This is a genomic window from Breoghania sp. (assembly GCF_030066895.1).
In the GTDB taxonomy this organism is placed as follows: domain Bacteria; phylum Pseudomonadota; class Alphaproteobacteria; order Rhizobiales; family Stappiaceae; genus Breoghania.
The window spans coordinates 56,961-111,992 of sequence record NZ_JASJAV010000002.1; the positions used below are offsets into that span (position 1 = coordinate 56,961).

Annotated in this window: 57 protein-coding genes and 15 pseudogenes (2 of these 72 running past the window's edge); 44 read left to right on the forward strand and 28 right to left on the reverse strand. The window is 62.3% G+C overall.

The window, feature by feature from the left end:
* The 11 genes and pseudogenes from QNJ43_RS03325 to QNJ43_RS03375 all read left to right on the forward strand — a co-directional run.
* Positions 1-278, forward strand: a pseudogene (locus tag QNJ43_RS03325) (alpha-D-ribose 1-methylphosphonate 5-phosphate C-P-lyase PhnJ) (it extends 494 nt beyond the left edge of the window).
* 11 nt (positions 279-289) lie between these two features.
* Positions 290-1,096, forward strand: a pseudogene (gene phnK, locus QNJ43_RS03330) (phosphonate C-P lyase system protein PhnK); the annotation flags it as partial.
* Positions 1,097-1,105: 9 nt separating this feature from the next.
* Positions 1,106-1,816, forward strand: coding sequence for a phosphonate C-P lyase system protein PhnL (phnL, locus tag QNJ43_RS03335; protein ID WP_300467929.1), 711 nt, complete (start codon positions 1,106-1,108; stop codon positions 1,814-1,816).
* Positions 1,813-2,430, forward strand: a pseudogene (locus QNJ43_RS03340) (DapH/DapD/GlmU-related protein). Before phnL ends, QNJ43_RS03340 begins: the two are co-directional and overlap by 4 nt.
* Before the next feature lie 201 nt (positions 2,431-2,631).
* Complete coding sequence (locus tag QNJ43_RS03345; protein WP_300467381.1) at positions 2,632-3,096, forward strand: ATP-binding cassette domain-containing protein; 465 nt, start codon at positions 2,632-2,634, stop codon at positions 3,094-3,096.
* A gap of 42 nt (positions 3,097-3,138) precedes the next feature.
* The gene (locus QNJ43_RS03350; protein WP_300467382.1) at positions 3,139-3,477 is read left to right on the forward strand and encodes a hypothetical protein; all 339 of its coding nucleotides are present in this window, start codon (positions 3,139-3,141) and stop codon (positions 3,475-3,477) included.
* A 72-nt stretch (positions 3,478-3,549) separates the two neighbouring features.
* Positions 3,550-3,687 carry a hypothetical protein gene (locus tag QNJ43_RS03355; RefSeq protein ID WP_300467383.1) on the forward strand — a complete coding sequence of 46 codons (138 nt, stop codon included), beginning with the start codon at positions 3,550-3,552 and terminating at the stop codon, positions 3,685-3,687.
* Positions 3,688-3,716: 29 nt separating this feature from the next.
* A complete protein-coding gene (phnD, locus tag QNJ43_RS03360; protein ID WP_300467385.1) occupies positions 3,717-4,553 on the forward strand; it encodes a phosphate/phosphite/phosphonate ABC transporter substrate-binding protein in 837 nt (278 codons plus the stop codon).
* A gap of 160 nt (positions 4,554-4,713) precedes the next feature.
* Positions 4,714-5,583 carry a phosphonate ABC transporter, permease protein PhnE gene (gene phnE / locus QNJ43_RS03365; protein WP_300467387.1) on the forward strand — a complete coding sequence of 290 codons (870 nt, stop codon included), beginning with the start codon at positions 4,714-4,716 and terminating at the stop codon, positions 5,581-5,583.
* 167 nt (positions 5,584-5,750) lie between these two features.
* A pseudogene (locus QNJ43_RS03370) lies at positions 5,751-6,131 on the forward strand (glycosyltransferase family 2 protein); the annotation flags it as partial.
* A gap of 226 nt (positions 6,132-6,357) precedes the next feature.
* Positions 6,358-6,594 carry a hypothetical protein gene (locus QNJ43_RS03375; RefSeq protein ID WP_300467978.1) on the forward strand — a complete coding sequence of 79 codons (237 nt, stop codon included), beginning with the start codon at positions 6,358-6,360 and terminating at the stop codon, positions 6,592-6,594.
* Positions 6,595-6,712: 118 nt separating this feature from the next.
* Here QNJ43_RS03375 and QNJ43_RS03380 read toward each other — a convergent pair whose 3' ends face one another.
* Complete coding sequence (locus QNJ43_RS03380; protein ID WP_300467390.1) at positions 6,713-6,913, reverse strand: hypothetical protein; 201 nt, start codon at positions 6,911-6,913, stop codon at positions 6,713-6,715.
* Between the two features lie 164 nt (positions 6,914-7,077).
* Here QNJ43_RS03380 and QNJ43_RS03385 point away from each other — a divergent pair, with 164 nt between their 5' ends.
* The 9 genes and pseudogenes from QNJ43_RS03385 to phnN all read left to right on the forward strand — a co-directional run bounded on the left by QNJ43_RS03385 (position 7,078) and on the right by phnN (position 12,063).
* The gene (locus QNJ43_RS03385) at positions 7,078-7,410 is read left to right on the forward strand and encodes a class I SAM-dependent methyltransferase (RefSeq protein WP_300467392.1); all 333 of its coding nucleotides are present in this window, start codon (positions 7,078-7,080) and stop codon (positions 7,408-7,410) included.
* Positions 7,407-7,568 (forward strand): hypothetical protein, encoded by a 162-nt coding sequence (locus QNJ43_RS03390; RefSeq protein WP_300467394.1) that lies wholly within the window; start codon positions 7,407-7,409, stop codon positions 7,566-7,568. The genes QNJ43_RS03385 and QNJ43_RS03390 overlap by 4 nt, the downstream gene beginning before the upstream one ends.
* Positions 7,569-7,700: 132 nt before the next feature.
* On the forward strand, positions 7,701-8,366 hold the full coding sequence (locus QNJ43_RS03395) for a hypothetical protein (protein ID WP_300467396.1): 666 nt from the start codon (positions 7,701-7,703) through the stop codon (positions 8,364-8,366).
* A 12-nt stretch (positions 8,367-8,378) separates the two neighbouring features.
* Positions 8,379-8,900, forward strand: a complete 522-nt coding sequence (locus QNJ43_RS03400) for a hypothetical protein (protein ID WP_300467397.1) — start codon at positions 8,379-8,381, stop codon at positions 8,898-8,900.
* Positions 8,806-9,360 carry a hypothetical protein gene (locus QNJ43_RS03405; RefSeq protein WP_300467399.1) on the forward strand — a complete coding sequence of 185 codons (555 nt, stop codon included), beginning with the start codon at positions 8,806-8,808 and terminating at the stop codon, positions 9,358-9,360. Before QNJ43_RS03400 ends, QNJ43_RS03405 begins: the two co-directional genes overlap by 95 nt.
* A gap of 220 nt (positions 9,361-9,580) precedes the next feature.
* On the forward strand, positions 9,581-9,736 hold the full coding sequence (locus QNJ43_RS03410; RefSeq protein ID WP_300467401.1) for a hypothetical protein: 156 nt from the start codon (positions 9,581-9,583) through the stop codon (positions 9,734-9,736).
* A gap of 30 nt (positions 9,737-9,766) precedes the next feature.
* Positions 9,767-10,273, forward strand: a complete 507-nt coding sequence (locus QNJ43_RS03415) for a DUF1045 domain-containing protein (protein ID WP_300467403.1) — start codon at positions 9,767-9,769, stop codon at positions 10,271-10,273.
* A 57-nt stretch (positions 10,274-10,330) separates the two neighbouring features.
* A pseudogene (locus QNJ43_RS03420) lies at positions 10,331-11,473 on the forward strand (alpha-D-ribose 1-methylphosphonate 5-triphosphate diphosphatase).
* Positions 11,473-12,063 (forward strand): phosphonate metabolism protein/1,5-bisphosphokinase (PRPP-forming) PhnN, encoded by a 591-nt coding sequence (gene phnN, locus QNJ43_RS03425; protein ID WP_300467405.1) that lies wholly within the window; start codon positions 11,473-11,475, stop codon positions 12,061-12,063. Before QNJ43_RS03420 ends, phnN begins: the two are co-directional and overlap by 1 nt.
* A gap of 766 nt (positions 12,064-12,829) precedes the next feature.
* Here the strand turns inward: phnN and QNJ43_RS03430 are convergent.
* Positions 12,830-13,384, reverse strand: coding sequence for a flavin reductase family protein (locus QNJ43_RS03430; protein ID WP_300467407.1), 555 nt, complete (start codon positions 13,382-13,384; stop codon positions 12,830-12,832).
* A gap of 845 nt (positions 13,385-14,229) precedes the next feature.
* On the opposite strand from QNJ43_RS03430, the pseudogene QNJ43_RS26680 reads away from it, so the two are divergent.
* Together QNJ43_RS26680 and QNJ43_RS26685 are read left to right on the forward strand one after the other, a co-directional pair.
* Positions 14,230-14,700: pseudogene (locus QNJ43_RS26680) on the forward strand (sulfatase-like hydrolase/transferase); the annotation flags it as partial.
* 103 nt (positions 14,701-14,803) lie between these two features.
* Positions 14,804-15,271 (forward strand): sulfatase/phosphatase domain-containing protein, encoded by a 468-nt coding sequence (locus tag QNJ43_RS26685; RefSeq protein WP_346432842.1) that lies wholly within the window; start codon positions 14,804-14,806, stop codon positions 15,269-15,271.
* A gap of 204 nt (positions 15,272-15,475) precedes the next feature.
* Here the strand turns inward: QNJ43_RS26685 and maiA are convergent.
* A pseudogene (gene maiA / locus QNJ43_RS03440) lies at positions 15,476-16,124 on the reverse strand (maleylacetoacetate isomerase).
* A gap of 281 nt (positions 16,125-16,405) precedes the next feature.
* On the opposite strand from maiA, the gene QNJ43_RS03445 reads away from it, so the two are divergent.
* From QNJ43_RS03445 to QNJ43_RS03465, 5 genes are all read left to right on the forward strand, one after another.
* Positions 16,406-17,959 (forward strand): MBL fold metallo-hydrolase, encoded by a 1,554-nt coding sequence (locus QNJ43_RS03445; protein WP_300467409.1) that lies wholly within the window; start codon positions 16,406-16,408, stop codon positions 17,957-17,959.
* Between the two features lie 233 nt (positions 17,960-18,192).
* Positions 18,193-19,116 carry an alpha/beta hydrolase-fold protein gene (locus QNJ43_RS03450; RefSeq protein ID WP_300467411.1) on the forward strand — a complete coding sequence of 308 codons (924 nt, stop codon included), beginning with the start codon at positions 18,193-18,195 and terminating at the stop codon, positions 19,114-19,116.
* 168 nt (positions 19,117-19,284) lie between these two features.
* On the forward strand, positions 19,285-20,013 hold the full coding sequence (locus QNJ43_RS03455; protein WP_300467413.1) for a thiamine pyrophosphate-binding protein: 729 nt from the start codon (positions 19,285-19,287) through the stop codon (positions 20,011-20,013).
* Between the two features lie 12 nt (positions 20,014-20,025).
* Complete coding sequence (locus tag QNJ43_RS03460; protein ID WP_300467415.1) at positions 20,026-20,187, forward strand: hypothetical protein; 162 nt, start codon at positions 20,026-20,028, stop codon at positions 20,185-20,187.
* Positions 20,188-20,199: 12 nt separating this feature from the next.
* On the forward strand, positions 20,200-20,904 hold the full coding sequence (locus tag QNJ43_RS03465; RefSeq protein WP_300467417.1) for a thiamine pyrophosphate-dependent enzyme: 705 nt from the start codon (positions 20,200-20,202) through the stop codon (positions 20,902-20,904).
* Here QNJ43_RS03465 and QNJ43_RS03470 read toward each other — a convergent pair.
* The gene (locus tag QNJ43_RS03470) at positions 20,805-21,080 is read right to left on the reverse strand and encodes a hypothetical protein (RefSeq protein ID WP_300467419.1); all 276 of its coding nucleotides are present in this window, start codon (positions 21,078-21,080) and stop codon (positions 20,805-20,807) included. The two genes, QNJ43_RS03465 and QNJ43_RS03470, sit on opposite strands and share 100 nt — an antisense overlap.
* A gap of 160 nt (positions 21,081-21,240) precedes the next feature.
* On the opposite strand from QNJ43_RS03470, the gene QNJ43_RS03475 reads away from it, so the two are divergent.
* Both QNJ43_RS03475 and QNJ43_RS03480 read left to right on the forward strand, forming a co-directional pair.
* Positions 21,241-21,483, forward strand: a complete 243-nt coding sequence (locus QNJ43_RS03475) for a hypothetical protein (protein ID WP_300467421.1) — start codon at positions 21,241-21,243, stop codon at positions 21,481-21,483.
* Between the two features lie 66 nt (positions 21,484-21,549).
* Positions 21,550-22,599, forward strand: coding sequence for a tetratricopeptide repeat protein (locus tag QNJ43_RS03480; protein ID WP_300467423.1), 1,050 nt, complete (start codon positions 21,550-21,552; stop codon positions 22,597-22,599).
* Positions 22,600-22,604: 5 nt separating this feature from the next.
* Here the strand turns inward: QNJ43_RS03480 and QNJ43_RS03485 are convergent, their stop codons facing one another.
* A complete protein-coding gene (locus QNJ43_RS03485) occupies positions 22,605-22,940 on the reverse strand; it encodes a hypothetical protein (protein ID WP_300467424.1) in 336 nt (111 codons plus the stop codon).
* Here QNJ43_RS03485 and opgC (QNJ43_RS03490) point away from each other — a divergent pair.
* The 3 genes and pseudogenes from opgC (QNJ43_RS03490) to QNJ43_RS03500 form a co-directional block, all read left to right on the forward strand.
* Positions 22,932-23,618, forward strand: a pseudogene (opgC, locus tag QNJ43_RS03490) (OpgC domain-containing protein); the annotation flags it as partial. The gene QNJ43_RS03485 and the pseudogene opgC (QNJ43_RS03490) overlap by 9 nt on opposite strands.
* A 97-nt stretch (positions 23,619-23,715) precedes the next feature.
* Positions 23,716-23,961: an OpgC domain-containing protein gene (gene opgC / locus QNJ43_RS03495; protein WP_300467931.1), complete on the forward strand. Its 246-nt coding sequence runs from the start codon at positions 23,716-23,718 to the stop codon at positions 23,959-23,961.
* A 264-nt stretch (positions 23,962-24,225) separates the two neighbouring features.
* On the forward strand, positions 24,226-24,933 hold the full coding sequence (locus QNJ43_RS03500; RefSeq protein ID WP_300467426.1) for a Crp/Fnr family transcriptional regulator: 708 nt from the start codon (positions 24,226-24,228) through the stop codon (positions 24,931-24,933).
* A gap of 29 nt (positions 24,934-24,962) precedes the next feature.
* On the opposite strand, the gene QNJ43_RS03505 is transcribed toward QNJ43_RS03500, so the two are convergent.
* From QNJ43_RS03505 to QNJ43_RS03515, 3 genes are all read right to left on the reverse strand, one after another.
* Entirely contained in the window at positions 24,963-25,073 is a 111-nt protein-coding gene (locus tag QNJ43_RS03505; protein ID WP_300467933.1) for an adenine deaminase C-terminal domain-containing protein, read from the reverse strand.
* 70 nt (positions 25,074-25,143) lie between these two features.
* Complete coding sequence (locus QNJ43_RS03510; protein WP_300467428.1) at positions 25,144-25,449, reverse strand: adenine deaminase C-terminal domain-containing protein; 306 nt, start codon at positions 25,447-25,449, stop codon at positions 25,144-25,146.
* On the reverse strand, positions 25,391-26,590 hold the full coding sequence (locus tag QNJ43_RS03515) for an amidohydrolase family protein (RefSeq protein ID WP_300467430.1): 1,200 nt from the start codon (positions 26,588-26,590) through the stop codon (positions 25,391-25,393). Before QNJ43_RS03515 ends, QNJ43_RS03510 begins: the two co-directional genes overlap by 59 nt.
* Positions 26,591-26,769: 179 nt before the next feature.
* Here QNJ43_RS03515 and QNJ43_RS03520 point away from each other — a divergent pair, with 179 nt between their 5' ends.
* The 3 genes and pseudogenes from QNJ43_RS03520 (at position 26,770) to QNJ43_RS03530 (ending at position 29,192) form a co-directional block, all read left to right on the forward strand.
* On the forward strand, positions 26,770-28,326 hold the full coding sequence (locus tag QNJ43_RS03520; protein ID WP_300467432.1) for a CYTH and CHAD domain-containing protein: 1,557 nt from the start codon (positions 26,770-26,772) through the stop codon (positions 28,324-28,326).
* A 311-nt stretch (positions 28,327-28,637) separates the two neighbouring features.
* Complete coding sequence (locus QNJ43_RS03525) at positions 28,638-28,721, forward strand: hypothetical protein (RefSeq protein WP_300467935.1); 84 nt, start codon at positions 28,638-28,640, stop codon at positions 28,719-28,721.
* A 64-nt stretch (positions 28,722-28,785) separates the two neighbouring features.
* Positions 28,786-29,192: pseudogene (locus QNJ43_RS03530) on the forward strand (EamA family transporter).
* A 16-nt stretch (positions 29,193-29,208) separates the two neighbouring features.
* Here the strand turns inward: QNJ43_RS03530 and QNJ43_RS03535 are convergent.
* The 7 genes and pseudogenes from QNJ43_RS03535 to dctP form a co-directional block, all read right to left on the reverse strand.
* Positions 29,209-30,306, reverse strand: a complete 1,098-nt coding sequence (locus tag QNJ43_RS03535; protein ID WP_300467434.1) for an ATP-dependent RecD-like DNA helicase — start codon at positions 30,304-30,306, stop codon at positions 29,209-29,211.
* Between the two features lie 530 nt (positions 30,307-30,836).
* Positions 30,837-31,612 (reverse strand): annotated as a pseudogene (locus QNJ43_RS03540) (AMP-binding protein); the annotation flags it as partial.
* A gap of 119 nt (positions 31,613-31,731) precedes the next feature.
* Positions 31,732-32,481 (reverse strand): malonyl-CoA decarboxylase family protein, encoded by a 750-nt coding sequence (locus tag QNJ43_RS03545; RefSeq protein WP_300467937.1) that lies wholly within the window; start codon positions 32,479-32,481, stop codon positions 31,732-31,734.
* The gene (locus tag QNJ43_RS03550) at positions 32,375-32,902 is read right to left on the reverse strand and encodes a malonyl-CoA decarboxylase N-terminal domain-containing protein (protein ID WP_300467436.1); all 528 of its coding nucleotides are present in this window, start codon (positions 32,900-32,902) and stop codon (positions 32,375-32,377) included. Before QNJ43_RS03550 ends, QNJ43_RS03545 begins: the two co-directional genes overlap by 107 nt.
* 52 nt (positions 32,903-32,954) lie before the next feature.
* Positions 32,955-34,261, reverse strand: a pseudogene (locus QNJ43_RS03555) (TRAP transporter large permease).
* Positions 34,262-34,345: 84 nt separating this feature from the next.
* Positions 34,346-34,753 (reverse strand): annotated as a pseudogene (locus QNJ43_RS03560) (TRAP transporter small permease subunit); the annotation flags it as partial.
* A 263-nt stretch (positions 34,754-35,016) separates the two neighbouring features.
* A pseudogene (dctP, locus tag QNJ43_RS03565) lies at positions 35,017-35,961 on the reverse strand (TRAP transporter substrate-binding protein DctP).
* 362 nt (positions 35,962-36,323) lie between these two features.
* Between dctP and QNJ43_RS03570 the strand changes: the two are divergent.
* The 3 genes from QNJ43_RS03570 to QNJ43_RS03580 all read left to right on the forward strand — a co-directional run bounded on the left by QNJ43_RS03570 (position 36,324) and on the right by QNJ43_RS03580 (position 37,337).
* Positions 36,324-36,704: a GntR family transcriptional regulator gene (locus tag QNJ43_RS03570; protein WP_300467438.1), complete on the forward strand. Its 381-nt coding sequence runs from the start codon at positions 36,324-36,326 to the stop codon at positions 36,702-36,704.
* A complete protein-coding gene (locus QNJ43_RS03575; RefSeq protein WP_300467440.1) occupies positions 36,643-36,993 on the forward strand; it encodes an FCD domain-containing protein in 351 nt (116 codons plus the stop codon). Before QNJ43_RS03570 ends, QNJ43_RS03575 begins: the two co-directional genes overlap by 62 nt.
* Before the next feature lie 104 nt (positions 36,994-37,097).
* Positions 37,098-37,337 (forward strand): hypothetical protein, encoded by a 240-nt coding sequence (locus QNJ43_RS03580; RefSeq protein ID WP_300467442.1) that lies wholly within the window; start codon positions 37,098-37,100, stop codon positions 37,335-37,337.
* A gap of 31 nt (positions 37,338-37,368) precedes the next feature.
* Here QNJ43_RS03580 and QNJ43_RS03585 read toward each other — a convergent pair whose 3' ends face one another.
* From QNJ43_RS03585 to QNJ43_RS03610, 6 genes are all read right to left on the reverse strand, one after another.
* A complete protein-coding gene (locus tag QNJ43_RS03585) occupies positions 37,369-37,908 on the reverse strand; it encodes a cytochrome b (RefSeq protein ID WP_300467444.1) in 540 nt (179 codons plus the stop codon).
* 110 nt (positions 37,909-38,018) lie between these two features.
* Positions 38,019-39,164, reverse strand: coding sequence for a GTP cyclohydrolase II RibA (ribA, locus tag QNJ43_RS03590; RefSeq protein WP_300467446.1), 1,146 nt, complete (start codon positions 39,162-39,164; stop codon positions 38,019-38,021).
* Between the two features lie 165 nt (positions 39,165-39,329).
* On the reverse strand, positions 39,330-40,145 hold the full coding sequence (locus tag QNJ43_RS03595) for a class I SAM-dependent methyltransferase (RefSeq protein ID WP_300467448.1): 816 nt from the start codon (positions 40,143-40,145) through the stop codon (positions 39,330-39,332).
* A complete protein-coding gene (locus QNJ43_RS03600) occupies positions 40,142-41,233 on the reverse strand; it encodes a glycosyltransferase family 4 protein (protein ID WP_300467450.1) in 1,092 nt (363 codons plus the stop codon). The genes QNJ43_RS03595 and QNJ43_RS03600 overlap by 4 nt, the downstream gene beginning before the upstream one ends.
* Entirely contained in the window at positions 41,223-41,642 is a 420-nt protein-coding gene (locus QNJ43_RS03605; protein WP_300467452.1) for a 6-carboxytetrahydropterin synthase, read from the reverse strand. The genes QNJ43_RS03600 and QNJ43_RS03605 overlap by 11 nt, the downstream gene beginning before the upstream one ends.
* Before the next feature lie 94 nt (positions 41,643-41,736).
* Positions 41,737-42,651 carry a zinc-binding alcohol dehydrogenase gene (locus QNJ43_RS03610; RefSeq protein WP_300467455.1) on the reverse strand — a complete coding sequence of 305 codons (915 nt, stop codon included), beginning with the start codon at positions 42,649-42,651 and terminating at the stop codon, positions 41,737-41,739.
* Between the two features lie 188 nt (positions 42,652-42,839).
* Here QNJ43_RS03610 and QNJ43_RS03615 point away from each other — a divergent pair, with 188 nt between their 5' ends.
* The 4 genes from QNJ43_RS03615 to QNJ43_RS03630 all read left to right on the forward strand — a co-directional run bounded on the left by QNJ43_RS03615 (position 42,840) and on the right by QNJ43_RS03630 (position 44,605).
* Positions 42,840-43,301, forward strand: coding sequence for a hypothetical protein (locus QNJ43_RS03615; protein ID WP_300467457.1), 462 nt, complete (start codon positions 42,840-42,842; stop codon positions 43,299-43,301).
* 97 nt (positions 43,302-43,398) lie between these two features.
* The gene (locus tag QNJ43_RS03620) at positions 43,399-43,809 is read left to right on the forward strand and encodes a hypothetical protein (RefSeq protein WP_300467459.1); all 411 of its coding nucleotides are present in this window, start codon (positions 43,399-43,401) and stop codon (positions 43,807-43,809) included.
* Positions 43,810-43,850: 41 nt separating this feature from the next.
* Complete coding sequence (locus tag QNJ43_RS03625; protein ID WP_300467461.1) at positions 43,851-44,147, forward strand: hypothetical protein; 297 nt, start codon at positions 43,851-43,853, stop codon at positions 44,145-44,147.
* A complete protein-coding gene (locus QNJ43_RS03630; protein WP_300467463.1) occupies positions 44,132-44,605 on the forward strand; it encodes a hypothetical protein in 474 nt (157 codons plus the stop codon). The genes QNJ43_RS03625 and QNJ43_RS03630 overlap by 16 nt, the downstream gene beginning before the upstream one ends.
* 17 nt (positions 44,606-44,622) lie before the next feature.
* Here the strand turns inward: QNJ43_RS03630 and QNJ43_RS03635 are convergent, their stop codons facing one another.
* From QNJ43_RS03635 to QNJ43_RS03645, 3 genes and pseudogenes are all read right to left on the reverse strand, one after another.
* Positions 44,623-47,958 (reverse strand): adenylate/guanylate cyclase domain-containing protein, encoded by a 3,336-nt coding sequence (locus QNJ43_RS03635; protein WP_300467465.1) that lies wholly within the window; start codon positions 47,956-47,958, stop codon positions 44,623-44,625.
* Between the two features lie 185 nt (positions 47,959-48,143).
* Positions 48,144-48,545: a DUF188 domain-containing protein gene (locus tag QNJ43_RS03640; protein ID WP_300467939.1), complete on the reverse strand. Its 402-nt coding sequence runs from the start codon at positions 48,543-48,545 to the stop codon at positions 48,144-48,146.
* 113 nt (positions 48,546-48,658) lie between these two features.
* Positions 48,659-50,448 (reverse strand): annotated as a pseudogene (locus QNJ43_RS03645) (ABC-F family ATP-binding cassette domain-containing protein).
* A 442-nt stretch (positions 50,449-50,890) separates the two neighbouring features.
* On the opposite strand from QNJ43_RS03645, the gene QNJ43_RS03650 reads away from it, so the two are divergent.
* Entirely contained in the window at positions 50,891-51,574 is a 684-nt protein-coding gene (locus QNJ43_RS03650; RefSeq protein WP_300467467.1) for a GntR family transcriptional regulator, read from the forward strand.
* A gap of 21 nt (positions 51,575-51,595) precedes the next feature.
* Here QNJ43_RS03650 and QNJ43_RS03655 read toward each other — a convergent pair whose 3' ends face one another.
* Positions 51,596-51,718, reverse strand: coding sequence for a hypothetical protein (locus QNJ43_RS03655; protein ID WP_300467469.1), 123 nt, complete (start codon positions 51,716-51,718; stop codon positions 51,596-51,598).
* 239 nt (positions 51,719-51,957) lie between these two features.
* Here QNJ43_RS03655 and QNJ43_RS03660 point away from each other — a divergent pair.
* Positions 51,958-53,102: pseudogene (locus QNJ43_RS03660) on the forward strand (acetyl-CoA acetyltransferase).
* 90 nt (positions 53,103-53,192) lie between these two features.
* Here the strand turns inward: QNJ43_RS03660 and QNJ43_RS03665 are convergent.
* The 3 genes from QNJ43_RS03665 to QNJ43_RS03675 all read right to left on the reverse strand — a co-directional run.
* Positions 53,193-53,876 carry an alpha/beta hydrolase domain-containing protein gene (locus tag QNJ43_RS03665; protein ID WP_300467471.1) on the reverse strand — a complete coding sequence of 228 codons (684 nt, stop codon included), beginning with the start codon at positions 53,874-53,876 and terminating at the stop codon, positions 53,193-53,195.
* Between the two features lie 210 nt (positions 53,877-54,086).
* A complete protein-coding gene (locus tag QNJ43_RS03670) occupies positions 54,087-54,314 on the reverse strand; it encodes an alpha/beta hydrolase domain-containing protein (RefSeq protein ID WP_300467472.1) in 228 nt (75 codons plus the stop codon).
* Positions 54,295-55,032 carry the 3' portion of a hypothetical protein gene (locus QNJ43_RS03675; protein WP_300467474.1) on the reverse strand. The gene runs 36 nt beyond the window's last position, so the window shows 738 of its 774 coding nt (coding positions 37-774); its start codon lies off the right edge, out of view — the gene reads right to left on this strand; its stop codon occupies positions 54,295-54,297. Before QNJ43_RS03675 ends, QNJ43_RS03670 begins: the two co-directional genes overlap by 20 nt.

Below are 55,032 nucleotides of genomic sequence, written 5' to 3' on the forward strand. Positions count from 1 at the left end.
ACGATTGCGAGGCTCTGCAGCTTTTCGGGGCGGGGCGCGAAAAAAAGCGCATCTACGCCATCCCGCCGCACACCTCCGTCGTCAACCTCGATTTCGAGGACCATCCCTTCCGTATCCAGGAATTCGACCAGCCTTGTGCGCTGTGCGGTTCGCGCGGCGTCTATCTTCTGGACGAGGTCATTCTGGATGATGCGGGCGGACGCATGTTCGTCTGCTCCGACACCGACTATTGCGAGCGCCACAGGCCGGAAGACGGATCGGCTCCCGTCGCCGGTTGAGAGGACGATCAATGAACGAACACGTTGAAATCCCGCCGGTAGCAGTCGAGTATCTGCCGCTTCTGCGCGCCTCCGGCCTGACCCGGTTTTATGGTGATCGCGTCGGTTGTCGCGATATCTCGCTGAGCCTGTGGCCTGGCGAAGTTCTGGCGATCGTCGGCGAGAGCGGGTCGGGCAAGACGACGCTGCTGAACTGTCTCGCCTCCCGCTTGACGCCGACGGCCGGTTGCGTCGAATAGCGGATGCGTGATGGCACGGTGCACGATCTCTTCCGTATGAGCGAAACCGAGCGTCGCGTCCTGATGCGCACCGACTGGGGCTTCGTCCAGCAGAACCCGATCGACGGCCTGCGCATGTCGGTTTCCGCAGGTGCCAATGTGGGCGAGCGGCTGATGGCGGTCGGCGCGCGTCACTATGGCAAGATCCGCGGTGAGGCTTCGCACTGGCTGGAACGGGTGGAAATCGCCACCGATTGCATCGACGACGATCCGCGCTCGTTCTCCGGCGGCATGCGCCAGCGCCTGCAGATCGCGCGCAATCTGGTCACGAACCCGCGCCTCGTCTTCATGGATGAGCCGACCGGCGGGCTTGATGTCTCCGTTCAGGCCCGGTTGCTCGATCTGATCCGCCAGCTCGTCACCGATCTCGGCCTTGCGGTGGTTCTTGTTGCCCACGATCTCGCCGTTGCTCGGCTTCTCTCCCATCGCATGATGGTGATGAAGGGCGGCACGATCATCGAGGAAGGGCTCACCGATCGCATCCTGGACGATCCGCGCGAGCCTTATACGCAGCTTCTCGTCTCCTCCATCCTGCAGGTAGGTGTAGCCATGCCCGCCCGTCTCATTCTCACCGATGTCGGCAAGAGCTTCCTCATGCACTTGCGCGGCTGGATCACCATTCCCGTCGTCTCCGGCGTTTCCTTCTCGCTCGATGCGGGCGAATGCGTCGTCCTCGGCGGCCCCTCGGGGATCGGCAAGAGCTCGATCCTGAAGATGATCTACGGCAATTACGGCGTGAAAGCTGGCCAGATCATCTGCGCCTGCGAAAGCGGCAAGATCATCGATCTCGCGTCGGTCGATGCTCGCACGGTCCATGCGCTTCGGCGCCGGACCATCGGCTATGTCAGCCAGTTCCTACGGGTTGTGCCGCGCGTCTCCGCGCTCGATGTGATCGCGGAATCGCTCGCAGCCCAAGGCGAAAGCCACGAGGTGGCGCGCGACAAGGCGGTTGAACTGCTCTCCCGCCTCAATCTGCCGGAGGCCCTGTGGGATCTGCCGCCCGCGACCTTTTCCGGTGGCGAGCAGCAGCGGGTGAACATCGCGCGCGGCTTCATCACCGATCACGCCATCCTGCTGCTCGATGAGCCGACCGCCTCACTCGATGCGCAGAACCGGGCCGTCGTCATCGATCTCATTGCGGAGAAGAAAGCGGCGGGCGTCGCCATGCTCGGCATCTTCCACGACAAGGACGTGCGCGAAATCGTGGCCGATCGGGTGATCGACGTCGCGGCCTTCTACCGGCGGAGCGATGCGACATGACCAAGCTTTCCGAAACCCCACGCGTCGACGAGAGCGCTGAAATCGTCGCCTCCACGCTCGGCCGCTACACGGAGATCGGCAAACGGTGCCAGATCACCGAAAGCACGGTCGGCGGCTACTCCTATCTCACCCAGGATTGCGAGGTCTGGGCAAGCGATATCGGCAAGTTCGCGAATATCGCCAGCCATGTCCGCCTGAACGCGACCAATCACCCGATGGAACGCGCAACGCTCCATCACTTCACCTATCGCACGGGCGACTATTTCGAGGACGCCGAACATGGGGCGGACTTTTTCGATCGCCGTCGCGCCAACCGGGTGACGATCGGCCACGACACCTGGATCGGACACGGAGTGACCATCCTGCCCGGCATCACGGTCGGCAACGGGGCGGTGGTTGCCGCCGCCGCCGTCGTGACGCGGGACGTATAGCCCTACACCATCGTCGGCGGTATCGCCGCCAAGCCGATCCGGCGCCGCTTCCCGGTCGAGATCGCAGATCGGCTGGAGGCTCTCGCGTGGTGGGATTGGACGCATGAGGCTTTGCGCGCCGCGCTCGATGATTTCCATCATCTCGACATAGAAGCCTTCCTGACGCGCCATGAGGCTAAATAACGCAAGAACACGCAAACACTGCGTGTCTTTGTATTAAAGTTGTCGGTGAATTCGTAGAAAAGCGCTGTAAAGTCAGGCTGAAAAATAAAATAAAACAAAGCCATCTATACGTTTTTCAACAGTCACTCAACTGTCAAAAAAGTGAGACACAGTTGAAACAGATCCGCGGTACCCACAGTGAGCAAAACACGGGATGCTCATATGGTTGCCGTATCGATCGACGGACTGACGAAAACCTTCGGCCGCAAGCGGGCCCTTGACGGGGTCAGCGTTGAAATCCCCGAAGGGGAAATGGTGGCGCTCATCGGGGCGTCGGGGTTGAGCAAGTCGACCCTCATTCGCCACATCGCCGGTCTGGAACGCGGGGATGCGGGACGGATCGTCATTGAAGGCGCGGAAATCCAGTCGGGCGGCAGGCTGTCTGCCAATGCGCGCAACATGCGCCGGTCGATCGGCGTCATCTTCCAGCAGTTCAATCTGGTCTCGCGGCTGCCCATCCTCACCAATGTCCTGATCGGGTTTCTGGGCCAGATCGGCCGGGCGCGCGGCACGTTCGGTTTCTTTTCTAAGGACGAGAAGCTCACCGCCATGCGCGCGCTTCACCGGGTCGGCATTTCCGAACAGGCCCGTCAGCGCGCCTCCACCTTGTCCGGCGGTCAGCAGTAACGCGCGGCGATCGCCCGCGCCCTTGTCCAGGGCGCACGGCTGATGCTGGCCGATGAGCCCATTGCCTCGCTCGATCCCGCCTCCGCCCGTCGCGTGATGGAGATCTTGGGCGACATCAACAAGGAAGATGAGATGACGGTCGTCGTCTCGCTCCACCGGGTCGAATACGCGCGCCGCTATTGCCCGCACACCATCGCCATGAAGGACGGCGCGATCGTCTATGACGGCCCGTTCATGGCCCTCGTTACCGATTTCTTGAAGAAACTCTACGGCGAAACCTCCGAAGAGCTGATCCTGCCGGATGCCCCGGTTACCGAGCAGCCCATCGAGCGCCCCGTCGTGGCCATCGCATCCGGCGCACTGGCGCTGGTAACCGCCTGACCGGAAAGGCTGGGTTTGAACGCCCCAACCCCCAAACGTCCAAATGCCAAACGTCCAAACGGAGGACACAGCATGAACGCCTTCTTGAAGGTTACCGCAGCGGCGGCGCTTGCTCTTTCCCTCGGCACGGCCGCCCACGCGGAAACGACCGAGATCAACTTCGGCATCATCTCCACCGAATCCCAGCAGAACCTGAAGCGCAGAACCTGAAGCCGCAGTGGGACCCGTTCCTTGAGGCGATGGAGAAGGAGACGGGCCTGAAGATCAACGCCTTCTTCGCTTCCGACTATGCGGGCGTCATCGAAGGCATGCGCTTCGGCAAGGTCGATGCCGCCTGGTTCGGCAACAAGTCCGCCATGGAAGCCGTTGACCGCTCCGGCGGTGAGGTCTTCGCCCAGACCGTCGGCGTGTCCGGCAACCCGGGCTACTGGTCGCTGCTGCTGGCCCACAAGGACAACTCGCTCGACGACGTTTTGAAGTGCGACGGGTCCCTGAACTTCGGTATCGGCGATCCGAACTCCACCTCCGGCTTCCTGGTCCCGACCACCTTAATCTTTACCAAGAACGGCATCGATCCGAAGAAGTGCTTCAAGACCGTGCGTAACGCCAACCACGAAACCGACGCTCTCGCCGTCGCCAACGGTCAGGTCGATGTTGCGGCCAACAACACCGAGAACCTGGCCCGTATCGAGAAGAGCAACCCGGAAGCTTTCAAGAACATCAAGGTGATCTGGAAATTGCCGCTGATCCCGGCCGATCCGATCGTCTGGAAGTCCGATCTCGACCATGCCACCAAGGACAAGCTCTACACGTTCTTCATGTCCTACGGCCGTTTCGGCACGCCGGAAGAGGTTGCCGTGGCCCGCAAGGTTCTGGCCGATCTCGCCTGGGCGCCCTTCAAGCCCTCGTCGGATGCCCAGCTCTACCCGATCCGCGTGATGGCGATCACCAAGGACATGTTCAAGATCGAGGTCGACGACAAGTACTCGGCCGACGAGAAGGCCGCCAAGCTCAAGGAACTGAGCGAGGAAAAGGCCAAGTACGAGAAGCTGATGGAGACGGTTCCGCAGGTCTGATCCTGCCGGCAACCCGGCTTTCCTCGGACGGCGGCGCGTTCAAGCGCCGCCGTTTTCGGGCGAAGCGCGGTGGTGTGGTTCCCCCTTCAAAACCGGCCACACTTCTACGCCGCGTCACAAACAAGATCAAATTGACAGACCGCAAACTCCGGAAAACCCCATGACGACATCGCCCGCCGCGCCATCGCCAGAAACAATCGCTTTGCCGCCTAAAGATCTCTCGCACACGCTCTATGGCTATGTGGTCTGGGGCGGGCTGGCGATTGCCCTGCTGTGGAGCTGGGCCCCGGCGGAGATGGATCGGATCACCTATCTCTTCACCGACGGCTCCAACATGGCGGAGTACGCCTCCGGCTTTCTCCATCCGAATTTCCACGAGTGGAACTATTACGTGGAGGCGATGGTCCTGACGGTGCAGATCGCGTTGTGGGGGACGGTTCTGGCCATCGTCTTCGGTATTTCCTTCGCCATCCTCTCCTCGTCCAATGTCGCGTCTGTGTGGATCGTTCAGCCAGTGCGCCGACTGATGGATGCCTGCCGCGCCATCAACGAACTGGTCTTCGCTGTGCTCTTCGTGGTGGCCGTCGGACTGGGCCCCTTTGCCGGCGTCATGGCCCTGTTCGTCCATAATCTCGGCATCATCAATCTCGGCATCATCGCCAAGCTCTTTTCGGAAGCTGTGGAGGCGACCGATCCCTATCCGGTGGGAGGCATCCGCGCGACGGGGACCTCCAAGCTTCATGAGATCATCTACGGCATTATCCCGCAGGTCGCGCCCTTGTGGATCTCCTTCTCGCTCTATCGCTTCGAGATGAACGTGCGCTCCGCTACCGTTCTGGGGGTCGTGGGTGCCGGCGGTATCGGGCAGATCCTGTTTGAATCGATCTGCGGCTTCTATTACGCGGAGACCGCAGCGATCCTGATCATCGTCGTCATCACCGTTACCGTCGTCGACCTGCTGTCGCAGCAACTGCGCAAGCTGGCGATCCGAATGCGCAACGTCTGCGAATGCAACAGCCGCTTGCATTAGTAAAATTACTAGTTTGATAACGGCCGATCCTGATACTGACCGTCAAACTACGGAGGGGATTGACGGTGACGCATCACATCGCCCAGCATGTAGATGGGCGTGTCGCACTGTCCGTCGTGGCACCCTGTTTCAACGAAATCGATTGCATCGCGGCATTCCACGAACGGGTGGGCGCGGCCTGCTGTGAGGTTGTGGGCAACGATTACGAGGTCGTGCTGGTCAACGACGGATCAAGCGATGGAACCTGCGAGGCCATTGCTGGCCTTGCTGCTTCCGACCCTCATGTCATCGGCGTCGATCTTGCCCGCAATTACGGCCACCAGATCGCGCTCAGCGCCGGTCTGGAAATCTGTCGCGGCGACCGGATTCTCATTCTCGATGCCGACCTTCAGGATCCTCCGGAACTTCTCGGCGAGCTGTCTGCGAAGATGGACGAAGGGATTGACGTCGTATACGCGCAACGTCGCGTCCGGGCGGGCAAGGGGTGGTTCAAGGTCAAGAGTGCGGCCGCCTTCTACTCCCTGTTGAACAAGCTGTCGGATGTCAAGATCGCGTCCGATATCGGCAATTTCAGGCTGATGAGCCGGCGCGCGCTCGACCATCTCAATGCCATGCCCGAGCGCTACCGCTTCATCCGCGGCATGGTGAGCTGGATCGGTCTGCGCCAGGCGGCGGTTGCCTATGATCGCGACGCCAGGTTTGCTGGCGAGACCCATTATCCGCTTCGCAAGATGATCCTTCTGGCGGGTCAGTGCGATCACCAGTTTCTCCATCGTGCCGCTGCGCTTTGCTTCCCTTCTGGGTTTTGCGTTCGGGCTGTTCGGTGTCCTGATGCTCGCCTACACGCTCGTGGCGTGGGTCTTCGGTGCCGTCGTGCCAGGCTGGACGAGCCTTGCTGCGCTCATCCTTGTAATCGGCAGCGTCCAGCTCTTAGTGCTCGGCATCTTCGGGGAATATCTCGGCCGCATGTACATGGAAACGAAACGGCGGCCGCTTTTCATCGTAAATTAGATCATGGCCGAGGCCTGCGGTCGTGCAAGGCGCAATGAGGGGAGCGACGAGACGGGCGATTGTCCCGAGGTAACCGGGCCGGCCGTGCACCGGCTTCGCGAAAAGCTGGAGGTAGCTGTCAATGCTTGAGGCTGAATTCGACAGGTTTGCCGCCGAATATCACGACCAGCACGCCCGCAGCATCCGGTTGAGCGGCGAGGATCTGGATTACTTTGCCCGTTACAAGATCGATGACATTGTTCGTGCGCTCGAAGGCAGCGCGACGCCGCCGCGCCGCGTGCTCGATTTCGGCGCAGGCGTGGGCAACTCTCTGCCGCATGCCCACCGCGCCTTTCCGGATGCTGAGATCATGTTGCTGGATCCATCCGCTCGCTCGCTGGAGATCGCCGGTCAGCGCTTTCCCGGGGCCGCCACCTTGCGTGCTTTTGACGGCCTGAAAATCCCCATCCCGACGCTCATTTCGATCTCGCCTATGCGGCGTGCGTGTTCCATCACATTCCTGCCGATCAGCACGTCGCCTTGCTGCGCGAGATATCGCGCGTGCTTGCCCCCGGCGGGAGCTTCTTTCTGTTTGAGCACACCCCTTTGAACCCGCTGACCCGCCACGCGGTGCGGAACTGCCCGTTCGATGAAAACGCCGTGATGATTGATGCGCGCGAGATGCGACGTCGCTTCGATGCGGCTGGGCTCACCGGCGCGCGAACGATTTTCCGGATTTTCTTTCCGCGCCTGCTTTCGGCCTTTAGGCTGCTGGAGCGCTGGTTGACCGCATGTCCGCTCGGGGCGCAATACCATCAGCCCTGCCGGGTGAAGTGAGCCGGCTGGTCCGTTTCGCCGCCGCCGGTATCGCCAACACAGCCCTTGGCGATTCGATCATCCTGATCGTGCTCGCCGCAGGCGCGGGGGATTACGCCGCCAACATAGCCAGCTACGGTGCAGGCCTGATGCTTGGTTTGCTGCTCAACCGGCGCTGAACTTTCCGGTATTCGGGCCCGAATGACGGGCGCCTTGCCCTTCGCTACGGGGCCGCTTTCGCACTCGCCTACGCTGCCAATCTTTCGATCGTCTTTCTTGCCCGCAAGGCCGGCTTTCTCGAAAATGGCCTCGTGCATCTCGCCGCGATCGCGCTTTATTCAGCCGTTTTCTATGTCGCCTGCGCCCGGTTTGTCTTTCACGCAGATACGAAAACCAGATCGATGCGAGGCGCGCGCGGTCGCGGGGTTCGCAGGTGGTGGCCGGAACTGACATTCGCCGTACTCTGGCTGGCGGCCTGTGCGGCTCTTTCGGTCACTTCGCTGTCGCACGACGTCATCTGGCAATTGTGGATCGCGCGTCAGATGCTCGGCGGCACGGATCTCTATACCGGCATCATCGAGGTCAATCCGCCCTTATGGTTCTGGATGGCTTTGCCGGTGGAATGGCTGGCGCGCGCAACCGACATCCCCGCTCCCCGGATGATGGTGGCCGCGATGATGGCGTTCGCCGGCCTCGGGCTTGCTCTTGCCGCCACGCTTCTCGCGCACGAAACGCCGCGTCGGCGGGCGGCCATCCTGTTTGCGCTTGTCCTTGCCTTCCTCGTCCTGCTCCCCCTGCCGGATTTCGCCCAGCGCGAACACATCTGCCTCTTCGGGCCAATGTGTTACGTGCTCCTTGCTGCCCAGTGCGCGGACGGGCGGATTGTATCCCTCTGGCAGGCGCTCGCCGTCGGCCTGCTGGCGGCCGCCGGTTTTGCGCTCAAGCACTATTTTGTCGTCGTCCCGGTCGTTCTGTAATTCTGGCTCATCATGCGCCGCCGCCAAGGCTGGCGCGCAGTGGTGCGACCGGAGACCCTCGTCCTCGCAATAGCTGCCATGGCCTACGGCGCCGCAGTGGTGTTCCTGACACTGGCCTACCTGAGCGACATCGCGCCGTTCCTGCAGGTTGCCTATGGCGATTTCGGTCTCTCGCTCGGCCATGCGCTCTCGCAGCCGTGGGTCGGCGCCTGGGCGCTCGTTGCGCTCCTTGTCGTTGTCAGCCGCCGCAACCTGTCGCCCCTTGCTGTCGCATCCACGCTCGCCATGGCGGGGTTCGTGCTTGCCTATTTGGTCCAGACAAGGGTTGGAGCTACCAGACATTGCCGCCCACCGGCGCCGCACTGGTCGTTCTGGCGGATTTGCTGGCGGCGCGCGGGGGGAGGCATCCTCCGACACAGCCCTTGGCGATGCCCGCCGGATGTCGCCACTGCGCTCCCCGCTCGGTCGTGCGATCGTCGTCGCGGCGATGGTCATCTGCTTGCTGCCCTCTCTGCGGGCGGGGCCTGCCAGTAGCGCCTACCAGGATACCGTCGCCCCGCTCCTCACCGATGTTCCCGCAGGCTCTGCCGCGATCATGCTGACCGCGCATCCCTCCCGCATCTGGCCGATGGACGAACAGGCGGGCCTCGTCTGGCCGTCGCGCTACTACAGCTTCTGGATGTTCTACGCCGTCGCCCGCCACGAGCACGATCAAGGTCCGCTCCAATCGCAGGTCGAGGTAATGGCTGACAAGGTTCGCGCCAATACGGTGGAGGATCTGCTGTGCAATTCGCCGGAGATCATCCTTGTCGACGATTTCAGTCACTCCGAGACGCCCGGCTTAGACATCCTCGCTTTCTTCCGGCAAAACGAGATGTTCGCTCGTCTGTTCGCGGCTTATGGAGAGACGAAAAAGAGCGGCGATTTCACCGCATATCGCCGCCAAGGTGATCTGCCGTCGCGGCTATCCGGGGGATGTCGCACGGTTTACTGAGCTGGCAAATGGTCGAACGCACCCGGTCCTTCTGGAAAATGTCGCCGATGCCCTCCGGTTTCATCAAACTGAAGTATAACTGGCCTACATAGGGTGGTTCCGTCGCGACACGATTCGTCGACCCGCAGGTCGGCGGGAACCATCCGCTCGCGGGCCGGTCGTTGTCCTTGGTTTCGTCCGGTCCAAAGTGTCAGTTTTCGAAAAGATCGCTTAGTCACATATGTCCCGGGTGCGTACCGCCATCTACTTCACGCCGCCGCCCGACCACGGGCTCACGCTGACCGCCGCCCGCTGGCTTGACCGCAACGTCTACGGCGATCCCGTCTCCGACGGTCCCGGTCTGACGGTTTGGCGCCTCAGGAATGGATCGATCTGACCGCCGCGCCGCTACGGCTTCCATGCCACAGTGAAGGCGCCGTTCTCCCTGCAGGCCCATCGCTCCATCGCGAGCGTCGACAATGCATTGCAGGTCTGGTGTGTGGAAACCGCACCGATCGAGCTGTCGCCCCTGGAGCTGCGCCGCATCGGATCCTTCTTCGCGCTGGCGCCGTCTGCGCCGTGCCCGGCCTTGCAGCAATTTGCCGGGGATGTCGTGCGCGCCTTCGAGCCCTTCCGCGTGCCGCTCGATGAGGAGGAATTTGCGCGTCGCACCGCTGCGGATTTGAACGAAGCGCAGATCGAAAACGTGCGAAACTGGGGCTATCCATGTGTTTTCGAAGACTTTCGCTTCCACATGACCCTGACGGGGTCGGTGGCGGAGGAAAAACGCTCCGTCGTGGGGGACTTGCTTCAACGTAAGTTCGAGGCTTTTATCGGCAAACCATTGACCATCGATGCGCTGGCGTTGTTCCTCGAACCCGCCACGGGAGCCGATTTCATGGTCTTTTCCCGTCATGCGCTGGGTGCTCCATGAACACTTGCAGGCGATATCAACCCGCCCCCCGCACGCCCTAAGTCCCGCCAAGAGGCTTTGATGACTGAAACCTTGTTCCGCAATGCTCGTCTGGTTCTTTCCGATACCGTCATCCGGGGCGATCTCGTCGTCCGTGATGGTGTGATCTCGGCGATCGATTCCGCCGCGCATCCCGACCGGGAGGAGGACATGGGCGGTGACTGGCTGATGCCGGGTCTTGTCGAGCTTCATACCGATCATCTTGAAAGCCATTACATGCCGCGCCCCAAGGTGCGCTGGAACGCGATGCCCGCCGTTCAGGCCCATGATGCGCAGGTCGCAGCCTCCGGCATTACCACCGTGCTCGATGCCCTGCGCGTCGGCATGGACGAGGACGACCGCGTCACTTCCACCGACATGCGGCTTCTGGCCTATGCCATCGAACACGCGCAGAAGGTGGGTCGTCTGCGGTCCGACCATTTCCTGCACCTGCGCTGTGAGGTTTCCTCGCCGGATGTGCTCGAAGGCTTCCGCCTTTTCGATGACGACTAGCGCATCAAGCTCGCCTCACTGATGGATCACACGCCGGGCCAGCGGCAGTTCACGAGCCTTGAGACCTACAAGGTCTACTAACAGGGCAAGACGGGCATGTCGGACGAGGAATTCGACGCCTTCGCCTCCATGCGGCAGGCCCTGGCGGGCAAGTATTCCGATACCCATCGGGCGGAGATTTCCGGCGTCTGTCATGAGCGCGGCATCGTGCTCGCCTCCCATGACGATGCGACCGACGCCCATGTGGCGGAGGCTGAAGCCCAGGGCATCGCGGTCGCGGAATTCCCGACCACGCTGGAAGCGGTGCGCGCCTCCCACAAGGCGGGGCTCAAGGTGCTGATGGGCGCGCCCAACGTGGTGCGTGGCGGATCGCATTCCGGCAACATCTCCGCGCGCACGCTGGCCGAAGAGAGGCTGCTCGACGTGCTCTCCTCCGACTACATTCCCTTCTCCCTCATGCAGGGCGCGTTCATGCTGGCGGAATCGGTTGAGAACGTGACGCTCAACCAGGCGATCAACATGGTGAGCAAGCTTCCCGCCGAAGCCGTGGGGCTGAACGATCGCGGCGCGATCGAGGTCGATCGCCGCGCGGATCTGGTGCGTGTCTCCACCGAGGAGGAAGTGCCGGTCGTGCGCTCCGTCTGGCGCGAAGGGGTGCGGGTGTCCTGATGACGGCGGTCGAGGAAAGCGCGGTAGGTCAGGTGACGGGATGTTTCGTTGCCATCGTCGGGCCGAGCGGTGTGGGCAAGGACAGCCTCATCGCCTATTCTCGCGAGGCGCTGTCGCGCGATCCGCGCTTCGTCTTCGTGCGCCGCGTGGTGATCCGCATCGCCGATGCCGCGCTTGAGGATCACGACAGCCTGAGCCCAGCCGAATTCGATGCTGCCCGCGCCTCCGGCCGTTTCGCGCTCGCCTGGCGCGCCCATGATCTGGGCTATGCGCTGCCGGGTGAGATCCGGCAGGATCTGGCGGAAGGGCGCACTGTCATTGCCAATATTTCGCGCGCCAGCATCGAGGCGGCGCGCGTGGAATTCGATTTCTGCCGGATCATCTCGGTTACCGCCCCGCGTGAGATCGTGGCAAGGCGGCTTGCGGCGCGCGGGCGGGAAAGCGCTGCGGAAATCGAGGAGCGTCTTAACCGTGAACAACCGCGCCCTTCTGGTCCCGGTGCGATCGAGATCGACAATTCCGGCGAATTGCCAGATGCTGGCGCCCGGCTGGTCGCCGCGCTGGAGGAACTGGCCGAGATAACAAAATAGGTGCGTTGCTGTTGATCGTGTGCGGAGCAACGCGGCGAGGGAGGCGATGTGCGCGACAATCCGGGACAGCGTTTCATGTCCGCCACCGCCCGCGAGGACTGGCCCGTAGCCGAGGCCGCCTTGCGCAACTTTCTGGAGCGCGCACCGGACGATCCCTGCCTGCATTTCAATCTCGCCCGGATCCTGCGACGACTCGGCCGGACCGAGGACGCGCTGCACTCCGCCCGCGCCAGTCTCGACCGCCATGCGATCCATCAGGGAGCTCTGTTCGAAGAGGCGGCCTGCCTGATGGATCTGGGGGTACCTCTGCGGCGAAGCCGAAGCTGCTTTCACTTCCTATTTGGGCCTCTTCCCCGACGACGCGGCCGCCTACGGCAATCACGCCCGCCTGCGCCTGCGTCTGGGCGACCCTCAACGGGCACTGGAGGGTTGCGACAAGGCGTTGAAAGGGTGGCCCCGAATTCAGCCTGTCGAGGGCTTAATTCCTGTGCCGGTCCGGCCGCCTGGCTTTCGGAAAGGCCAAGGGCCAGGTCCTCTGGGAAACGCTCTGAGGGGTGCTCCTGCAGGCTACAGCGTCTCCGTCCCGTCCTTCGTCATCCTCCGGCACCCGCCTTCGCGGGCACAGGCTCCGTCCGGGGGATCCAGCACTCTCCGCATATGCTGTTGCTGGATGGATGGCCCGGACCGCGCCGGGCAATGACGATGGAGGGATTTGTTTTGACGGATGGGATGCCACCCCGCCCGGCACCGCGTGGAGGACTTTCCCTCAGTTCACCTTGGTGAAGAACTCTTTCCGGTCGATCACGTCGCCTGCGACCATGAATTTGCCGTCGCCCATGTAATGAATGGTCTTCGGATGCTCCGGGTCTCCCGCCACGTGCGCCTTCACGATCTCGAAGATGAAATAATTGTAGTTATTCACCATCGCATCGTCGTAGACTCGGCATTCAAAGCATGCGTGACATTCGTCGATGAGCGGGGCGTAGACAATCTCCGCCGGTTTTGCCGTCAGTCCGAATTCGGCGAACTTGTCGACCTCAGAACCGGTGCAGTTGCCGACCTTCGACACAATGTCGGCGAGGTCGAGCGTGGGCAGGTTGATCACGCATTCGCCCGTTCTGCGGATCATCTCGAAGCTGTGATTGCCGGAGGAGATCATGCAGTTGACGAGGGAGGGGGCGAAGGCGAGGATCGAGTGCCAGCCGAGCGTCATGATGTTCGAGGCTCCGTCGCAGTGCGAGGAGATGAGCACGACCGGGCCGGGCTCCAGAAAGTGTCGGGCCTCTTCGACGGGAAAGTCGCGTTTCTCGGACCTGGTCATCGAAGTTCCTTTCGAACCTGTTCGCGCCCGCGCGCCCGCGCTTATCGAATGGGTCCTCCCATGTTTTTCCCGGAAATGGACGGTGCGCTGCAATCGGCGCCATCCTGCTCGCCCTCCCTGCAACTTTGCCCCCGGACCGCCCCATCTTTGCGTCTCTTGACCCACGGTCCGGTTGAGCGGGGCTTATATCATTCCAGGGTGGAACTTCCGCAAGGCAATCTGCCGCATGGGGGAGGCTGTGGCGTAGCAATTGCCTAACGTTTCCTTAACACCCGCAATCTCCTCTTGTCACGGCTCCGTCGTTTTGCGCATCTATGGGTGCCGTTAAGGTAGAAACGTTCCGTTCCCACCGTTGTTCCCCGCCAGATCCAGGGATCCCATGCGCCCCAACATTCTCCTGATCACCGCCGACCAGTGGCGCGGCGACTGTCTGGGTATTGCCGGTCACCCGGTCGTGTGAACCCCCAATGTCGACCGGCTTGCCACGGAAGCGACCTACTTCTCGCGCCACTAAGCGCAGGCCGCGCCCTGCGGTCCCTCGCGGGCCTGCCTCTATACCGACCTTATCAAATGATCAACCGGGTCGTGCGCAACGGGACGCCGCTCGATCATCGCCATGAAAACATCGCGCAAGCCCTGCGGCGCGCCGGATACGATCCCACGCTGTTCGGCTATACCGATCAGGCGGTGGACCCCCGCGTTCATCCCGGTGACGATCCCTGGCTGCGTACCTATGAGGCATCCTGCCGGGCTTTTCCGTGCGGCTGCGCCTGCCGGAGGATGCCGGCCCGTGGCTTTCCTGGCTGGCGGCGCGCGGCCACGAGGTGCCCGACGACAAATGGGACATGTATCTGCCGATCTCGCGTCCGGGGGACGCCTGCGACGGTCGGCCGACGGACGCCCCGTCGCGCTACGGTCAGGACGAGACCGAGACGGCCTTCCTGACGGGCGAATTCCTGCGCTGGATGGAAAAGCAGACGCGCAATGACGAGCCGTGGTGCGCCCATATCTCCTTCCTGCGCCCGCATCCGCCCTTCGTGGTGCCCGAACCCTTCAACACCATGTACGACCCGGTCGACGGCCCCGCTTTCGCCCGAGCCGAAACGGCGGCAAAGGAACGCGGCAATTATCCGCTCATCGATTACTGGCTGTCGGGGCAGCATCGATCCGAGCATTACGTCATCGGGGCGGGCGACGGGCTGGTGGCGGATTGGACCGAGGACGATGTCCGCCAGATCCGGGCGACCTATTGGGGCATGGTCTCGGAAGTGGATCGCCAGATCGGCCGTCTGGTTGCGGGGCTGAAGGCCGCCGTTCAGTGGGAGAACACGCTGTTCGTGCTGACCTCCGACCACGGCGAGATGATGGGCGATCACTGGGACGCTCGGAAAGTTCGGCTTCCACGATCAGGCCTATCGCGTGCCGCTGATCGTCCGCGATCCGTTCCGCCCGCAAGGGTATGGAACGACCGTCGACGCATTTTCCGAAAACATCGACATCTTTCCGACGATCATGGAAGCCGTAGGGCTGACTCCGCCCGCGCATCTCGATGGGCGATCGCTCCTTCCCGCGCTTGAGAGTAGGCCGGAGCCGCACGAGGCGGTCTTCTGGGAAGACGATTTCCGTGAAGTGGCGATGGGGGCGGCACAAGCCGCACTCGATCTCCCGCTCGATGCCTGCAACATGGCGGTCGTGCGCACGGCACGCTGGAAATACGTCCACTTCGCCGCTCTGCCGCCGCTGTTGTTCGATCTCGACAACGATCCGGCAGAACTGGTGAACCTCGCCGATGACCACGCTCATGCCGCCATACGCATCGAGATGGCGGAGCGGCTTCTGGCCTGGCGGGCCGAACACCTCGACTGGCGGTCACCGGCATCGAACTGACGCCGGAAGGGCTGGTGGATGGGAGAGCAGCGGCGCGCTGATGCGTTTTCCGTCCCTTCCGTCGTCATAGCCCGGCTTCGTCCGGGCAATCCAGCAGGCGATGGCATATGCGGATCGGGATGGATCCCCCGGACAAAGCCCGGGGATGATGGCGGAGAGACAGAACGAGCGAGCGACGACACTGAGAAGAGGCGATGCTTCCGCTCACATTTCCGCGTCGGGCTGACGGGCAGGGGCGGCGGCGGCGAAGGCTTCCAGCTCGTCCAGAGCAGCAAAAATCCGGTTGATCTCGGGTAAGGCGTCATGTCGACATCAAACCGGCGATTGTTGTGGACCTGGGCATAGAGGCAGCAATCGGCATAGCCGGGCGTATCCTCGTGGCAATAGCGCCCCGTCTCGCTGTCCTCGGTGAGCTTTTTTCCAGCGGCTCGAACGTTTCTTCAACCCAATGGCGGAACCAGGTCGTCACTCCGGCGTCATCGGTGCCGTATTCGCTGCGCAGGAAACCAAGAACGCGCAGGCTGTTGAGTGGATGCACCTCGCAGGCGATCGAAAACCCGAGCGCACACACCCGGGCCCGGCCGACCGGATCGCGCGGCAGAAGCGGCGGTTCGGGATAGACCTCGTCCAGATATTCCATGATTTCTGGTGACTGCGTCAGAACCGTCCCGTCTTCAAGCTCCAGCGCGGGCACCAGTCCGTGCGGATTGAGCGTGAGGAAGCGCTGACTACGTTGCTCGCCTTTCACCAGATGATAGGCCTGATAACGCGAATGAAGCCCCTTGAGGTTCATCGCCGCACGCAGCCGCGTCGAGGTCGAGGATCGGAAGTAATTGTGCAGGATCATTGTCATCCAGGCGTTACCTCCCTGTTTGCCTGTTTGTGCGATCAATAGCATGAACGCTCCGGCTTGCATCCGATCCGTTTTGAGGAGAACGCGCGGGTTCGGGAGCTGTCTCGCCTGTCGCGGATCCGGCTGTGCCGGAGGGGAGTGCGGGCACAAGTCTCTTGCGCTGCAGCCGCGTCACCTGCTTCAAGTACCGGTACGGCGGGAAGGAAGCCGGAGTGAACTGGAATTCGGGAGGAAATGAATCCATGTCGCTGACCATGCGTTTTTGAGGCGCCGCCGGAACCGTGACCGGTTCCTGCTACTGGCTGACCACGCCCGTCGCGTCATTCATTGTCGATTGCGGCATGTTTCAGGGCAACAAAACTCTGCAGGCGCTCAACTACGAGCCCTTTCCTTTCGACGCTTCCAAGATCGATTTCGTTCTCCAGACACACGCCCATATCGACCATGCCGGCCTGCTGCAGAAACTCTACAAGGCCGGCTTCCGCGGTCCCGTCCATATGACGGCGGGGACCCACGATCTGCTCTCCTTCATGCTGGCCGACAGCGCTTTCATTCAGGAAATGGAGACCGAGCAGCTCAACCGCCGCAATGCGCGCCGCGGTCGTCCCGAAGTCACGCCCGCCTATACCCGGGATGATGCGGCCGATTGCTTGAAGCTCTTTCGCGCCGAGGAGTACGAGCGCTGGCTGGAGGCTGCCCCCGCCATCCGTTTCCACATGTGGAATGCGGGCCATATCCTGGGCTCGGCCTCCATCGAGGTGGAGATCGCACAGCCTGAGAGCGACAAGCCGCTTCGCTTGCTTTTTTACGGCGATATCGGACCGGACCACAAGCTGTTCCATCCCGATCCCGAGGCCTCGAGCAGCTTCGACTATGTCATCAGCGAGTCCACCTACGGAGGCCGTACCCGCAGCCGTCGGACTGAAGAACAGCGCCGCGAAATCCTGGCCCACGAGGTGTGTGCCGCACTTCAGGCGGGCGGCAACCTGCTGATCCCGAGCTTTGCCGTGAAGCGCACTCAGGAATTGTTGGCCGACATCACGATCCTGCAGGAATCCGGCGTGATCAATCACGCCCCGATCTTCCTCGACTCTCCGCTCGCCATCCGCGCCACCGAGGTTTTCGAGCGCCATGCGCATGAACTGGAACATCTCAGCCGCCGCCCGCATCTGATCGACAATCCCAACATCCGCTTTACGGAGACGGTGGACGAGAGTAAGGCGATCAACCGCATTCGCGGCGAGGCGATCATTCTGGCGGCGAGCGGTATGTGCGATGCGGGCTGCATCCGGCACCATCTTCATCAGCATCTGTGGCGTCCGGATTCAACGGTTCTTCTCGTCGGCTATCAGGCGCCGGGAACGCTCGGGCATCTCATTACCGATGGTGTCGAGAAGGTCACAATCCAGGGCGATCCGATCAAGGTGCGCGCGCGCATCCGCGAGATCGACGTTTATTCAGGCCACGCCGACCACGGCGAACTGGTTGATTGGATCAAGGAACGCATGCCGATCCATCGCCTAATCCTCACCCATGGCGATCCCGAAGCGCGCGTCGCGCTGCGAGAGGCGATGGTGGCGACCGGGTTTCCCGCCGATCATGTGGTCGAGCCGGAAATCGACGATGTCTTCGATCTCGTGAGTGGACAGCTAGAGCCTGCTGAAAAGTCGCTGCGCGCCCGCCGGGTGGAACCCGCCGTGATCAGCCATCTCGATTGGCACAACGATACCGCCGAGTTTCTGCTCGATATTCGCGAAGAAATCGATCAAGCCGCCGACGAGCGTTCAAAGCAGGTGGTCATCCGGCGTCTGCGCCGGGCTCCGGAAGAAAGCTGAAAGACGCGATTCCAGACATTTACCGCGCAACATGGGTGCAGCAATGTACGGCTGCTCCCTTGGTGCCCTTATCCGGATCAATACTCGTTTGCAGGCAGGGCATCGCGTGCGCATGTCCTTGCCCGTCACGTCCGGCGTTCGTCACGATCCTTTGAGATGCGCCGTGTCAGGCTTGAATTGACTTTGCCTCTCCTCTCGGCACAGTCGGTGCCGTCATGTCAGAAAGGCTCCGGATGATCAAAGCACGAAGGCCGTCGGCCGGAACGATCGCGTTTCTCGGCCGAGGCTTTATCTGCGGCGTTGCCTTCACCGCCCTGCTGCTGGGACTGTCCCCTGCGGGCACGGCGGAGACGTCGCTCGTGCCGAGACCGTCCACGGACGATTGCGGCGTGGCTGCCCCCTGTCACGTGCCCGGCGGTGAATATCGCGTTCGCATGCCGCAAGGGTGGGACGGCACGTCACGCGTGGGTGCGATCCTCTATCTGCACGGCTATCGCGGGACTGCGGAGAATGCGATCAACAACAAGGGATTGATCCGCACGGCCTCCGACCTCAGCCTCGCCCTTATTACGCTCCAGGGTGCGGAGCGGTCCTGGTCCTTCCCCGGCAACCCGCGTCAGCGGCGCGATAATATCGCGTTCATCCGCACCGTTCTCGACGATGCCGTCGCGCACCACGCCGTTGATCCGGACAAGGTCATGGCTTCCGGGTTTTTCGTCGGCGGCTCGATGGTCTGGTATCTCGCCTGTTATCTGGGCGATCGGTTCGCCGATTTTGCCCCGGTTGCAGGCGCATTCTGGGAGCCGCAACCGACCGGATGTCCGGGGCCGGAGTCGGATCTTTTCCACGTCCACGGAACCGGCGACAAGGTGGTGCCGATGGCTGGCCGAGCAATCGGTGATGTGGCGCACCAGGCGGACGTCAACGAAGGGATGGCGCTGTGGTTGGCCAAAGGCGCCTGCACAACCGAAGTCCCGCAGGAGTTCAAGCCCGACGACACGGGGCTCGTGTGCCAACGCCGCACAGCCTGTGCGGGGCGAACCATCGAACTGTGCCTCCATCCCGGCGATCATGTCTTCAAGCCTGTCTGGGTGAAGCGCGCCTGGCTGGAACTCGCCGATTTGCGCGGCTGGGATGTGCCTACCGACGCGCAATAGCCTCGCATCCGATATGCTCTCTCCTCAACACTTCTCTCGCGCACGGGATCTCCACATGACCGGAGCTGACATCATCGCCGAGGCCCTTCGCGCTGTCGGTTGCCGCACGGCCTATGGCATTCCCGGCGGCGAGGTCTTGGCGCTTGTCGAGGCGCTGAGCGGGCCGATTTGTTCTTCGTTCTGGTCAAGCACGAGAATGCCGGTGGCTTCATGGCGGAAGGCGAATGGCACGCCTTGAGCGGTTCCGGTCCTTCCACCGCGCCGGGCGTTCTGGTGGTGACCTTCGGCCCCGGCATGGCGAATGCGGTCAATGTCGTGGCGAACGCCATGCAGGACCGTGTCCCCCTGATCTTCCTCACCGGCTGCGTCGATGAGGCGGAAGCGGCGTGCTACACCCATCAGGTCTTCGATCATCAGGTCGTGCTCCGGCCGATCGTCAAGGCGAGCTTCCGCGTTGCTCCGGGAAGTATCGGGGCGGTGATGGAAAAGGCGCTCGCTCTGGCCTGCGAAGGCCAGCCGGGCCCGGTCCATATCGACGTGTCGATCTTCGTGGCGGAAGCCGAGATCTCTGAGCCTGTCCATATCCTGGTCGCGCGTTCGGGTCTGCGCGATACGCCTGCGGGCGGGCCTTGTCTGGAAAACGCGCGGCAGATGTTGGCCGTAGCTGAACGCTCGTTGATGGTTGCGGGCGTCGATGCGGTGAACGAGGGCGCCGGAGCGGCGATCGAGGCGTTCTGCCGCCGGTTCTCCATACCGCTCATCACCTCCTACAAGGCCAAGGGGCTGATTGACGAGGCCGATCCGGCCTGTCTGGGCGGCGCGGGCCTTTCGCCGCGCGCGGACGCGATCCTGATGCCGCTGATCGACCGATCCGATCTTGTGCTTCTCGTCGGCTAAGATCCGATCGAGATGCGGATCGGCTGGCGCAACCCCTGGGAGTCGGACAAGGCGGTGGAGATCACGGCCGTCGCCCGCACGCACGGCATGCACGGTGCATCGGAAACGCTGGCGGGCGGCATTGCGCTCACCCTTGCCGCCCTCGGCGATGGTCTGGCGACACGCTCCACCTAGCCGGAAGGAAAGGTGGAGACCGCACGCGCGTCGCTTGTCGGGGCTTTTTCTGCCGAGCCGGAGGGCTGGGGACCGTCGACGGTCTTTCACATTCTGCGGGATGTTCTGTCCGACAAAACGGTGGCGACCGCCGACAGCGGGGCACACCGCATTCTGCTCTCGCAGATCTGGCACTGTCCGACCCCGCGTACCCTGCTGCAATCCTCCGGGCTTTGCACCATGGGCTGCGCCTTGCCGCTCGGCGCAGGGCACAAGCGTACTGAACCGGATACTCCGGTCGTCGTTTTCGTCGGGGATGCGGGGCTGGAAATGGGGCTCGGCGAACTCGCGACCTTGCGCGATCTCAAGCTGGCCGTAATCGTCGTGGTGCTGGTCGATGCGTCGCTGGCTCTGATCGAACTGAAACAGCGCGCCGGTCAGCGCTCCAATGCGGGCGTTGATTTCGGGGAGACGGATTTCGTGGCCGTGGCCAAGGCGCTCGGAGGGGTCGGCGCCTGGGTGGATGATGCGGAAAGTCTGCGCCTTGAAGCGGAAGCGGCGCTGTCGCGCGATACCTTCACCATTCTCGCCTGTCGTATTATGATGGGAAGATCTGAACTGAAGTCGCGTGAGGCGGCTCAGGGAGCCTCATCGACCCAGATCGCTCGCACGGCGATGGCCTTGATGAGCGCGAATTGCGCTCTCAGGCCCGCCCCGCGCCGTTCGCGCAGGAAGTGACGCCAGGCGGCGGTGAAGCCGAAACTCGCGTGATAGAGGGCAAAGTCAGCGCCGATGCCGATCAGCGCGCCGACGCCCACCCGCCAACCGCCCGCAAGCCAGCCTGCGATCGTGACGAGAACCATTGCCGCGCCGGACACGGCCAGCACACGGACTTGTGTGTTGCTTGTAATCATTGGTCTAACGAGGCTTCCAGGAACTCGGTTGCACATTCGGAATTGAAGCGCCGCGTCATCCTCCGGCGCGCTCCGACCGATGAAACGGCGGTCGGCGCAAGAGGTGCGACAGTTGCCGAATTGTGCCCGCTCGGCCCCTCCGGTGAAGGACTTGGGAGACATGCCACAATCCGATCTGTTCGGTTACGATCTGCCGGTGGAGAGCCCGGCCGCCCGCGACGCCTGGAACAGAACCCTGCTCGGTTTCCTGAGCCATTCCGCCGATGCCGCCGACCACCTTCAGCAGACCCTTGCCCATGAGTTCGACTATCTGCTCGCTACCGTCGCGCGCGGGCTTTTCTGCCTGTTGCTTGGACGGTGCGAGCTTGTCGAAACGTCTCAGGAGGCGCATCGCACGGCCTAGAGCATCCGTCAACGAAACGGGGCGGGGCCGCGCGAAACATTTTATTTTGACAGCCTGACGCTTTGGTTGCAGGGCCGCCCGTGTGCCGCCGCCGAGCGTCTGGACAGGGTTCTGGAGACCTGGCCCGGCGATGCGCTGGCGGTGAAACTGATCCACGCGATCCGCTTCATCATGGGCGATGCGGTGGGCATGCGGTCCTCCCTTGAGCGCGTTCTTCCGCACTACGGCGAGGATCATCCCGCCCACGGATATGTGTTCGGCTGTCACGCCTTCGCGCTTGAGGAGACGGGGGATCTGTCAGGTGCGGAGGCCGTGGGCCGCCGCGTGGTCGCTCACTCCCCTGACGATGTCTGGGGCATTCACGCGGTCGCCCATGTTCACGAGATGCGCAGCGATCGCGGCATCGCGTGGCTCACCGGCCGTCCCGACAGCTGGGCCCATTGCAACAATTTTCGCTATCACATGGGGTGGCATCTGGCGCTCATGCATCTCGATCGCGGCGAGATCGGCGAGGTTTTGAGGCTATATGACGAGCGCGTGCGACATGACCATACGGACGACTACCGTGACATTTCCAACGAGGCTTCGCTTCTGGCCCGGTTGGAAATGGAAGGCGTCGACGTGGGAGATCGCTGGTACGAACTCGCCGACCTGCCCGCCGGGCGTACGCAGGATGACTGTCTGGTCTTCGTCGATCTGAACTACATGCTGGCGCTTGTCGGGGATCGTCGCGAGGAGGCGGTCGACAAGCTTCTGGGACGGCTGCGGGCAAGCGCGGCGCATGCGACATGGATGCGGTCACGCAAGCGGTGGGCGTGCCGAGCGCGCTCGCCCTGCAGGCATCACAATAGGGATTTTCGGGCGACCTTCAGCGGTCTTTCGCGCGCTCGTCCCAATCTGCAGCGCGTCGGCGGCAGTCACGCCCGGCGCGATGTCTTCGAGCAGATCATGATCGAGGCAGCGATGAGAGCGGGCCTGCTGGAGGATGTGCTCACGCTCCTGGAGGAGCCTCTGGCCCGGCGCGGAGGGAAGGACGGTTTCGCCGCAAGACGCCTTGCGATGCTGGACCTGACGCTTGGAGCTGGAGCTCCGGCTCCCGCCTTGCGGTTGGCCTGATCCCGTTATCTTGACGCAACGGTTTCAAGGAGTGCATGAATAACCTGAACCGGCGTTTTCACCACAAATAAGCCGAAATATTTCATCAGGAATTTTCGCCATTCCTGCCCGGATTGCGGGACTGGTGGCAGGCCGGGTGACCAAGGCGTTGCGTACAGCACTTCGGCCGACCAATGCGAAGGATCCCATACCAGAAAATGATGAAGGCTCATTCCCGATCCGTTGACGCAGTCTCCGCGAACCAGGACATCGCAAACGATCACCGTCCCGGCCAACGTCGCCGTGATCCGAGGCTCGACTTCTTCCGCGGCATCGGCGTGTTCATCATCTTCATGGCGCACCCGTCCGGAAACCGGGGCACCTTGTGGATCCCCGCCCGTTTCGGGTTTTCCGATGCCACGGAGATCTTCGTCTTCTGCTCTGGCATGGCCTCGGCCATCGCCTTCGGCCGGGTTTTCGAATTCATCGGCTGGCGCATGGGTACGGCGCGCATTCTCTATCGCATATGGCAGGTCTACTGGGCCCATATTTGCCTGTTCCTGGTCATCGCCTCCATACTGGTCCTGGTGGACGGGGCGGGCTGGTTTGCGCAGGACTATGTCGGTGAGCTTAATCTCCACTACTTCTTCGACAATTCGGTCGCCAACCTGCCGGGGCTTCTGACGCTCAGCTACGTGCCGAGCTATTTCGACATTCTGCCCATGTACATCGCCATTCTCGCGATGATCCCCGTGGTCATGGGATTATTGCGGAGGATCGGCGGTCTGAGGCTGGCGATGGCCGCGATCGTGGCCATCTGACTGGTCGCGAGCTTCCGTCTGCTGGAACTGCCCTGGTCCGATCGCCCCTGGTTCTTCAATCCGTTCGCCTGGCAGCTCTTCGTCTTCACCGGGTTTGCCTTCATGCGCGGCTGGCTGGCACCGCCGCCCGTCACCCGGCCGCTGATGATCGCCGCCGCCGTCATGGTAATCGCGACGGTGCCCTTCGCCTACTTTCGGATTTTGCAGGCCGTGCCCGAATTGCTCGACATGGCGCGCGCAATCCTGCCGCTGACCGACAAAACCCATTTCGGGATCCTGCTACGTCCATTTCCTGCCGCTGGCCTATCTCTTCTGGATCGCGACGGGCGAGGCCGGGTCGAGGCTCAGGGGAAGCGGCGCATGGGGCGCTTTCGTCCGCATCGTTCAGAAGGTCGGGCAGCAGCCATTGGCCGTCTTCCTGATGAGCCTCGTGACGGCACAGGCGATTGCGATCCTGCGCGACCAGTTCCTCGCAGAGGGCTACGTGGCGCAGATCCTATCCAATCTCGCGGGCTTCGCGGTGCTGATCGCCACGGCCTATGTGATCGGCTGGTTCAAGTAGGCGTCCGGGGTGAAAAAGGGAACCCCGACCTCTCATCCTGCTCACAAACCCGTCATCGGGCCGCAACTGGCGCTTGCCGCAGCCGAATAGGCGCAAGGCACGTGTGCGTCCTTGGGGAAATTAACGGCGGATATTATCGGTTTCTCAACCTAATTTGACGCTGGGATGTTTTCGCGGCAGCCTATCTTACCGTATTCTGACTATCGCGTTTTTTCGCGGCGGGGCGACGCACCTTCGCCGTACTGAGGCGAAGGGGGAAGCGTCGTGAAATCGGTGGGGCCGACCGGCCGCGACCTGAGCACCATTGGAATCTTTTATAAATTGTGCGACGGGAGCCGCGAAAGGCTTTCCGCCGCCTGCCAATGGAGCGCCTATGACGAGGGAGAGGAGATTGTCCCCTATCTCGACAAGCGCGATGACGTCTTTTTTCTTGTGAGCGGATCGGCGCGGGTGATGATCTATTCGCGCGGCGGCAAGGCCGTGGCTTTCCGCACGATCGAGACCGGCGACCTTTTCGGCGAGCTTGCCGCCATCGACCACGGTCCGCGCTCTGCCAGCGTGGAGGCGTCCAGCGCCTGCGTCGTGGCTCGCTTGTCTGCCGAAGCCTTTCGACGGGCCATGCGCGAGGAGCCGGACGTCATGGAGGCGGTATCATGCCACCTGGTGGCGCAGATCCGGGATCTGACAGCGCGGGTCTTTGCCTTCTCCACCCTGCCGGTCAAGACGCGCATTCAGACGGAGATCCTGCGTCTTGCCGGAGATCCGCAGGGCCATGCGGGCCCGCTCAGCATTCGCGGCTTTCCCACCCACGGCGATCTGGCCGTGCGCGTGTCGACTCATCGCGAGGCGGTGACCCGGGAGCTCGGACGCCTGACGCGCTGCGGTATTCTGCGCCGCAGCGGTCGGGATCTGGAAATCATCGACGTCGCGGCCTTGCGCACCATGGTCGAGCGGGAAGAGGGCGAGGAATAGGATGCGGCAAAGCCGCTCCGCTTCCCGCCTCACTCCACCAACGCAAAGCGGTCCACGTCGAACATGCCGAAATCGGTGATCTTCAGGTGTGGGATCACCGGGAGCGGCAGGAAGGCGACCTGCAGGAACGGTTCCGGCAGGGTGCAGCCGAGCTCGCGTGCCGCAGCACCAGAAACGCATCGTGCACCGCTTCGAACGGCTGATCCGACATCAGCCCGGCGATGGGAAGCGCCAGTTCCCCCGTACCACGCCGCCTTCCGCCACCACGAAACCGCCCTTCAACTCGATCAGCCGGTTGATCGCCACGGCCATGTCCGCCTCGCTGGCGCCGACCACGCAGATATTGTGGCTATCATGGCCGACGGAGGAGGCGATCGCGCCGCGCTTCAAGCCGAAACAGGTGACGAACCCGCGTCCGATATTGTCGTTGATGCCGTGCCGGGCAACCACCGCGACCTTAGTCGCATCCTGGCCGGTATTTATGCAGATCTCCCCGTCGCGCACCGGCAGGTTCATCTTGTGATGCTCGCTGAGGATCAGGCCCGCCTTCACCCCGATCACCGGGGTGGGGGGCATTATGCGCGACGACGGGGAAGCTGTCGGCCGTCACGGGGTTGGCCTTCATGCTGGAAAGTCCGACCGGCTCGACCGGTTTGCGTGCGGCGAAGAGCGAGCGTTCCACCGGGCGCCCGCCCGCCACGACCGAATGCACCTTGCAGTGCTCCACGTCATCGAGCAGTACGACATCCGCCCGCCAGCCGGGGGCCAGAAGATCGCGATTGCGCAGGCCGAACGCCGTCGCCGCCGACCAGCTCGCCACCCGGTAGGCATGGTGAAACGGTACGCCGCGGGTCTTCAGGTCGGCGATCAGCCGGCAGATCATGTGGTCGAGATGGCCCTCCTCGGCGATGTCGAGCGGATTGCGATCATCCGTGCACAGCGCGCCATGAACGAAGACGTGTTCGCATCCACGACGCTCTTGAGCGCCTCCAGATCCTTGGAGACCGAGCCTCCTGGATATCAGAATGCTCACGCCCTTGGCAAGCTTCTCGCGGGCTTCGCGCGCCGTCGTCGCCTCGTGATCGGTGCGGATGCGCGCCGCCAGATAGCCGTTCAGATCGAAACCGGTCACAAGCGGCGCATGCCCGTCGATATGCCCCTCCTGAAAGGCGGCAAGTTTTACCAGGACGTTTTCGTTGCTTGCCAGAACGCCCGGGAAATTCATGAACTCCGCCAGCCCGATCACCTTGGGATGATCGGCAAAGGGCAGAAGATCGCCAATTTCCAGCCGCGCGCCCGATGTCTCGAAGGTGGTCGCGGGCACGCATGAGGAAAGCTGGACGCGCAGGTCCATCACCACGGCCTCCGCCGAGGCCAGAAAGTACCTGATGCCCTCGGCGCCCAGAACGTTGGCGATCTCGTGCGGATCGCAGATGGCGGTGGTCACGCCGTGCGGCAGAACGCACCGGTCGAATTCATGCGGGATGACGAGGGACGATTCCACATGCAGATGCATGTCGATGAAACCCGGCACGGCGATGCGCCCGGCTGCGTCAATTTTGCGCAAGCCCTCGTACGTTCCGTGCGTGCCGACGATGCGGTCGCCGACAATTGCGATATCGCAAGGGGTCAACGATCCGTCGATGACGCTGAGCAAGGTGGTATTTTCAGCACCAGATCGGCCTTTTCCACACCACGTCTGACGGCGATGGCCCGTTTCAGAAAACTCTCGTTATGCACCATGGTCATTCCTTTCAGCGTGTGGTGGCCTTGCGGAGGCAATGAATACTTAGCCGGCTATTTCTCGTTCCTCGAATTTGCAGGGTGGACAAGCTGTTGACTGATATTAGTCTTTCTCGCGATGTGGTCGATCCGACGAAATGGGGGCTGTGTTCCATGTCTGTAGCGAACAGGGAAGCCGAACTGAAGTTCGAATTACAGCTTTCGGAAATCGATCGCCTGCGAAATCATGCCACCTTGCGAGACCTGACCGTAGGCCGCGCGACGACGCGCACGTTGGTTTCCATCTACTACGATACAGAGGACGACGCGCTCTTCAATGTTGGGCTGTCGCTGCGCGTGCGGAAAGTCGGCCGCAAGTGGGTGCAGACCGTCAAACGGGGCAAGCCGATTCCCGGCGGGCTTTCGCCCCCGATCGAACTTGAAGCCCCCGTTCCCATTTTCGAACCGCGCTTCGACGCCATTTCCGATCTGAAAATCGCCGAGGAAATCGTTCGTCAGATCGGCGAGGCGACACTTCTGGCGCGCTATGAGACGCACATGCGTCGCACGGTCCGGAACCTCACCGTCGATGAGGGCACCGTCGAATTTGCGTTCGACAATGGCGAGATCGTTGCCGGAGAGCGCAAGCTGCCTTTTGTGGAAGCAGAACTGGAGCTGACCGGCGGCTCCCTCGGCGTGCTCTATCAGGCTGCCCGATTTCTGTTCGATGACGGCCCGATCCGGTTTTCAGCCATGAGCAAGGCGGCGCGCGGTTACAGGCTCGCCCATGGCGAGGAGCCTAATCCGATCGCATCGCGCAAAGGTCTCGATCATCACATGAAGGCAGGCATCACAAGTGAGGAGGCCTATGCGGATATCCTGCGCGCTTGCCTCGATCGCATCGCCCACAATCGCCTGGCGACGATTTCGGGCGACGATCCGGAAGGCCCGCACCAGTTGCGCGTGACGCTGCGCCGACTGCGGTCCGCCTTCAAGGTTTTCCGGATCATGGCCGATACGCCGGAAATTTGCAGGCTCGATGCGGAGGCGCAACGCATGAGGCAGCTTGTGGGCGAGTTGCGCGATGCCGATGTGCTGATCGCCGATATCGTCTGCCCGGCAACGGGGGCTCCGGCCGACGGAACCAAGGCGTTGATCGCGACCCTGGAGGCGCGAAGGGTAAAGGCCTGCGCCCATGTCGTTGCCAGTCTGTCGAAGCCGTTCGTCAACGCCTTGCTGCTCGATCTGGGACGCTATGCGGAAACCCGTGGTTGGCTGGGCGAGAATATCGAACAGACCGCAGCGCTTGCCCGCCCCATCGGTGATCTTGCGCGCGAGGCTCTGGCAAGGCGGTGGAAGTCCTGCACCAAGGCTGCCAAAGGACTTGAAAAGCTCGACATTGAACAACGCCACGTCCTGCGCAAGAAGCTGAAGCAATTCCGCTACGCGGTGGAGTTCTTCGCCGGCCCTTGCAAAGGGCAAGAAGCTGAAGCCGTTCTTGGCGGACCTGAGGGCGTTGCAGGATGTCTTTGGCTATCTGAACGACGTCGCCATGGCGCGGCGCCTTGCCGATATCGATCCCGGCACCCGTGCCGACCGCGATCTCTCGCTCATGACCGCCGGATATGTCATGGGCTGGCATCAGACCAATGCGGACCATGCCTGGGGTGATGCAAAGGACAAGTGGAAGGCGCTGGAGAAGGTGTAGAAGTGATGGGAGTAGGCAACCCCGTCTCAACCGGTCATGCGATAGCCCATCTACGCGCTGCGCAATTTGCGCGAGCTGTGCCATAGTGCGCCTTTCATCCCCAATCTGAATCGGAAATTCGCCATGGCCCCTCGTCGCCACACCTCCGCCATCGATCAGGTCGAGGCGATGTTCAAGAAGGTTAAGACCAAACCCGCCCCCGAGACGCCCGAATTCAAGCGCAACGCCATTCCTGTCGGCAAGGAAACCGGTTACGGTCAAGATCGACAACGACGTGCTCGCCTTCTTCCAGGAAGACGACCCCAGCTGGCAGGATAGGATCAACGCCGCGCTGAGGAAAGTGGCGGAGCTCGACTAGGCCCTTCCGACTTCCGGCACGCGGCCGCGTCGTTTCATGGACGCAAACGAGAAGGGGAGGTCTCGTGAAGGATCTTTATCTGTCCTGGCGGTTATGGGCTTTGCTCGCAGCCGTATTCGCGGCGCTGACGGCCATTTTCGCCAAGATCGGCGTGGAGGATGTCGGCTCCGATTTCGCCACGCTCATCCGCACTTCCTGGTGCTGGCCGGTATCGTCGCGGCGACGGGACAGTACCAGTCGCTCGCCTCGATCTCGGGGCGGAGCTATCTGTTCCTGGTTCTGTCCGGAATGGCGACGGGAGCCTCATGGCTTTGCTATTTCCGCGCCCTCAGACTGGGCGACGCGGCCCGCGTCGCACCAATCGACAAGCTCTCCGTCGTGTTCGGCGTGCTTTTTCTGGGAGAGCATCTGACACTGCCGAACTGGCTCGGCATCGGACTGATCGCGGCAGGCGCCTTCCTAGTGTCCTAGCGGGGATAGGCGGAGCCTATTTCACCACCGAGATTTTTTCGGCAGCCCGCGTCACCGCCGTATAGAGCCAGCGTGCCTGATGCTCGCGGAAGGCCCAGCTTTCGTCGAACAGCACGACGTTGTCCCATTGCGAGCCCTGCGCCTTGTGCACGGTCATGGCGTAGCCATAGGCGAATTCGTCGGAGCGGCGGCGCAGCGCGTAGGGCACTTCCTCCGAGCCTTCGTCAAAAAGCTCCGGCGCGATGGAAACCCGGACCGACTTCCGCTTCAGCGTATCCTCCGGCTTCACGTCATATTGCAGCTTGCCGCGCTTGGGTGGATGGGCTGCCTTGACCGTCCACAGTCCGCCGTTGAGCAGACCCTTAGCCTTGTCGTTGCGCAGGCACACCAGCTTCTCGCCCACCTCCGGCATTTGCAAGGTGTAGCACATCAGTTCGCGGATCCGGTCATTGTAGAGGCGGCGGGTCTTGTTGCGTCCCACCAGCACCTGATCGGTGGCCAGAATGGCGTCGGCGTCGATCTCGCAGCGATGGATCACCCGGCTTTCGCCATAGGTGCCATAATCGAGCGGCTGGCCCTCGCGGATATCCATCGACAGGCGGATGATCGGATTGTCGGCCGCCTGTCGGTGCACTTCCGACAGCATCGCATCAGGCTCCGCTTCGGTGAAGAAACCTCCGCCCTTGACCGGAGGCGACTGGGCCGGGTCGCCCAACACCAGAACCGGCGTGCCGAAGGACAGGAGATCTCGGCCCAGATCCTCGTCCACCATCGAGCATTCGTCGATGACGATCAGTGAGGCAGACGCCGCCGTGCTGTCGCGATTGATGGTGAAGGAGGGACCTTCGCCGTCCTCGTCCTCGCCGCGCGGGCGATAGATCATCGAATGGATGGTGGAGGCATCCGCGCAGCCCTTCGTACGCAGCACGTGAGCGGCCTTGCCGGTGAAGGCGCCGAAGGCGACGTCGCCGTCCACGCCTTCCGCCAGATGGCGCGCGAGCGTCGTCTTGCCGGTGCCTGCATAGCCGAACAGACGAAAGACCTGTGTCGGTCGCGTCTTCAGCCAGCTCAACACCGCGCGCAAGGCCTCTTCCTGCTGCGGCGACCATTCCATGATGGGTTCGCGAATCCTCGGCGGTTCGTGACGGTGCCCGGTTGGTACACCGGAATGGTTGTGCTGGGGAAGGGGGAGGGAAAGAGGAAGGGGAGTGGAGGCGCTTCGCGCCGGCTACCCGCGCTGGATCTCGGATATGGCCATGCAGCTTCGCTGCAGACCGTCCGGAATGAGGAGCAAGGGGAGAGTCGTAAGCAAACGCAGATGATGGGCGAGCAGCATGCGGCGTTGGCGTCTACTTACAACTCAGCCTACTCTCCTCATTCCGGACAAGTGAGGCAGATCCGAACGCTGATCCGGAATCCCGCTTAACAAGCAGCGGCAAAGCCGCTCCTCAGCTCTCAAGCCTAGGTCTTTGCCGCAGACTCCCCTGAGTGCTCGTCGCGCAGCACATTCTTCTGCACCTTGCCCATGGTGTTGCGCGGCAGTTCGGGTACGAAGAACACGCGCTTGGGCTGCTTGAACCGCGCCAGCTTGTCGGCGATTTCCACCTTCACGCTCTCCTCGGAAAGCTCCGCATCCTCGCGCGCCAGAAGCCGCGTGTAGAAGGTCGGCACGCCCATCATCGAGGTGGCCTGCGGCAACCCGGCGATGATCGCATCGGCATCGAATTTCGGCAGGAAGATCATCGACCCGCCCGACACCATCACCGTGTTGCAGGCGACGAACAGTCCGTGCGTGTGGAAGATCGGCAGCGCATGCAGGAGAACGTCGTCGGCGGTGAAACGCCATGCCTCGACCAGCGTGCGCGCATTGTCGAGAAGGTTGGCGTGCGAGAGCATCGCGCTCTTGGAGCGTCCCGTAGTGCCGGATGTGTAGAGGATCGCGGCCAGGTCGTATGCGGCACGGTCCCGAATGCCTCGCTCTGGGCCGCCGCGATATCCATCAGACTGCCGGTTCCGTCGGCGTTGAGGGTTTTCAGCGCAGCACCGGAATCCTTGTCGATTTCGTGCAGCGTCTTTTCCGAACGCGCATCGCACACAACCAGAGAGGGGGCCGCATCGCCAACGAAATAGGCGATCTCGGCCGCCGTATAGGCGTTGTTGAGTGGCAGGAAGATGGCGCCCGCGCTCACGGTGGCGAGATAGAGCGCCAGCGCCTCGGCCGACTTCTCCACCTGCACTGCAACCCGATCCCCCGGCTCCACGCCCAGCGCGCAAAGCGCGTTGGCCAGACGGCCCGTCAGCACGATCATGTCGCCGTAGCTGATCTCACTGCCGTCGGGACGGCGGATCAGCACCTTGTTCGGGTCTTCCGGGCTGCCCAAAAGGGCATCGTAGAGCACGTTGGGGGAACCGTTCGTCATGCCATGTCTTTATTGTCTGTTTCCGTCTTTTTGGTCTTCTTGTCGGCGGCGGGCAGCAGCGCACGCACCGGGCGGGCCGCCTTCACCTCACGCCGCGAAGCGTAAGCCTCGTGGTTAACCTACACGTCGCCGAGGTCATAGAGGTAATTCACCATGATTCCCGCCGATTGTGAGATCCCCTTGGGCGAGACGTCGCCGAGCCAGTTGATCTGGCGCAGCATCGCGCCGTTGCCGAGGTGGAAGCGGGCGACCGGATCAAGCGGCTGTCCGTCCGAGCGCTTGGCGGTCAGGAAATATTCCGCGGCCAGACCCTTCAGGAGCGGGCTTGCCTTGGTCGTCAGGTCTTCGTCAAGGTGCCAGCCCTCGGTTTCTGTCAAGCTCAGCGCCTGAGCCGCGCGTCCTTCCGCATCCTTCTCCGCCTCCGATTTCACCCAGCGCATCAGGCCGGGCACCGGCGACAGCGTGACGAAGGTCTTCAGGTCGGGGATCTCGTGCGCCAGATCTTCCGCCACCTGCTTGATGAGGAAATTGCCGAAGGAAACCCCGCGCAAACCCGTCTGGCAATTGGAGATCGAATAGAAGGTCGCCGTCGTCGCCTTGTCCGGGCTCAGGATTTCGCGTTCTTCGGACAAAAGCCCCTGAATGGAGGAGGGGATCTCGCGCGACAGCGCCACCTCCACGAAGATCAGCGGATCGTCGGGCATGGAAAGGTGGAAGAAGGCGAAGCAGCGCCGGTTAGCAGGTTGCACGCGGCGGCGCAGCTCATCCCATGTGTCGATGGCGTGAACGGCTTCGTATTCGATGATCTTTTTCCGGGATATGCGCCGGGGTCTCCCAGTCGATATGGCGCAGAACCAGAAAGCCGCGATTGAACCAAGAGGTGAACAGCCGTCCGAAATCGGCATCCACCCGCTTCAGGTCCGGATTGTCGCGGAGAAGCGGCAGCAGCGCCTCGCGCATGTGAACGAGCGCTGCCGTGCCGCCGGGCGCCAGATTGAGCCGGCGCAGCAATTCCTGGCGCGGCGGCTCGCTGGCAGCGATCAGTTCCGCTAGAGCTTCGTTGGTATATGTTTCGCGATAGGCATCGGCGGCCTGGCCCACGCGCTTGGTATCCGGGTCGTATGGGTTCCCCAGCATGGTCAGGAAGTCCTTGCGCCCCTGCTCGTCGAGCGTGTCGAATCCGCGCAGGATCTCGCTTGCCAGCGCTACGCCGGAGGTCTCGCCGCGACTGTCGATCAGTCGCGCGCCCCGGCTCACCAGGGCCGACAGCATGTCTCGCAGCATGCTCATGCGCCGTGTTTCTCCGTGTTGTTCAGTGCTCATTTTTCGTGTCCTTTCTGGGTCACCCCATCATGGCTTCAGGCAACCATGTGGCGATTTGGGGAAAGACGCACAACAGCAGAATGCCCGTGACCATGCACAGGACATAGGGCAGCGAGCCGCGCAGGATCTGAGAAAGGCAGATATCCGGCGCGATTCGGTTGATGACATAGAGGTTCAGATCGACCGGCGGCGTGATCAGTCCGATTTCTATGTTGATGGTGAGAATGACCGCGAAGCAGTAGGAGTCGAACCCCGCCTGCGAGATGATCGGCAGCAGGATCGGCGCGGTCATCAGGATCACCGCAACGGGGGGCAGGAAGCAGCCAGCGGTGAGCAGAAACAGGTTGATCACTCCCATCAGCACCCAGCAGTTGATCTCCAGATCCGCGATCCAGGCGGCGATAGACTGGGTGATGAACAGCGAGGAGAGCGTGAAGGAAAAAAGTTCCGAGGCGCCAATGATCATCATGATGATGACGCTTTCCTTCAGCGTGTCGCGCAGAACGTTCCACAGCGGGCCGACCTTCCACAGCCGGTAGATGATCATCACCAGCACGATGCAGAAGATGGTCCCGACGCCTGCGGCCTCCGACGGCGTCGCCACACCGCCGTAAAACACCCAGAGAATGCCGACGATGATGGCGAGGAACGGCAGAACCTTCGACAGGACTTCGAAGCGCTGGCGCATGGTGAAGCGCTCGGTGACCGGCGCCAGCCCGATGCCGCTGCGGTTGCAGGCAAACAGCTTCCAGGCCATGAACAGGCCGGTCAGCATGACACCCGGCAGGATACCGGCCAGAAACAGCCGCCCGATCGAGGTCTCGGTCGCGATGCCGTAGACGATCATGGTGACGGACGGCGGGATCAGGATGCCGAGCGTGCCACCCGCCGCAATCGAGCCTGCTGCGATCTCTTTCGGATAGCCGCGACTCGTCATTTCCGGAATGCCCATCTTGCCGATGGCCGCACAGGTGGCAGGTGGGAACCGGACAGGGCCGCGAAGATGGAACAGGCCCCGAGATTGGACAGCACCAGCCCACCCGGCACCCGGTTGAGCCAGCGGTCGAGCACCAGATAGGGGTCCTTGCCCGCGGGCGAGGAGGCGACGGCTGCGCCCATCAGGATGAACATCGGGATGGAGATGAGCCCGAAGGAGGCAAGCCCGCCGAAGAAGGTCTCGCCCAGGATCGACAGCGTTCCCGTTCCTTCCACGATCATCAGCGCGATGATGGAAACGAACCCGAGTGCGAAGGCAATCGGCGTTCCGATGGCAAGAAGCGCCATCAATGCGACGGGCACCATGGCTCCAATGGCAAGCGGTGTCATGGGCGTCGTGCTCCGTGGTAACGGTCGGTGAAGGGGCGCAGGATTTATGCGATGTATTGAAGGCACAGAATTGCCGATGCCGAGCGGCAACGGCAGCAGCGGGATCCAGAGCGGCGGCGGCCAGACGGTGTCCGTCGTCCAGCCATAGGCCCACGCCTCTTCGAAATAGATCCATCCCGACCAGGCGAGCAGCGCGGCAAAGGCGAGCCCGACCCCCAGGTTCATCAGCATGCGCACCGGTCTGGTCATGGCGTTGGGCAGCAGGTCCACATTCACGTGTCCGCCTTCGAGCAGCACGAAGGGGGAGCCGATGAAGGTGGCCGCGACCAGCGCATAGATGACGAATTCGGTCTGCCAGACGGTCGATCCGTTCAGGAAGTAGCGCACGAAGACCATGTGGCACACGACCAGCGCCGTGGCCGCGACGAGCCGGATCGCAATGACGCCACAGGCGCGCAAAATTGCTGAGACGAAAGAGATATACGCTTTCATGAAAGGGTCCTGATGGAACGAGAGAAGGCTTGGTCTGTAAGCCAACACCTGGTTCCCCCCTCCCCCCCTTGAGGGGGAGATGTCGGTCCTAGACCGACAGAGGGGGGGGTGGGCGGCAGGTTCAGAACAAGTGGCTTACCCCCCTTCTGTCACCATCGGTGACATCTCCCTCTCAAGGGGGGAGAGGGGAACACGAGGGCAGATCATGCAAAACGACCAGTGAACCCGATGCCTTGCGGCTTCGCCGGTCATTTCCTTGCGTCCTATTCGACCGCCAGCGCGGCGTCGATCAACGTCTGACCACCGTCGACCTTTTCGGCGAAGTTCTTGTAGGAGATCGCCTTGGCGATATCGAGCCAGGCCTTGTAGTCGTCCGCGCTCATCTCCACGACCTTGACCTCGGCGTCCTCGTAGGCCTTGACCAGCTTGTCATCAAGCCCCTTGGCCTCGCCGACGAAGTAGTCCTGCGTGACCTTGCCCGCTGCCATCAGCGCATCGCGCTGCGCGTCATCCAGCTTGTCCCAGGTGCGCTTGGACATGAGGATCGGCTCGTACATGAACCAAAGGGCGTTGGCGCCCGACTTGGTCAGGCAGGTGACCTGCTCGTAGATGCGGTAGGAAACGAAGGACCCTGACGAGGTATTGGCAGCGTCGAGCACGCCGGTCTGCAGGCCGGTGTAGATCTCCGACGACGGCATCGACGCAATCGAGGCGCCCGCACCCACGAGCATCTGCTCGAATGCTGGCCCCGCTGCGCGCGTCACCTGACCCTTGATGCTCTCCGGCGAGGTGAGATGCACTGCTGCTTGGATGCGAACGCACCCGCCAGCCACGCATCGGCCAGAACCACAACACCCGCGTCATTCACGATCTGCTTGATCTGCTTGATCTGCTTCATGAACGGGGAATTGTTCAGCCGCTGCGCACGGTCGTGGTTGCGCACCAGCTCCGGCATCAAGGTGGCGGAGAATTCAGGGTGACGACCGGAGGCATAGTCGAGCGGGAAGGCGGAGATGTCGAGCTGGCCTTTCACCATGGCGCCCCACTGTTTTTTCGGCTTGAACAGCGAGCGCCCCGGATAGACCTGGATCCTTCAGGCCCACATTGGCCTTCTCCACTTCGCGCGCGAGAATTTGCACCATCTCGTCGCGCACGTCGCCCTTGCCGCCGGGCCATTGGTGCGATGCCTTGAGCGTAACGCCGGCCATGTGAGCGGCGCCAGCGGTAATGGTGGCGATGGGGATCGATTTCCGCAAAGCGGTCGTCAGCATTTCGTTCCCTCCCACCGGTCGTCGCTGGTCTTATAACGTTAGGGAAGGGTAGCTTGACGGAGCCGTGCACACAGAGTCAAGATCGTTGTATACAAGAAATGAGGGAAAGACCTTATATAAACTTAGAGGAAGAACGAAAATACAAGCGTTTCCCTCGCGTTTTCCAACGTTCAGTCATAGTGCGATGCGGGTCGTGTATATCCTTTTCACCGATAGTTATGGGCGATGCATCGCATTGTTTTTCGGGTTCAAAGGGAAGGGACGCGGTTTCCGGCATGTGTTGCTTGTGAGGCATGTGAATGAGTGAGCGTATTGCCGACAGGCTGTGCGACCAGCTTGAGCAGGATATTCTGACCGGAGCCTATGCGCCCGGAGACCGGCTGGACGAGGTGCGGCTCGCCCAGCGCTTCGATGTCTCCCGCACGCCGATCCGCGAGGCGTTTCAGCATCTTGCGGCCTCCGGCCTGCTTGAACTGAAGCCCCGGCGCGGCGCCTTTGTGCGCAGACCCTCCGTCTCCGAGATCATCGAGATGTTCGAGGTCATGGCCGAGTTCGAGGGCATGTGCGGCCGTCTTGCGGCCCGGCGCATCACCAAGGCGGAAACCGAGGAGCTGATCGATGCTCTGCAGGCCTGCAAGGCGGTCTGCGCGCGCGGGGGAACTCGACACCTATTATTATGAGAACGAGCGTTTTCACCTCGTGATCTACCGTGCCTGCGGCAACAGCTATCTCTGCGATCAGGCGATGACGCTGCACCGGCGGCTGAAGCCTTATCGCCGCCTGCAACTGCGCGTGCGCGGCCGCATGCGTCGTTCTTTGAGCGAGTACTGCGCCAGTCGAAGCGATCATGAAGGAGAGGCCACAGCAGGCGGAAGAGGCCCTGAAAAGCCAAATCCTGTCCAGGGCGAGGGCTTCAACGATCTCGTTGCCGGTCTGGAACGCGAGAAGCGGCAGGCAAGGGCCGGATAGGGGCCTTTTGTCGCCTGGCGTAAGGGCATTGACTCCAAATTCACCATATTGGGGCTTATATCCGGCCCATGCGCGCGTTGATTGCTCTCTGTCTCCCCGTCGTCGTGGCTCTGGTCCTGGGCTCGATGACCGTTGTCCAATTGTTGCCGAGCGGATCGGAACTGCTGCAGAACCAGAAACAGCAGACGGATCAGGCTCTGCGCGAACAGTTGCGCAAGCGGCACCAGGAGCTGAGTGATCGACAGCAGGACGAGATACGGCGCAAGACGGAAGAGCTCCCGCGCCGTCAGAGCCGGGAAGAACTTCGGCGCGATACCGCTATTCCCCCCACCAAGACGCGTTGACGAGGGGAGGTGGGACGGGTGCCGCCAGAGGTCAGGCGCCTGCCACCATTCGCATCAAGGTGCGGTCGCGGCGCACGAAATGGTGGAACAGCGCGCCCGCGATATGCATCAGCACCAGCGCGGTCATCAAAAGTCCCAGCGTTTCATGCAGGCCGAGGAACGTGTCGGCGGTCGCCTTGTCCTTGTCGACAATCGGCGGCAGCGTGAAAAGCCAGAAAACTTTGATCGGCGCACCATAGGCCGACGTTCCGATCCAGCCGACGACCGGCTGCACGAGCAGCAACGCATAGAGCAGAATGTGCACGATATGTGCCACGATGCGCTGCGGGAGTGGGATATCTTCCGGAATGGCGGCGGGCGGGTTCTTCCACCTCCACACGAGCCAGGCCGCGGTAATGATGAACAGCACCACCCCGCAGGAGCGGTGATAATCGAACAGGAAATTCTGAATCCAGCCGGACGGTGCACTCAGCATCACCAATCCGGCCGGGATCATCGTCAGGACAAGGGCCGCGGTGACCCAGTGAAATGCGCGCGCCGTCGCTCCGTAGGCAATCTCGTCAACCTGCATGCAGTCACCTCCCCTCAAAATGGAGGGGTATGCTAACGGATTATACGGACCCTGTCGTTAGGGAAGGATGGGTGCGAAACGCTTTCGACCAGACAACAGAAAGCTGCCCCTTAAACGGTCTCCAGCAGACCGGCCGTGTCGTCCAGCATGTGTTCGGCCCGGCGCGCCTTGGTTTCCAGATAGCGGCGATTGTCCGGATTGACGGGGGTGACCACAGGCAGACGGCCCGCAATCTCGATCCCGGCTGACGCCAACCCGGTCAACTTGGTCGGGTTGTTGGTGAGAAGCGTGATTGTCTCCCAGCCCAGCCGTTTCAGCATGTATCCGGCCGAGTGGTAGTCACGTTCGTCGTCGTGGAACCCGAGTAACTTGTTGGCGTCGACCGTATCGAGCCCCTGATCCTGCAGCGTGTAGGCGTGCATCTTGTTGGCTAGGCCGAGCCCACGGCCTTCCTGATCGAGATAGATCAGGCAACCGCCGCCCAACTCCTCAAGCCGGTGGAGGGCAAGCTGAAGCTGTTCGCCGCAATCGCAGCGCCGGGATCCGAAGATATCGCCGGTCAGGCAGGAGGAGTGCACGCGCACCGGTACCGGGGCATCCGCCTTCGGTTCGCCGACGATGACCACGGTTGCAATCCCGCCGATGGCATTGCGGAAGATTACGAAGCGCGAGTTGATGCCGTCCGCGATGGGAACGCGCGCCTGGCTCACGGGCTTGAATGTGGCCGCAAGCCGGGGGCGGAAGGCCTCCACATCGTCGGCGCGAACGGTGATCGCGGCTTCCTCTCCGAAGGTTGCCTCCACGGGCTCGGAGACGAGACAGACGGGAATGCGCTGGGCAAGCTTGGCAAGTTCCACCGCGACGCCTGCGATCCTTCCCGCCGGTTCGAAAACCGGCAAGTTCTCCGGCTTGAGGCCGGTGGCGATCTCCATCAGGCGCGCGACATCCGGGTCGCCTTCCTGGATCGAGGCGATCGCGGTCACCACCGCACCCTGGGCGACTTCCTGCGGCAGGTCCATCATCCCGGCGCGCACGGCGGAAAGGACCAGTGATGCGCGTCCTTCGCAATAGTTTTCGATGAACGCGGCAAGCTGCGTATCGTCAATGCCGTCGATCGCCAGCACGAAACGCACGCCCTCATCATCCGCGATGGCGAGCGGTCGGTGGCCCTGAATTTCGCCCAGCGCCCGATGCACGGCCGTCAGGAGCGGGTCCCCGAAGGTCGAGGAGGACAATGAAATGTTTTTCTGAAGCATCACATTCGTTTCGTAACTTGTGGTCCACCCAGTAACACCGGGACGACGAACAGGCAATTCACCCTGTTCCTTCCGCCGGTTCCGCAAGGGCGCTCACCCTATCAGAGGTCCCGCTCCAGAAAACCCACTTTTCGAACACTCCGGCGTGAAGTCCTGGTGTGCCGGTCAATTCGGCACGTCTGTCGGCAGGGCGAAGATGTCGATATGCCCGACCTGGATTTGAGACCGTCCGGCATCGATCTCCTCTAGCCGAAATCGTGTCCAGGCCTGCAGATCTTCTGCGCTCAAGCCCCCGATTTCTGCTGCAGCATTCGCCCAGCCTTCTACCAGCTCACGCTGAAAGATGGGTTCGTCTTCGCGACAAGTCCAGTCCGAGCGCGCCTGAACCACTTTGAACCCTGCCTTTTCAAGGCGTTCGATCGCATGGGCGGCGGCATTCGGTCCAAGTGCGGGACCAAATCCCTTCTCCCCGTGCTGGTGCCGGTTGACCAGATCTGTCACCTCGTCATCGAGGGCGTGCTGCGGAGAACACGTAACACGTCCGTCATAGGTGAGAGCTGCGTAAAACGGCAGGCGCCGTTCGGCCAGGGCGTCGATGAGGCCGACGAGCCAGTCTTCGGAGAGCAGATCGAGAAAGGCGGAGGTGGTGACGAGATCCACCCGGTCAAGCAGGGGAAACGGTCCCGCTGCAAGGTCCACCTTGATCGTTTCAAGCTCTGCGATCCCGCCGAGCCCCGTGCACTCGGCACGTGCGCGCGTCAAAAGAGCGGCATCGTGATCGACAAGCTGCCAGCGTTGTCCGGCGGGCAGAAGGGAGCAGAGCGCGCGAACGGTCGAGCCGGTGCCGCAGGCAAAGTCGACGACGAGCGGGGCCTGCGCATTGCTGAGCGCGGAAATCACGGCGGCCCGGATTTCCGGGGCGCGCGCCCGTTCGTCGGCCGGTTCGCGCAAGGTCAGCCAGTCAGCGGAAAATCCGGTCATCGTTTTTGCTCTGCAGGTTCGGCAAAACGTTCAAGCGCGTCCGCGAAGGCATTCGCGGCATCCCGCCAATTCGGCACCTTTTCCGCTACCGTGCGGGCGCCCGCCGCATATTCTTCGCGCAACGGTGCATCTTCCAGCATCCGTTGTAACGTCTGTCTGAAGCCGTGTACGTCGTCGGCCCCGACGGTGATCCCGGCCTCATCCGGCACGGTTTCGGCCACGGCGCCGTTGCCACTGGCCACCACTGGAACACCATGCGCGATCGCCTCGGCGAAAACCATACCGTATCCCTCGTACTGGCTGGCCAGAACGAAGAGATCGGCTTGTTCATAGAACGAATTCAATCGCTCCCGGCAGACGGCGCCGTGCAGCGTCACGCGATCGGCAAGCGGTGGCGTTTCTGCCTGTTGGCGGATCCTGGCGGCGCATTCGGGATCGAAATCCGCGCTGCCGACAATGTCGAGGTGAAACGGCAGGTCCGTCATCTCCGCCAGCGCATTAAGCAGGATCGCATGTCCCTTGCGCGGCACCAGCGAGCCTGCAGACAGAAGCCGGATCGGTGCGCCTGCCGGGCGTCGTCGGGCTCGATATGGGACGCGATCCGTCCCGGGCGCCACGACCGCGATGCGTGTCAATGCGACGTCGTAATCCTCTGACAACACGCGTGCAATCGCCGGGCTAGGAACGATGACGCCGTGTGCACCGGCAAGTGCCTGCCGTTCGCTCACCTTGAAGGTTGCAGCCGCCTCCCGACTGAGCCCGCTTTCCAGCGCCAGCGGATGATGGACGATGCCGATCAATGGACGGTTTGGGCCGAGCACCGTACTCGCATTCGGCAAGGCCCCGAGTGCCAGTCCGTCGATGACGACCGGCACCGTCTCCGGCAGTTCCGACAGTTGCCGATAGGCGCGTTGGCGCGTCTGGTGACCGGCAAAGGGAAAGCCGTCTCCAAGCGATACGGGCTCCACCTCCCAGCCGTGCGTAACAAGCCCGGCGATGATCCGCCGGTCATATTCATAGCCGCCGCTCGGCGTATCGATGGCGCCGGGATAGACGAAGGCAAGGCGAGGGGCCGGCTCACCTATCATTGGCGTTTCCAGTAGTCGGGGCTTCATACCAGGCGCGCGCCACGTGGCTTTCCGACAGGGTCACCTTGATCCGGTCAAGCTCCGATCCGGTGCGACCCAGGCCGTCCGCGCGCGCGATTTCGCTGAGTTTCTCGTGAATGTGGCCGGTCAGGAACTCCGTAGTGGTGTTGATGCCGGAAAACGCCTCCACCTCATCGAGATTGCGGTAGTTGAGCGGTTCTAGAATGGATTTCAGCGCCTCGTGCGCCCGCCCGATATCGATGACGACGCCGTTCTCGTCGAGCGTCTTGGCAAAGAAGGCGGCATCGACCACGAAGGTGGCGCCGTGCAGTGCCTGGGCCTGTCCGAACAGGCTACCGGTAAAACTATGGGCGATCATGATGTGATCGCGGACTTCGACGGCAAACACACGTAACTCCTTGCGATTTCAATTTTGGAAATGGTTCGGGGATTTTGCGGCAATGCGTTGCCGGCTTTGTGCTGCGAGCCGCGCCTGTCCTCCCTCATGCGCCGCCGTAGTCGACCACCTGACACAGGATGCCGCTGTTTTCCTCAAAGATACGCGGCAACGCCTCCGGCAGGTCGTCAAAACCGATCGGCTCTTCAAGAAGCGCATCGAGGCGGTCATCGTCAAGCAGCGAGACGACGGTGCGGTTGCGGCGTGCAAAATCCCAGCGCGCGCGCCGCGCCGCCGGTATGCGTCCGACCTGGCTCGCCAAAAGCTTCAGCCGTCGGCTGTGGAAGGCTCCGCCGAGAGGCACGGTGACGGGTTTGGCCCTGTACCAGCTCATTTCCACGACGCTCGCTTCGTCCCCGGCAAGCTCCAGAGCGGTGGCAAGTCCGGCCTCGTGAGCACTGGCATGGATCACGAGGTCGTTATTGCGTCGTGCGTTCTCCGGTTTGGCGAAGGACAAGCCGAGATCCCTGGCAATCTGCGCCCTTGCGTCATTGATATCGACGAGTTCGGCTGAGGTCGCGGGAATTTGAGCGCAAAGCCAGGCCGTTAGCAGGCCCACGACGCCGCCTCCGACCACGGCAATGTGATCGCCGGGTGCTGGCTGGGCATCCCACACGGCAGTAAGAGCGGTCTGCAAATTGCCGCAAAGGACGGCTCTTTTTGGCGGCAAGCTATCCGGGAGAAGCGTCGCCGTATCGATCGGCGCGTCGAACAGGGTCTGGTGAGGATGCAGGACGAAAACGCGCTGCCCCAGCCATTCGGGCGGCCCGGCGGTGACTTGGCCGACGCTCTGGTAGCCGTATTTGACGGGAAAGGGAAAATCGCCCGCCTGCATCGGCGCGCGCATGCGCTGCCACTCGGTTTCAGGTACGGCGCCCGCAAAGACGAGCCCCTCCGTTCCCCGGCTGATGCCGCTGGCGATGGTGCGAACGCGAATGTGATCGGGGGGAAGCTTCCCCAACGTTTCATGATGTATTGCAGTGCAGCGAGGCGCGATGTACCAAAGGGCCGCGGCGTCGCTGGAAGCAGTCGCCATTTCCGTTTCAACCATTTTCGTATCCGTTCCTCAGCCGATCTCTTGTCGGCTCCAATTCGGGTGACCCTTGCATGAGTCTTTCCGTTGCGTCGCGTAGTCCTTGCCCCAGCGTGATGAAAAAGATCGTGATGCGGCGTCGCGCCGTTTTCGCGTCTCTCGTCGTCGCGAGCCTCGTCAGTATCGCCGTGCTAATGTTTTCCGCCATGCGGCGCGGCGGCATCCTGCCAGTGGAAGGCGTGTTGCTCGCGCTCTTCCTGGTCATGCTACCTTGGCTCGTCATCGGCTTCTGGAATGCGGTCGTCGGGCTCCTGCTCATGCGGTTTTTCCGTGATCCGGCCGCCGCCGTCAATCCGCTACTCAAAGACGAGCACCCGAATGCCCCGCTGACGACGTCGATCGCCATCCTCGTCTGTCTCGGGAACGAGGAGATCGAGGGTGTCGCGCGCAGCGTGGAGATCATGCTGGAAGACCTCCTGCACAAGGGTGTCCTTCCGCATTTCCATCTTTATCTGCTCTCCGACAGTTCCTGGGACGACATCATCGATCAGGAAGAAGAGGCCTTGCCGCCTCGCTGAAGGCGCGCTGGGGGAGCGATATCGATGTGACCTACCGTCGTCGTACCGACAACTATGCCTCCAAGGCCGGGAATATCCGCGACTTTTGCGAGCGCTGGTGCTGGATGCCGACAGCTACATGGATGCGTCCGCCATCCTGCGGCTCGTGCGGCTGATGCAGTCGAACGAGAGGCTCGGCATCGCGCAAAGTTTCGTGGTCGGCCTGCTGACGATGAGCGCGTTTGCCCGCGTCTTCCAGTTCGGCATGCATCTCGGCATGCGCTCCTACACGCTCGGCTCCGCCTGGCGGCAGGGCGATTGCGAGCCCTATTGGGGCCACAACGCGCTGATCCGCCTCAAACCCTTCATCGAGGACTGCCATCTGCCGGAACTGGATGGGCGTGGCCCCCTGTCGGGACCTGTTCTCAGTCACGATCAGGTCGAGGCGGTCTTGATGCGCCGCGCGGGCTACGAGGTGCGCGTCATTCCTGAGGAAGGCGGCTCCTTCGAGCAGAACCCGCCGACCTGATCGAATTCATCCGCCGCGACCTGCGCTGGTGCCACGGCAACATGCAGTATCTGAAGCTTCTGGGCATGAAGGGCATCCGCCCCGTCGGTCGGATGCAGCTTGTGCTCGCCATTCTGATGTTCGTCGGCTCACCCGCCTGGGTCGCCTTCATGATCCTCTCCGCAGGGCTCGTCATCGTCTATGACGATGCCACCCGCAACTTCAATCCTGCCCTCGGCGGGGTGCTGTTTGCCTGTGTCATGACGATGGTCTTCGCTCCGAAATTCGCCACCGTTGCGGACATTCTGGCCAATTCTGAGCGTCGACGCGCCTTCGGTGGCACGTGCGTATCGTCCTGAGCGTCGTGGGCGAGATCGCCTTTTCCATGCTGCTTGCCCCCGTCATGGCGATCACGCACACGGTTTTCATCGGCAAGCTGGTATTGGGCAAGGGCGGTACCTGGGCAGCACAGCGTCGCGGGCTCCATGCGGTGCCGTGGATGAGCGCGGTGCGCCGCCTGTGGCCGCAGACCCCGTTCGGCGGTGCCGGTGTCGCGTGGTTCTCGGTCTTCGCAAGCCCCGTGCTCATACCGGCATTGCCGATCATCCTCGGGCCGTTGATCGCCATTCTCTTTGCGCGGCTGAAGGCATCAATGTTCCTGGGGCGTCTGGCGCTTGCCAGCGGTCTGTGGCGCATTCCGGAAGAAGCCTCCCCGAGCGCCGATCTGTGTAGCCTCGGCCTTCCGGCCCTGCCTTCATTGGCAGAGACTTCGGTGCCCGGTCTGATCTTTGAGGATGCGCCCACCGCTGCCGAATGAGCCTTGCGGGTGCGCGTTTAGGCGGAAAATCCCTGCGCCGGTTTCGCGTCGATCTCCGCCATGGCGTTCGGGGCTGATTTCTTCAAAAACGCCTCGAGCGCCGCAATGCCATCCCGGTCTTCCCCCTTGCGGCAACGCGTCAGGCTTTTGCGGACAATTCGCCCGCTTTCGCCGTGGCGGTTCTGGGAGGCGAGCCAATTGGCGAAATCGAGTGCGGTTCGCGCCTCAAACAGCAGCATGTTACGTCGCCGCGTATGTTTCAGGGCGCGGACGAACAGACACTCCGTCTGCTCGGGCGGCGCTGTCTGTGCATCCAGTACGGCACATTGGCGCCACAGCTCGCTCTGGTAGAAGCCTTCGTGACTCTGGCTGGCCTGTAGGGTTGCACTTTCCAGCCGTTTTCGCGCTTTCTCAAAGGCACCTGCGCGCAGGTCGCCTTGGGCCAGCATGGCCAGAAGGTATGGATACGCGACCCGGGCGCCCATGCCGATCAGAGCCGCAAATCCTGTCTCGGCAAGCTGCAGACCGTCATCCACCTCGCCGGACCGGATCATGGCGTGGCCCAGAGTGATCTGCGCCCATCGTCCCCAGAAGGGCAGGGAGCGGTTGCCGCAATATTCGAGTGCCATCTGTGCCGCCTCGGCGCTGTCCGGTCGGCCGAGCAGGTCGTGAAGTATAGCCCGGCACAACAGCGTGTAGCCGAGCGTATGCCCATGGTTCAGCTCCATCGCCATGCGCAGCGAGAGATGGCTTGTCTCCAGGGCCGTTTCGCTCATGCCGAGCATTGCCTGCGACATGGCGAGGAAGGCCAGCACGCCCGGTCGCGAGTCCTTGCCGAAGAGCACGGAGCGGTAGGCCTGTTGAGGGTTGTTGTAGAGATCGGGGATGACGGATAGGTGCTGACGGGATTCCGCGGGGCGTCCCGACCAGAACAACGAAGCCCCCATTTGTCGGCGCGCTTCGATTTCGTAGTAGGGATTGGATTTCTGACGAGCCGTGGCTAGGCATTTGCGCGCAAGACGCAGGGCCTGTCTGTGCTGGCCGCGCACCAGCATGATGATCTGTTTGCCGAGCTGCGCGCTCAGCAGAGATCCGTTCACCGCATTCAGATGGTCGGGCGCGATCTGGCCGACGAGCTTGAGAGCCTTGTTGAAATGGCGTTCGACCTCCGGTTCGGTGAAGCCGTCCTCCACCATCAGCACCGTGCCGAGCGCCACCAGCGCCTTCATTTCGGTCCGGACCCGATCCGGGCCTGCAGGCGCCTCGCGCGCAAGCCGCAGGGCTTCTTCGGAAGCTGCCCGCGTCTTCTTTAGGTTCGATCGTGCGGCCGCGCGTTTTGCTGCGGTCAGCCAGTACCCGGCAGCCGCCTCTGGCCGCCCCGCCTCGCGCGCATGGTGTGCCAGCAATTCTGGACGCGCCTGTGCCGGGCCCGCTTCCCAATTCTCTTCCAGCAACTCCAGAATGCGGGCATGGATGTAAATCTTGTCTTCACGCCAAAGACCGGCATAAGCCGCATCCTGAACGAGGGCATGCTTGAAGCGATAGGTCGGCATGCGCCCGGCCGTGCGATAGACGAGATCTGCCGCAACGAGTTGATCCGTCGCCTTATCGACCAACCCTCTCAGCTCGTTCTCCCCTTTGCCGACGGTGGGCGGCAGGCCGGTCGCCGCGGCAACGCGAACGAGCATTTCCAGAGTGAAGTCGCGCCCGAGACAGGCTCCGATCTGCGCGATCCGTTTCGGCGAGAGGCTGTCTGGCTCGCCGGGGTAGAAATCGTCCAGCCGGGCGGTGAGGGAATCGCGCAAGGTCGCTGGAATGCCGTCAGCGGGCATTCGCGAGGCAGGGAGAGGGGCCGCGATGTCGTGTCCGTCGTTTTTCTCGAGGACGGCGCGCGTCAGTTCCTCGATGAAGAGAGGAACGCCGTCGGATCTTTCAACGATCCGCGCGATCCAGTCTGAGGGCAGAGCCTTCGCTCCAGTGAGGCGGACAACGCTGCTGACGATCACTGCGGAATGCGTCTGGTTCAATCTTTCCAGGGTGAGAGAGCGGCAGTTTCGCGCCGTTTTAAGCCCGCTCAACGGCGTCTCTTGCTCTGTCTGGGGAGAGGGTCGGTAGGTGGCGATGATCATCACCGGCTTGTCCGCGGTGCGCGCCGCTAGGTCCTCGATAAGCGCAAGCGAGGTTGCATCCGCCCAGTGCAGATCCTCCGCGACCAATATGAGCGGATGTTGGCGGGCGAGATCTTCCAGGCAGGAGACCAGCAGATCCGTCGTGCGTGTGCGGATTTCCTCCGGCGAAAGCGTGCTCAGCAAGGGCAGATATTGCGCGGCGGGCAGATCGACGAGACGGGCGAGAAGCGGCACATAGAACCCGTCTCGGATCCCCAGATCCGTCAGAAAGGCGCGCAGGCGCAAGACCTTGGCTTCTTCCGTCTCCTCTTCCTCCAAAGCGATGAAATGGCTGAGGCTGGCTGCGAACGGGTGGAGTGGGGTCCGCGTGAAGAGCGCCGAGCATTGCAGCTTGATCGAATGCAGGCCTTCGCCGTTTGCCAGCCTTTTCAGAAAGTTACGGGTCAGCCGTGACTTGCCGATGCCCGGCTCCCCGATCAGACACACGACCTGCCCACGCCCCGCGCATGTCTTCTCCCAGGCTTCGAGCAGGACCGCCTGTTCGTCGTTCCGGTTGACGAATTCGGACAGGGTGTCCTCTCGGGTCCGGTCGAAACGTGTGGGCCCGTGCGTCGGCATGACGGGGCGGTGCACCGTCAACGCCTTGCGAAAACCCTTGATCCGGGCCTTGCGCGCCCGTCCATAGCGAAAATCGGTATGTGTCAGCCGGAACGTGGTGTCGTCGACCAGCACCATGTTTTGGCCCGCCTCGTTTTGCAGGCGCGCGGCAAGGCTGGGGGCGGGGCCGAGCAGCTCCAGCCCGTCCGGGTCGTCCGCCCGCCGGTCGACCACCGCAACCTCGCCCGTGGCAACCCCGATGCGCAGGCGAAGCTCCCGCCCGTTATGCTTTCCGGATCGGAGCCCATCCGACGATCTCTGGATGTTCCCGATAATGTCGAGCGCGGCCATGACGGCGCGGCTGGCATTGTCCTCATGGGAGAGCGGATAGCCGAAACAGCAGAGGATGCCGTCGCCCTTGTGATGACAGATGATCCCGCCGAAAGCGAAGACGGCACGACGCACCGTCTCCCGGTAGCTGTTGAAAACCGCCCACAGGTCCTCAGGCTCCAACGCGCACGACATGGCCGTCGATTGCACGATATCGCAGAACACGACGCTGACTTGCCGACGCTCGGACGTATTTCCGTAAGTCGGTACCCGGGAGGCTAGGTGTGCAGTGCTCAACGGCTGTCGCCCAATCTGGTGCGGTTAATCCGATGTGCACAACGAACAATCGGCCACCCGCACTCTCCGGTCGCGGCCTATTTGTTTTTCACGTTGGGGGAAGTGTGGAGGGAATGAAAAGATTTGTCCAGTCGTGCAAAGGAACGAGACGGACCAGGCTCATCTGCGTCGCATCGAGGTTGCATTCACCCGGCGCGGCGCGCTGCCTGCACCATGTTTTCCAGCGCTCCCAGAAACGCGGACCGGTCCTTGCGGTCGACCGGAGGGTTGTTGCCGCGGATCTCTAACGTCTCGTGCAGGTGACGGTTCAGATCCCGCATGGCGAGCGCCATGCCGATACTGTCGGCATCGAACGGCTTGCTCGACTGGCCGAGCACCCGCGCGCCTTTTTCCAGGCACCGGGAGGTCAGCGGAATATCGTTGGTAATGCAGATACCGCGCGCGGTGATGGCGTCCGCGATCCAGTCGTCGGCCGTGTCCGGGCCTTCGGGTACGATCATGCGCTTGACCAGCGCGCTGTCGTCGAGCCGCATCCACTGGTTTGCCACGAAATGCATGACCAAGCCGTGCCGCTCTCCCACGCGCATCACTTCCGCCTTCACCGTACAGGCATCCGCATCCACATAGATCTGCGGATCGGTCGGGGTCGGTGCGTCGCTCACGGGTTTGCCAGCTCCTCGCGCAGGATTTCGAGTTTGAGCTAGCGCTCCTCCGTCGCCTCAAGATCGGCTTCCAGTTTCTCAAGTTCCGCCGTCACCTTGGCAAAGCCGTCCGGATCCGAGATCTTTCCGTGCCGCGTCGCGATGGCGATCTGGAGTTCCTCCATCTCGCTGGGCAAGGTCTCTAGCGCATGCTTGTCCTTGAAGGGGAACTTGCGTTTGCTCTGCTGAGGCTTCGCCGAGGATGCGGATTGCGCGGCGGACTTGCCGTCCTTCGCTGCCTTGGGCGCGGTTTCGGCTGTGGACCCGTCCTGCCCCTGGGGGCGTGCGCGAACCCCGTGACCGCGCTGGGCGACCATGTCGGAATACCCGCCCGCATATTCGATCCAGGCTCCGTCCTCTTCTCCGGCGATGACCGACGCCGCCACCCGGTCGAGGAAATCGCGATCGTGCGAGACAAGGATCACGGTGTCCGTGTAATCGGCGATCAGTTCCTACAACAGGTCGAGCGTTTCCAGATCGAGATCGTTGGTCGGCTCGTCCAGCACCAGAAAGTTCGACGGCGTTGCCAGTGCCCGCGCTAGCATCAGTCGCCCGCGTTTGTCGCCTGAAAGAGCGGAAATCGGCGTGCCTGGCTGCTCCGGCGTGAACAGGAAATCCTTCATCTAGGCGACCACGTGCTTGGTGGCGCCTACCACCTCCACCATGTCGCCGCGCCCCTCCGTCAGGGCTTACTTCAGGGTCCAGGAAGGATCGAGGCTCGCGCAGCGCTGGTCGAGCGTCATCATCTGAAGGCTGGTGCCGAGCTTGATCGTCCCGCTGTCGGGGGCTAGCGCGCCCGTCAACAGATTCATGAAGCGTGGTCTTGCCCGCGCCGTTGGGGCCGATGGTGCCGATTCGGTTGCCGCGCTGGACGATTATGGAAAAGCGGTTGACGATCGTGCGCTTGTCGAAGGTCTTGGAGATATCCTCCGCCTCCACGACGACCTTGCCCGACGTCTGGCCCTCGCTGGCCGTCAGCTTGACGTTGCCTTACGCCTTTCTCTGCTCGCGGCGCTGGGTGCGCAGTTCGGCGAGTGCGCGCATGTGGCCCATATTGCGCTTTCACCTTGCTATGACGCCGTAGCGCACCCAATGCTCCTCCGCCACGATCTTGCGGCCGAGCTTGTGGTGATCGCGTTTTTCCTGCTCGAGTAACTCGTCCCGCCAGGTCTTGAAATTGGCGAACCCTTGGTCCATCCGGCGCAGGGTCCCGCGATCGAGCCAGAGTGTCGAGCGGGCCAGATCCTGCAAGAAACGGCGGTCATGCGAAATCAGAACCATCGCGGAGCGCATGGAGGGAAGTTCCTCCTCCAGCCATTCGATCGCGGGCAGATCGAGATGGTTGGTCGGCTTGTCCAGCAAATAGAATGTCCGGAACGGGCGCCAGCACGCGGGCAAGAGCGGCACGGCGGGCTTCTCCGCCCGAAAGCGTATCGGGCTTTTCCTCTCCGGAAAGACCGAGTTCGTTCAACAGGTATTGCGCACGGTAATGGTCGTCGCCCGGCGCCAGCCCCGCCTCCACATAGGTGAGTGTCGTGGAGAACCCGGAAAGGTCCGGTTCCTGCGGCAGGTAGCGCACGGTCGCGCCCGGTTGAACGAAACGACGCCTACTGTCGGTCTCCACGAGACCGGCGGCGATTTTCAAAAGGTTCGACTTGCCGGAGCCGTTGCGTTCGACGAGGCACAGCCTGTCGCCGGTCGAGACGGACATTTCCACATCTTCAAACAGCGCAGTGCCGCCGAAGGTCAGCCGGGTCGATTGCAGAGTGAGGAGCGGAGGAGGTGCCATGATCCTTGCGCATTTACCCTTGTCCGTGCCGCACGACAAGGCTCACGTAAGTTTCCCGCGCATCATCTGTTGCCCGGATCTCCAGTGATATCTCTGGTGAAACCCCTGGCGAGATCGCCGGCTAACTGCCTGCGGCCATCGTATCACCGCAGTCATGACGCCTGGTAACCCTGTTCCATTCGAGGGCGTGCCGCTCGTTTAACGAGGTTACACATTCGTCCGCCAGACAATAACGTATACATGGCGACATGAAATGCGGTTACAGAGTGCACGAGTTACGAAAAGCAAGTCAAGAGAGAGCGATGTCAGTAACCATAATGCCATAAACTGACTGCCGCAGGCTAAAGATGGCCAAAAAAGGTCGCGCGACCGTGTAACAAGATACCGCGCTAAATCTCAGTAGAGAGAATTAAAATTTTAAACGTCTGATCACGGAATACAGATGCAGGTTCCGAAATACGAGTTGATTGCCGAGACACTCGGTCGTGAGATCCGCGAAGGCGTTCACCCGGAAGGCGCACTCCTGCCGACGGAGGCGCAACTGTCTGTCCGTTTTCAAGTTAGCCGGCATACGATACGCCACGGCCTGCGCGCGCTGCGCGAACGTGGGCTCGTCAAGTCGCAGCAGGGGCGCGGAACGGAAGTGGTGAGAATCTGCGAGCGCACCGTCCGCGCCGGACGTCACCTGCTCGAAGGTTTCGCCGCCGCTCCCTTCGACTGGCCCTTTCGTCTGAGCGGTGTCTCCACCGTGACGGCGCAAGAGCGGGCGGAGATCGACTGGTCCTCGGCCGAACAGATGCTGCGCCTGGCCGGCATCTTCGGCGACGAAGCCTCCACAATGGAGGCGCCTGCCCAGATCTTCCTGAATGAAAGCTGCGGTGATGTCGTTCCGCGCCTGGGGGATGGTCGCCTGCCGGATCTGCTGGCGCTCATGCATGGGCTTCGCTCAGCGCAGATACGGCAGGATATTCTCTGCGAAAGCGCAGATGGAGAGGAACGAAACCTGTGTCGACTGATCCTCATCCGTCGATATGTCGATGACACGGACAATGTCTATCTGGTGCTCCGCGCCACCTGCCCGCCGACCTCCTTCGCGCTCCACTCCATCCTCTCCGGCGCCGACTGATCCGCCCGATCCCCCATCGTCTCATGTCGTCAGCCGCAAATCCCCGGCATCCGCGTCGCTCAGGTCACGAGTGCGGTAGCCGTCTTGTGCATCAGTTTCATAAGGCGCGACGACTGGCACGCCGGAATTGCCGAAGCCCTTCACGCGCGTTCCAAATCATTCAGACGCATCAATCATTCAATTGAATGAATCGACCCAATTGCACCCGGCGCTATTGTTGCATTGCGTAATGGGCATTAACGTTCGCCATGTTCGCGGCGTATCGGGAGGATGTGCGCGCGGGAAACACGAAGCATCGCGCTGCTCGTCGCAAACAGCACGGCGCCCCCGCGGGCGCAAAGGGAGGAACGTATATGAGTGCAGCAATTGTCGGTTGATCGCATCTGCCCTTCGGCAGGCTTTCCGAGGAGACGGTGGAAAGCCTGCTCGTCAAGGCCGCGAACGACGCGTTGGCGGATGCGGGGATCGAGGCGGGCGATGTCGAAGAGATCGTGCTCGGTCATTTCAACGCGGGCTTCTCCGCCCAGGATTTCACCGCCGCGCTGGTGCTGCAGGGCCAATCCGGCGCTGCGCTTCAAGCCAGCCAATCGGGTCTCGGGTCGAAAACGCCTGCGCGACCGGCTCCGCCACCGTCCATCAGGGCGTGCGGGCGGTCAATTTCGGGGCTGTACGCTTCGTCCTCGTCGTCGGCGTAGAGCAGATGACCACCACGCCGGGGCCTAAGATTGGCAAGAACCTTCTGAAGGCCTCCTATCTGGCGGAGGAGGGTGATATCCCGGCCGGTTTTGCCGGTGTCTTCGGCAAGATCGCCAGCGCCTATTTCCAGAAATACGGCGATCAGTCGGATGCGCTGGCGGCGATCGCGGCGAAGAACCACAAGAACGGCGTGAAGAACCCTTACGCGCAGATGCGCAAGGATCTGGGCTACGATTTCTGCCGGGCGGAAAGCGACAAGAACCCGATCGTCGCCAGTCCGCTGAAGCGTACCGACTGCTCGCTCGTGTCGGACGGTGCGGCCGCGCTGGTTCTCACCAACACCGAGACGGCGCTCGGCATGAAGAAGGCCGTCGCCTTCCGCTCCACCGCGCATGCGCAGGATTTCCTGCCCCTGTCGAAGCGCGACATCCTGAAGTTCGAAGGTTGCACGACCGCCTGGGACCGCGCCCTGAAAGCGGCCGGGATCACGCTCGACGATCTCTCCTTCGTGGAAACGCATGACTGCTTCACCATCGCGGAACTGATCGAATACGAGGCAATGGGACTGGCGCCGGAAGGCCAGGGCGCGTGCAGCCCTTGAGAGGGGTGGACGACGCCGGACGGCAAGCTTCTGGTCAACGTTTCCGGCGGGCTGAAGGCCAAGGGGCACCCGATCGGTGCGACGGGCGTGTCGATGCACGCCATCACCGCCATGCAACTGGCGGGCGAAGCGGGCGACATGCAGCTTCCCAACGCGGAGATCGGCGGCATCTTCAACATGGGCGGCGCGGCGGTCGCCAATTACGTTTCGGTGCTGCAGGCGTTGAAGTAGCGTAAGACATCCCTCCGCATGTCGGGTCTTCAAAAGAAAACGCCCGCCGGTTTCCCGGCGGGCGCTCGATGATCGTGAGGCTTCCGGCGGTTACTTGAGGCCGAGGGAATCGGCGTCACGCTCCGCATATTTCAGCGTCGTGGCGACGTCTTCCTTCAGCATCAGCCGGTCGTTGACCAGATCTTCCGCCGCAGCCTTGACCTTGGCCAGGTAGTCGGCCTTGTCCGCATAATGCTCGGCGAGCGACTTGCGGCTGTCAGTCTTGGTGGCTTCGGCCGGGAACGGGATGAAGGTGCCGTTCGTGGTGTAGAGCTCACCGGCGGAATAGCCCTTCGCACGCGGGTTCCAGCCCTCATAGGTGCCAAGCGGCACGGCCAGACGCGACTGGATCACGCCGCCCTGCGGGTTGTCGTCGGCATCGACCGTCGGAACCGGTTCCGGATAGGTCTCGCCGCGGGCCGGCGGCTGGGTCGAATAATCCATCACCTGAAGCACGTTGTACTTCGGCGCCAGCGGCTTGCCCTCGATCTTGGGATAGACCTGATCGGCCAGAGGCGTCAGGGTGCCGTCGGTCAGGTTTGGATAGCGGCTGGCCGGAGGTTCGGTCCCGTCGGCGACCCAGGCCTTCATGTCGGTGAAGAGAGCGCGCAGGATCGGCGTGGCGCTCAGCGGATCATTCGGATAAACAGTCTGCGTCTTCTCGGCCGGGGTCGCACTCCAGTTCGCGAAATGCTGGGTTCCGGTGATGAAGTAGAGGCGCACGTTATCCGGCATGGTCAGTGCCGTCTTGCCGTCCGGAGAGGTCGACAGAAGATAGGCCTGCGCCTGCTAGAACTCCGTGGAGCTGTCCGACTGCATGATCTTCGGGCAGGTTTTGGTCGAGAGGCAATTCTGCAGAATGCCGCCGGTCTTGCCCGAAATCGGATCAGTCATATTCACATAGGTGAAGGGGAACTGATCGTTCGGATAGTTGTGATCCTCGTGCTAACGGGAATAGCGACCGGGCTGCGCAAAGGCGAAGTTGGTGAACGTCTTGCGGGAGCCTGCGATGTGCGCCGTCACGTCGTCGAAGACGCGATGACCGCCCTCGTCCGCGTTGAAGCCTTGATAGACGAGGTCGCGCATCATGCGGCCGGACTGGGAGATACCCATGCCGACGGTGTACTTGATGCCGCTCAGCGGGTTGGTCGCCTCATGGCCGGGGGTTCCCACGCAGGAACGACACCACGTCGCGGATGCCCGCCATGCCGAGTCCTGCGGGAACCGGATTCTTGACCTGATAAATGAACTCGTAGATCGCGCCGTTGGACATTCCCTCCGGACGGGTGATCTCGATTTCAGTGGGGCTAACATACTTGAAGCTCAGGCCCTTCGGCGTCGTCTGCTCGCCGGTCTCGTTGTTGCGGACGGTCAGCGTCGCCTTGGAAACGTCAAGGCTTGCGGCCGGGTAGCTGAGCTTGAGCGTGCCGATCTTGCCCGGCTTGTCGAAGATGGCCTGCTCGCGCGACGTGGCGGTAACACCCTCTTCGACGGGCAGGTTGATGTTCATCAACTTGTTCGGCAGGCCCGGCTGCCAGCCGTTCCACACCAGCGTGTCGCCGTGCTTCAGCAGGAAGCCGTCACCGGCGTCCTCGGGCTTGGAGGGAATGCCCGCCGCACTCGCATCGTCGAGCAGCTTGAAGCTCAGGTTACGACCGCGGTTTACCACTTCGTAGAATAGGAAGGGAGAGCGCTTAGCCTCGTCCGTGGGGCGAAGGATGGACACTTCCGTTGAGAAGACGACGTCGCCGTTTTTGTCTTTCGGCGCTTTGTCCAGCCCAACGATCACTGCATTCTCTGGGGCCTTGGGGTCTACGGCGATGGTCGCAAGAGCGTCGATGCACTCATACGTTACCGACACACCGTAGGATGTACCGTCAAAGACAGGCGT

Bases quoted from the DNA above. Each gene is read 5' to 3' on its own strand.
- QNJ43_RS03450 (WP_300467411.1), top strand. From the start codon at position 18,193: ATGATCAAAGCACGAAGGCCGTCGGCCGGAACGATCGCGTTTCTCGGC.
- QNJ43_RS03430 (WP_300467407.1), bottom strand. From the start codon at position 13,384: ATGACCAGGTCCGAGAAACGCGACTTTCCCGTCGAAGAGGCCCGACAC.
- QNJ43_RS03460 (WP_300467415.1), top strand. From the start codon at position 20,026: ATGCGGATCGGCTGGCGCAACCCCTGGGAGTCGGACAAGGCGGTGGAG.
- QNJ43_RS03570 (WP_300467438.1), top strand. From the start codon at position 36,324: ATGAGTGAGCGTATTGCCGACAGGCTGTGCGACCAGCTTGAGCAGGAT.
- QNJ43_RS03380 (WP_300467390.1), bottom strand. From the start codon at position 6,913: ATGCGGCAGAGAGTTGCCCACGCCTGCGCCGAAATCGAGCACGCGGCG.
- QNJ43_RS03350 (WP_300467382.1), top strand. From the start codon at position 3,139: ATGCTGGCCGATGAGCCCATTGCCTCGCTCGATCCCGCCTCCGCCCGT.
- QNJ43_RS03625 (WP_300467461.1), top strand. From the start codon at position 43,851: ATGCAGTATCTGAAGCTTCTGGGCATGAAGGGCATCCGCCCCGTCGGT.
- QNJ43_RS03470 (WP_300467419.1), bottom strand. From the start codon at position 21,080: ATGATTACAAGCAACACACAAGTCCGTGTGCTGGCCGTGTCCGGCGCG.
- QNJ43_RS03405 (WP_300467399.1), top strand. From the start codon at position 8,806: ATGTCGCCACTGCGCTCCCCGCTCGGTCGTGCGATCGTCGTCGCGGCG.
- QNJ43_RS03575 (WP_300467440.1), top strand. From the start codon at position 36,643: ATGCTCTGCAGGCCTGCAAGGCGGTCTGCGCGCGCGGGGGAACTCGAC.
- QNJ43_RS03345 (WP_300467381.1), top strand. From the start codon at position 2,632: ATGGTTGCCGTATCGATCGACGGACTGACGAAAACCTTCGGCCGCAAG.
- QNJ43_RS03600 (WP_300467450.1), bottom strand. From the start codon at position 41,233: ATGATAGGTGAGCCGGCCCCTCGCCTTGCCTTCGTCTATCCCGGCGCC.
- QNJ43_RS03595 (WP_300467448.1), bottom strand. From the start codon at position 40,145: ATGACCGGATTTTCCGCTGACTGGCTGACCTTGCGCGAACCGGCCGAC.
- QNJ43_RS03650 (WP_300467467.1), top strand. From the start codon at position 50,891: ATGCAGGTTCCGAAATACGAGTTGATTGCCGAGACACTCGGTCGTGAG.
- QNJ43_RS03585 (WP_300467444.1), bottom strand. From the start codon at position 37,908: ATGCAGGTTGACGAGATTGCCTACGGAGCGACGGCGCGCGCATTTCAC.
- QNJ43_RS03355 (WP_300467383.1), top strand. From the start codon at position 3,550: ATGAACGCCTTCTTGAAGGTTACCGCAGCGGCGGCGCTTGCTCTTTCC.
- QNJ43_RS03410 (WP_300467401.1), top strand. From the start codon at position 9,581: ATGTCCCGGGTGCGTACCGCCATCTACTTCACGCCGCCGCCCGACCAC.
- QNJ43_RS03535 (WP_300467434.1), bottom strand. From the start codon at position 30,306: ATGGAATGGTCGCCGCAGCAGGAAGAGGCCTTGCGCGCGGTGTTGAGC.
- QNJ43_RS03510 (WP_300467428.1), bottom strand. From the start codon at position 25,449: ATGAACCTGCCGGTGCGCGACGGGGAGATCTGCATAAATACCGGCCAG.
- phnE (WP_300467387.1), top strand. From the start codon at position 4,714: ATGACGACATCGCCCGCCGCGCCATCGCCAGAAACAATCGCTTTGCCG.
- QNJ43_RS03640 (WP_300467939.1), bottom strand. From the start codon at position 48,545: ATGCGCGTGGGAGAGCGGCACGGCTTGGTCATGCATTTCGTGGCAAAC.
- phnL (WP_300467929.1), top strand. From the start codon at position 1,106: ATGCCCGCCCGTCTCATTCTCACCGATGTCGGCAAGAGCTTCCTCATG.
- QNJ43_RS03665 (WP_300467471.1), bottom strand. From the start codon at position 53,876: ATGCCGGATAACGTGCGCCTCTACTTCATCACCGGAACCCAGCATTTC.
- QNJ43_RS03550 (WP_300467436.1), bottom strand. From the start codon at position 32,902: ATGAGCATGCTGCGAGACATGCTGTCGGCCCTGGTGAGCCGGGGCGCG.
- QNJ43_RS03615 (WP_300467457.1), top strand. From the start codon at position 42,840: ATGAAAAAGATCGTGATGCGGCGTCGCGCCGTTTTCGCGTCTCTCGTC.
- QNJ43_RS03475 (WP_300467421.1), top strand. From the start codon at position 21,241: ATGCCACAATCCGATCTGTTCGGTTACGATCTGCCGGTGGAGAGCCCG.
- phnD (WP_300467385.1), top strand. From the start codon at position 3,717: ATGGAGAAGGAGACGGGCCTGAAGATCAACGCCTTCTTCGCTTCCGAC.
- QNJ43_RS03400 (WP_300467397.1), top strand. From the start codon at position 8,379: ATGCGCCGCCGCCAAGGCTGGCGCGCAGTGGTGCGACCGGAGACCCTC.
- phnN (WP_300467405.1), top strand. From the start codon at position 11,473: ATGACGGCGGTCGAGGAAAGCGCGGTAGGTCAGGTGACGGGATGTTTC.
- ribA (WP_300467446.1), bottom strand. From the start codon at position 39,164: ATGCTTCAGAAAAACATTTCATTGTCCTCCTCGACCTTCGGGGACCCG.